General features: G+C 62.1%; 61 protein-coding genes, 1 tRNA gene and 1 pseudogene (2 of these 63 running past the window's edge). 14 read left to right on the top strand and 49 right to left on the bottom strand.

What is annotated here, in order from left to right; translation table 11 throughout:
• From hflD to M2D63_RS00840, 3 genes are all read right to left on the bottom strand, one after another.
• Positions 1–231, bottom strand: partial view of a high frequency lysogenization protein HflD gene (hflD, locus tag M2D63_RS00850; RefSeq protein ID WP_285860801.1) — the 5' end (the start) only. The gene continues 390 nt to the left of window position 1, outside the view; the window shows 231 of its 621 coding nt (coding positions 1–231); its start codon is at positions 229–231; its stop codon lies off the left edge, out of view.
• Positions 231–1352, bottom strand: coding sequence for a tRNA 2-thiouridine(34) synthase MnmA (gene mnmA, locus M2D63_RS00845; RefSeq protein ID WP_285860799.1), 1122 nt, complete (start codon positions 1350–1352; stop codon positions 231–233). Before mnmA ends, hflD begins: the two co-directional genes overlap by 1 nt.
• Before the next feature lie 70 nt (positions 1353–1422).
• Positions 1423–1863: an NUDIX hydrolase gene (locus M2D63_RS00840; RefSeq protein WP_285860796.1), complete on the bottom strand. Its 441-nt coding sequence runs from the start codon at positions 1861–1863 to the stop codon at positions 1423–1425.
• A 198-nt stretch (positions 1864–2061) separates the two neighbouring features.
• Here M2D63_RS00840 and M2D63_RS00835 point away from each other — a divergent pair, with 198 nt between their 5' ends.
• Entirely contained in the window at positions 2062–3225 is a 1164-nt protein-coding gene (locus M2D63_RS00835; RefSeq protein WP_285860793.1) for a PLP-dependent aspartate aminotransferase family protein, read from the top strand.
• Between the two features lie 73 nt (positions 3226–3298).
• Here M2D63_RS00835 and M2D63_RS00830 read toward each other — a convergent pair whose 3' ends face one another.
• Positions 3299–5524 (bottom strand): NADP-dependent isocitrate dehydrogenase, encoded by a 2226-nt coding sequence (locus M2D63_RS00830; RefSeq protein WP_285860792.1) that lies wholly within the window; start codon positions 5522–5524, stop codon positions 3299–3301.
• Between the two features lie 406 nt (positions 5525–5930).
• Between M2D63_RS00830 and icd the strand changes: the two genes are divergently transcribed.
• Entirely contained in the window at positions 5931–7187 is a 1257-nt protein-coding gene (icd, locus tag M2D63_RS00825) for an NADP-dependent isocitrate dehydrogenase (protein ID WP_274118299.1), read from the top strand.
• A gap of 70 nt (positions 7188–7257) precedes the next feature.
• Here icd and cspD read toward each other — a convergent pair whose 3' ends face one another.
• Positions 7258–7515: a cold shock domain-containing protein CspD gene (cspD, locus tag M2D63_RS00820; protein ID WP_285860790.1), complete on the bottom strand. Its 258-nt coding sequence runs from the start codon at positions 7513–7515 to the stop codon at positions 7258–7260.
• Positions 7516–7742: 227 nt separating this feature from the next.
• Between cspD and clpS the strand changes: the two genes are divergently transcribed.
• Positions 7743–8105, top strand: a complete 363-nt coding sequence (clpS, locus tag M2D63_RS00815) for an ATP-dependent Clp protease adapter ClpS (protein WP_285860789.1) — start codon at positions 7743–7745, stop codon at positions 8103–8105.
• Positions 8106–8135: 30 nt separating this feature from the next.
• Positions 8136–10406: an ATP-dependent Clp protease ATP-binding subunit ClpA gene (clpA, locus tag M2D63_RS00810; protein WP_285860788.1), complete on the top strand. Its 2271-nt coding sequence runs from the start codon at positions 8136–8138 to the stop codon at positions 10404–10406.
• A 134-nt stretch (positions 10407–10540) separates the two neighbouring features.
• Here the strand turns inward: clpA and infA are convergent, their stop codons facing one another.
• The 3 genes from infA to aat all read right to left on the bottom strand — a co-directional run bounded on the left by infA (position 10541) and on the right by aat (position 12309).
• Positions 10541–10759: a translation initiation factor IF-1 gene (gene infA / locus M2D63_RS00805; protein WP_002553999.1), complete on the bottom strand. Its 219-nt coding sequence runs from the start codon at positions 10757–10759 to the stop codon at positions 10541–10543.
• A 104-nt stretch (positions 10760–10863) separates the two neighbouring features.
• On the bottom strand, positions 10864–11571 hold the full coding sequence (locus tag M2D63_RS00800; RefSeq protein ID WP_285860787.1) for an arginyltransferase: 708 nt from the start codon (positions 11569–11571) through the stop codon (positions 10864–10866).
• Between the two features lie 57 nt (positions 11572–11628).
• On the bottom strand, positions 11629–12309 hold the full coding sequence (gene aat / locus M2D63_RS00795) for a leucyl/phenylalanyl-tRNA--protein transferase (protein ID WP_285860786.1): 681 nt from the start codon (positions 12307–12309) through the stop codon (positions 11629–11631).
• 569 nt (positions 12310–12878) lie between these two features.
• Between aat and M2D63_RS00790 the strand changes: the two genes are divergently transcribed.
• The 6 genes from M2D63_RS00790 to cysG all read left to right on the top strand — a co-directional run bounded on the left by M2D63_RS00790 (position 12879) and on the right by cysG (position 20480).
• Positions 12879–15392: a DNA translocase FtsK gene (locus tag M2D63_RS00790; protein ID WP_405308845.1), complete on the top strand. Its 2514-nt coding sequence runs from the start codon at positions 12879–12881 to the stop codon at positions 15390–15392.
• Between the two features lie 62 nt (positions 15393–15454).
• A complete protein-coding gene (gene lolA, locus M2D63_RS00785; protein ID WP_285860784.1) occupies positions 15455–16078 on the top strand; it encodes an outer membrane lipoprotein chaperone LolA in 624 nt (207 codons plus the stop codon).
• A gap of 18 nt (positions 16079–16096) precedes the next feature.
• On the top strand, positions 16097–17422 hold the full coding sequence (locus M2D63_RS00780; RefSeq protein ID WP_285860782.1) for a replication-associated recombination protein A: 1326 nt from the start codon (positions 16097–16099) through the stop codon (positions 17420–17422).
• Positions 17419–17793: a fluoride efflux transporter CrcB gene (gene crcB / locus M2D63_RS00775; protein ID WP_285860781.1), complete on the top strand. Its 375-nt coding sequence runs from the start codon at positions 17419–17421 to the stop codon at positions 17791–17793. Before M2D63_RS00780 ends, crcB begins: the two co-directional genes overlap by 4 nt.
• 17 nt (positions 17794–17810) lie before the next feature.
• Complete coding sequence (gene serS / locus M2D63_RS00770) at positions 17811–19091, top strand: serine--tRNA ligase (RefSeq protein WP_285860780.1); 1281 nt, start codon at positions 17811–17813, stop codon at positions 19089–19091.
• On the top strand, positions 19092–20480 hold the full coding sequence (gene cysG, locus M2D63_RS00765) for a siroheme synthase CysG (RefSeq protein WP_285860779.1): 1389 nt from the start codon (positions 19092–19094) through the stop codon (positions 20478–20480). It abuts the gene before it with no gap.
• Between the two features lie 86 nt (positions 20481–20566).
• On the opposite strand, the gene M2D63_RS00760 is transcribed toward cysG, so the two are convergent.
• The 8 genes from M2D63_RS00760 to M2D63_RS00725 form a co-directional block, all read right to left on the bottom strand.
• Positions 20567–21529 carry a glutathione S-transferase family protein gene (locus M2D63_RS00760; RefSeq protein WP_285860778.1) on the bottom strand — a complete coding sequence of 321 codons (963 nt, stop codon included), beginning with the start codon at positions 21527–21529 and terminating at the stop codon, positions 20567–20569.
• A 100-nt stretch (positions 21530–21629) separates the two neighbouring features.
• Complete coding sequence (locus M2D63_RS00755; protein ID WP_285860777.1) at positions 21630–22622, bottom strand: glycosyl transferase family protein; 993 nt, start codon at positions 22620–22622, stop codon at positions 21630–21632.
• Positions 22619–22954: a TusE/DsrC/DsvC family sulfur relay protein gene (locus M2D63_RS00750; RefSeq protein ID WP_285860776.1), complete on the bottom strand. Its 336-nt coding sequence runs from the start codon at positions 22952–22954 to the stop codon at positions 22619–22621. The genes M2D63_RS00755 and M2D63_RS00750 overlap by 4 nt, the downstream gene beginning before the upstream one ends.
• On the bottom strand, positions 22951–23250 hold the full coding sequence (gene tusB / locus M2D63_RS00745; RefSeq protein ID WP_285860775.1) for a sulfurtransferase complex subunit TusB: 300 nt from the start codon (positions 23248–23250) through the stop codon (positions 22951–22953). The genes M2D63_RS00750 and tusB overlap by 4 nt, the downstream gene beginning before the upstream one ends.
• Positions 23250–23609 (bottom strand): sulfurtransferase complex subunit TusC, encoded by a 360-nt coding sequence (gene tusC, locus M2D63_RS00740; protein ID WP_285860774.1) that lies wholly within the window; start codon positions 23607–23609, stop codon positions 23250–23252. The genes tusB and tusC overlap by 1 nt, the downstream gene beginning before the upstream one ends.
• A gap of 1 nt (position 23610) precedes the next feature.
• On the bottom strand, positions 23611–24003 hold the full coding sequence (tusD, locus tag M2D63_RS00735) for a sulfurtransferase complex subunit TusD (RefSeq protein ID WP_285860773.1): 393 nt from the start codon (positions 24001–24003) through the stop codon (positions 23611–23613).
• A 105-nt stretch (positions 24004–24108) separates the two neighbouring features.
• Positions 24109–25488 (bottom strand): nucleobase:cation symporter-2 family protein, encoded by a 1380-nt coding sequence (locus tag M2D63_RS00730; protein ID WP_285860772.1) that lies wholly within the window; start codon positions 25486–25488, stop codon positions 24109–24111.
• A 364-nt stretch (positions 25489–25852) separates the two neighbouring features.
• Positions 25853–26524, bottom strand: a complete 672-nt coding sequence (locus tag M2D63_RS00725) for a Bax inhibitor-1/YccA family protein (RefSeq protein WP_285860771.1) — start codon at positions 26522–26524, stop codon at positions 25853–25855.
• A gap of 121 nt (positions 26525–26645) precedes the next feature.
• Here M2D63_RS00725 and M2D63_RS00720 point away from each other — a divergent pair.
• A tRNA-Ser gene (locus tag M2D63_RS00720) sits at positions 26646–26733 on the top strand.
• Between the two features lie 121 nt (positions 26734–26854).
• Here M2D63_RS00720 and M2D63_RS00715 read toward each other — a convergent pair.
• From M2D63_RS00715 to M2D63_RS00675, 9 genes are all read right to left on the bottom strand, one after another.
• Positions 26855–28024, bottom strand: coding sequence for an Arm DNA-binding domain-containing protein (locus M2D63_RS00715; RefSeq protein WP_285860770.1), 1170 nt, complete (start codon positions 28022–28024; stop codon positions 26855–26857).
• Positions 28025–28470: 446 nt separating this feature from the next.
• Positions 28471–28833 (bottom strand): hypothetical protein, encoded by a 363-nt coding sequence (locus M2D63_RS00710; protein ID WP_285860768.1) that lies wholly within the window; start codon positions 28831–28833, stop codon positions 28471–28473.
• Positions 28834–28882: 49 nt separating this feature from the next.
• Complete coding sequence (locus M2D63_RS00705) at positions 28883–29026, bottom strand: hypothetical protein (protein WP_285860767.1); 144 nt, start codon at positions 29024–29026, stop codon at positions 28883–28885.
• 49 nt (positions 29027–29075) lie between these two features.
• Complete coding sequence (locus M2D63_RS00700; RefSeq protein ID WP_285860888.1) at positions 29076–31802, bottom strand: toprim domain-containing protein; 2727 nt, start codon at positions 31800–31802, stop codon at positions 29076–29078.
• An 11-nt stretch (positions 31803–31813) separates the two neighbouring features.
• Positions 31814–32059, bottom strand: coding sequence for a hypothetical protein (locus tag M2D63_RS00695; protein WP_285860766.1), 246 nt, complete (start codon positions 32057–32059; stop codon positions 31814–31816).
• A gap of 72 nt (positions 32060–32131) precedes the next feature.
• A complete protein-coding gene (locus tag M2D63_RS00690; RefSeq protein ID WP_285860765.1) occupies positions 32132–32506 on the bottom strand; it encodes a hypothetical protein in 375 nt (124 codons plus the stop codon).
• Complete coding sequence (locus tag M2D63_RS00685; protein ID WP_285860764.1) at positions 32503–32796, bottom strand: ogr/Delta-like zinc finger family protein; 294 nt, start codon at positions 32794–32796, stop codon at positions 32503–32505. The genes M2D63_RS00690 and M2D63_RS00685 overlap by 4 nt, the downstream gene beginning before the upstream one ends.
• Entirely contained in the window at positions 32793–33266 is a 474-nt protein-coding gene (locus M2D63_RS00680; protein WP_285860763.1) for a YmfL family putative regulatory protein, read from the bottom strand. The genes M2D63_RS00685 and M2D63_RS00680 overlap by 4 nt, the downstream gene beginning before the upstream one ends.
• Positions 33267–33295: 29 nt before the next feature.
• Positions 33296–33508, bottom strand: a complete 213-nt coding sequence (locus M2D63_RS00675; protein ID WP_285860762.1) for a DNA-binding protein — start codon at positions 33506–33508, stop codon at positions 33296–33298.
• Positions 33509–33592: 84 nt separating this feature from the next.
• Between M2D63_RS00675 and M2D63_RS00670 the strand changes: the two genes are divergently transcribed.
• The 3 genes from M2D63_RS00670 to M2D63_RS00660 all read left to right on the top strand — a co-directional run bounded on the left by M2D63_RS00670 (position 33593) and on the right by M2D63_RS00660 (position 36090).
• Positions 33593–33922, top strand: a complete 330-nt coding sequence (locus M2D63_RS00670) for a helix-turn-helix domain-containing protein (protein ID WP_285860761.1) — start codon at positions 33593–33595, stop codon at positions 33920–33922.
• A gap of 151 nt (positions 33923–34073) precedes the next feature.
• Positions 34074–34568, top strand: coding sequence for a WYL domain-containing protein (locus M2D63_RS00665; protein WP_285860760.1), 495 nt, complete (start codon positions 34074–34076; stop codon positions 34566–34568).
• 142 nt (positions 34569–34710) lie between these two features.
• Positions 34711–36090, top strand: coding sequence for a hypothetical protein (locus M2D63_RS00660; RefSeq protein WP_285860759.1), 1380 nt, complete (start codon positions 34711–34713; stop codon positions 36088–36090).
• 263 nt (positions 36091–36353) lie between these two features.
• On the opposite strand, the gene M2D63_RS00655 is transcribed toward M2D63_RS00660, so the two are convergent.
• The 24 genes and pseudogenes from M2D63_RS00655 to M2D63_RS00540 all read right to left on the bottom strand — a co-directional run.
• A complete protein-coding gene (locus tag M2D63_RS00655; RefSeq protein ID WP_285860758.1) occupies positions 36354–37604 on the bottom strand; it encodes a phage late control D family protein in 1251 nt (416 codons plus the stop codon).
• Between the two features lie 5 nt (positions 37605–37609).
• On the bottom strand, positions 37610–38050 hold the full coding sequence (locus M2D63_RS00650; RefSeq protein ID WP_285860757.1) for a phage tail protein: 441 nt from the start codon (positions 38048–38050) through the stop codon (positions 37610–37612).
• A gap of 6 nt (positions 38051–38056) precedes the next feature.
• Entirely contained in the window at positions 38057–41029 is a 2973-nt protein-coding gene (locus M2D63_RS00645; protein WP_285860756.1) for a phage tail tape measure protein, read from the bottom strand.
• On the bottom strand, positions 41019–41141 hold the full coding sequence (locus M2D63_RS00640) for a GpE family phage tail protein (protein ID WP_285860755.1): 123 nt from the start codon (positions 41139–41141) through the stop codon (positions 41019–41021). Before M2D63_RS00640 ends, M2D63_RS00645 begins: the two co-directional genes overlap by 11 nt.
• A gap of 8 nt (positions 41142–41149) precedes the next feature.
• Entirely contained in the window at positions 41150–41476 is a 327-nt protein-coding gene (locus M2D63_RS00635; protein WP_285860754.1) for a phage tail assembly protein, read from the bottom strand.
• Between the two features lie 84 nt (positions 41477–41560).
• Entirely contained in the window at positions 41561–42076 is a 516-nt protein-coding gene (locus tag M2D63_RS00630; RefSeq protein WP_285860752.1) for a phage major tail tube protein, read from the bottom strand.
• Positions 42077–42123: 47 nt separating this feature from the next.
• Positions 42124–43296, bottom strand: a complete 1173-nt coding sequence (locus tag M2D63_RS00625) for a phage tail sheath protein (RefSeq protein WP_285860750.1) — start codon at positions 43294–43296, stop codon at positions 42124–42126.
• A gap of 150 nt (positions 43297–43446) precedes the next feature.
• A complete protein-coding gene (locus M2D63_RS00620) occupies positions 43447–45858 on the bottom strand; it encodes a phage tail protein (protein ID WP_285860749.1) in 2412 nt (803 codons plus the stop codon).
• A gap of 8 nt (positions 45859–45866) precedes the next feature.
• On the bottom strand, positions 45867–46568 hold the full coding sequence (locus M2D63_RS00615; RefSeq protein ID WP_285860746.1) for a phage tail protein I: 702 nt from the start codon (positions 46566–46568) through the stop codon (positions 45867–45869).
• Positions 46565–47479 (bottom strand): baseplate J/gp47 family protein, encoded by a 915-nt coding sequence (locus M2D63_RS00610; protein WP_285860743.1) that lies wholly within the window; start codon positions 47477–47479, stop codon positions 46565–46567. Before M2D63_RS00610 ends, M2D63_RS00615 begins: the two co-directional genes overlap by 4 nt.
• On the bottom strand, positions 47476–47829 hold the full coding sequence (locus M2D63_RS00605) for a GPW/gp25 family protein (protein WP_285860741.1): 354 nt from the start codon (positions 47827–47829) through the stop codon (positions 47476–47478). Before M2D63_RS00605 ends, M2D63_RS00610 begins: the two co-directional genes overlap by 4 nt.
• Complete coding sequence (locus tag M2D63_RS00600) at positions 47826–48404, bottom strand: phage baseplate assembly protein V (RefSeq protein WP_285860740.1); 579 nt, start codon at positions 48402–48404, stop codon at positions 47826–47828. The genes M2D63_RS00605 and M2D63_RS00600 overlap by 4 nt, the downstream gene beginning before the upstream one ends.
• 75 nt (positions 48405–48479) lie before the next feature.
• Positions 48480–48932 carry a phage virion morphogenesis protein gene (locus M2D63_RS00595; protein WP_285860738.1) on the bottom strand — a complete coding sequence of 151 codons (453 nt, stop codon included), beginning with the start codon at positions 48930–48932 and terminating at the stop codon, positions 48480–48482.
• Positions 48925–49449: a phage tail protein gene (locus M2D63_RS00590; RefSeq protein ID WP_285860737.1), complete on the bottom strand. Its 525-nt coding sequence runs from the start codon at positions 49447–49449 to the stop codon at positions 48925–48927. Before M2D63_RS00590 ends, M2D63_RS00595 begins: the two co-directional genes overlap by 8 nt.
• Positions 49446–49709, bottom strand: coding sequence for an Rz1-like lysis system protein LysC (gene lysC / locus M2D63_RS00585; RefSeq protein ID WP_285860735.1), 264 nt, complete (start codon positions 49707–49709; stop codon positions 49446–49448). The genes M2D63_RS00590 and lysC overlap by 4 nt, the downstream gene beginning before the upstream one ends.
• A pseudogene (locus tag M2D63_RS00580) lies at positions 49633–50067 on the bottom strand (hypothetical protein); the annotation flags it as partial. The pseudogene M2D63_RS00580 and the gene lysC, both read right to left, overlap by 77 nt.
• The gene (locus tag M2D63_RS00575) at positions 49992–50198 is read right to left on the bottom strand and encodes a hypothetical protein (RefSeq protein WP_285860733.1); all 207 of its coding nucleotides are present in this window, start codon (positions 50196–50198) and stop codon (positions 49992–49994) included. The pseudogene M2D63_RS00580 and the gene M2D63_RS00575, both read right to left, overlap by 76 nt.
• Positions 50199–50225: 27 nt before the next feature.
• Positions 50226–51071 (bottom strand): N-acetylmuramidase family protein, encoded by an 846-nt coding sequence (locus tag M2D63_RS00570; protein ID WP_285860732.1) that lies wholly within the window; start codon positions 51069–51071, stop codon positions 50226–50228.
• Entirely contained in the window at positions 51068–51346 is a 279-nt protein-coding gene (locus tag M2D63_RS00565; RefSeq protein ID WP_285860731.1) for a phage holin family protein, read from the bottom strand. The genes M2D63_RS00570 and M2D63_RS00565 overlap by 4 nt, the downstream gene beginning before the upstream one ends.
• A 1-nt stretch (position 51347) precedes the next feature.
• Positions 51348–51701, bottom strand: a complete 354-nt coding sequence (locus tag M2D63_RS00560) for a putative holin (protein ID WP_285860730.1) — start codon at positions 51699–51701, stop codon at positions 51348–51350.
• Positions 51702–51728: 27 nt separating this feature from the next.
• Positions 51729–51938: a tail protein X gene (locus M2D63_RS00555; protein WP_285860729.1), complete on the bottom strand. Its 210-nt coding sequence runs from the start codon at positions 51936–51938 to the stop codon at positions 51729–51731.
• Positions 51938–52402 (bottom strand): head completion/stabilization protein, encoded by a 465-nt coding sequence (locus tag M2D63_RS00550; protein WP_285860728.1) that lies wholly within the window; start codon positions 52400–52402, stop codon positions 51938–51940. The genes M2D63_RS00555 and M2D63_RS00550 overlap by 1 nt, the downstream gene beginning before the upstream one ends.
• A 103-nt stretch (positions 52403–52505) precedes the next feature.
• Positions 52506–53207: a terminase endonuclease subunit gene (locus M2D63_RS00545; protein ID WP_285860727.1), complete on the bottom strand. Its 702-nt coding sequence runs from the start codon at positions 53205–53207 to the stop codon at positions 52506–52508.
• A gap of 3 nt (positions 53208–53210) precedes the next feature.
• Positions 53211–53895, bottom strand: partial view of a phage major capsid protein, P2 family gene (locus M2D63_RS00540; protein ID WP_285860726.1) — the 3' portion only. 323 nt of this gene lie beyond the right edge of the window; 685 of the gene's 1008 nt are visible here — the last part of the coding sequence; its start codon lies beyond the right edge, outside the window; the stop codon is at positions 53211–53213.

Genomic DNA, 53895 nt, shown 5'->3' with positions numbered 1-53895 from the left:
GCCCGGGTCGCGCTCCAGGGCGCTGGCCAGGGCGCGGTAGCCGTCGCGCAGGTTGAGGTCGTCGCCGCCGAACACTTCCAGGGTGTTCTGCGGGTCGCGTACCAGCAGGCTGCCGAGCATGCAGCCCAGATTGGCCTCGCTGGCCTGGCCGGTGCGGGCGATGCGGTCGACCAGCACGGCAGCCTGGAACACGCCACCCAGGGCGATCAATTGCTCTTGGGTCGAGCTCATCAACGGGCGCTCCACGGCTCGGCCGTCTCGATCACACCGCCGCCCAGGCAGATTTCGCCGTCATAGAAGACCACCGACTGGCCGGGGGTGACGGCGCGCTGCGGCTCGTCGAACACCGCGCGGTAGCCGCTCTCGGTGCGCTCCAGGGTGCAGGTCTGGTCGCTCTGGCGATAGCGGACCTTGGCGGTCAGCTGGCGCGGGCTGGACAGGTCGATCGGGTTGACCCAGAAAATCTCCGAGGCGAGCAGGGCGCGGGAGAACAGCCATGGGTGTTCATTGCCCTGGCCGACTACCAGCACGTTGCGCGACAGGTCTTTCTCCAGCACGTACCACGGCTCGTCGCTGGCGTCCTTGAGGCCGCCGATGCCCAGGCCCTGGCGCTGGCCGATGGTGTGGTACATCAGGCCGTGGTGGCGGCCGATCACTTCGCCGTCGGTGGTCTGGATCTCGCCGGGCTGCGCCGGCAGGTACTGCTTGAGGAAGTCGCTGAAGCGGCGCTCACCGATGAAGCAGATGCCGGTGGAGTCCTTCTTCTTGGCCGTGGCCAGGCCGTGTTTCTCGGCGATGGCACGGACTTCGGGCTTTTCCAGCTCGCCGACCGGGAACAGGGTACGGGCGATTTCCTTGCCGCCGACGGCGTGCAGGAAGTAGCTCTGGTCCTTGTTCGGGTCCAGGCCCTTGAGCAGCTCGGTGCGGCCGTCGGTGTCGCGGCGGCGCACATAGTGACCGGTGGCGATCAGGTCGGCGCCGAGCATCAGGGCGTAGTCGAGGAAGGCCTTGAACTTGATTTCGCGGTTGCACAGGATGTCCGGGTTCGGCGTGCGACCGGCCTTGTACTCGGCCAGGAAGTGCTCGAAGACGTTGTCCCAGTACTCGGCGGCAAAGTTGGCGGTGTGCAGCTTGATGCCGATACGGTCGCACACGGCCTGGGCGTCGGCCAGGTCTTCGCGGGCGGTGCAGTATTCGGTGCCGTCGTCCTCTTCCCAGTTCTTCATGAACAGGCCTTCCACCTGGTAGCCCTGCTCCATCAGCAGGAGGGCGGAGACGGAAGAGTCCACGCCGCCGGACATGCCGACGATGACGCGCGTCTTTTCGGGTTCGTAGGGTGCTGGACTGGTCATAGGTACCGGCTGTGTATCTGGAAAAAGACAACAATTCTATCAGGCTGCGGCCTTCAAGGCATCGTCGCCGTCAGGTGCGAATCAAGGCCAGGCTGTGCAAGGGCCCGGCAAGGTAGTCGTCGATGCAGCGCGGCACCAGTTCGCTGCGCCAGCGCTCGGGGTCGGCCAGCAGTTCTTCGCGGCTCAGCCACACGGCGCGGACGATGTCGCTGTCCAGCGCGCGCTGGGGGAAATGCCGCAGCGGACGTGCGGCGAAGCACACGCGCTGGTAGGTCACGCCGTTGCTGGGTGCGGTGTACAGGTAGATGCCGACGATGCCGGTGAGTTCGACCTCCCAGGCGGTTTCTTCGAGGGTTTCGCGAAGGGCGGCCTCAAGCAGGGTTTCGTTGGCCTCCAGGTGGCCGGCGGGCTGGTTGTAGACGTGCTTGCCGGCCTTGAATTCCTCGACCAGCAGAAAGCGGCCCTGGTCTTCGACGATGGTGGCGACGGTGATGTGGGGTTGCCAGCTCATTGGGGGTTCCTGTGTCGTGTCGGCGGGCCTTGGCATAAGGTTTTGCCGGCAGCCTGCGGTGAAACCCGCGAGCTTAACCGCTATTGCCGGTGCAGGCACAACCCTGGAGCTTACAAAGATCGTTGCAGGGCTTCATCATAGTGGCTGACGCTGCGCATACACTGCGCAGTGAACCCTCTTTCTTCCGTGAGCCTGGCCATGCCCGACAGCAAGAACAATTTCGCAACCCGCACCATTCACGCCGGCGAGCAAGCGGCCGTCGCCGACAACGCCATCTTTCCTGCCATCTACACCGCCAGCTCCTTTGCCAAGCGTGGTCTGGACGATCAGCCCGAGTATGCCTACAGCCGGGTGAGCAACCCGACCCGCCACGCCTACGAGAGCTGCGTGGCCGCCCTTGAAGAGGGCTGTGGCGCGCTGGCCTGTGCCTCGGGTGTGGCGGCCACCGCGACGGTACTGGAGTTGTTGCCCAAGGACTCCCATGTCGTGGTGATGAGCGGCGTGTATGGCGGTACCTTCCGTTTGCTGGAAGATTACCGTAGCCGTACCTCGGGGCTGACCACCACGTACGTCGACCTCAACGACCTGCAGGCGGTGGCGGCCGCGATCCAGCCCAGTACCCGGCTGATCTGGATCGAATCGCCGACCAACCCCTTGCTGGAGCTGGTCGATATTCGCCCGCTATGCGACCTGGCGCGTGAACGCGGCATCCTCACCTGCATCGACAATACCTTCTGCTCGCCGTGGAACCAGCAGCCGATCACCCTGGGTGTCGACCTGGTCATGCATTCGGCAAGCAAGTACATCGGCGGTCATTCCGACCTGACCGGTGGCGTGGTGGTGGCCGCAAACGAAGAGTTGCTGGGGCGTCTGCGCAAGATCGGCATGGCGGTGGGTGCGATCCAGGGGCCGTTCGATTGCTACCTGGCGCTGCGTGGTCTGAAGACCCTGGATGTGCGCATGGAGCGCCAGTGCGCCAACGCCCTCAAGGTCGCCAGCTTCCTGGAGAGCCACCCGCTGGTGGAGCAGGTCTACTACCCAGGGCTGCCAAGCCATCCGCAGCATGAGCTGTGCAAGCGGCAGATGCGCGCGGGCGGCGCGGTGGTGGCGATGAAGATCAAGGGTGACAGGGCTGCCGTCAACCGCTTGGTGGAGCAGCTGGAGATCTTTGTCCTGGCCGACTCGCTGGGCGGGGTGGAAAGCATGATCAACCACTCCTACAGCATGTCGCACAACTCCCTCAGCCACGAGCAGAAGGCCGCCATGGGCATCGGCGAGAACCTGCTGCGCCTGTCGGTGGGTATCGAGGATCATCGCGACCTGATCGCCGACCTGGACAACGCCCTGCGCGCAGCCGGCTGATCGCCGCGGTCCCCCCGAAAAAGCACAAGCCCCGGTGCGTGGCCGGGGCTTGTGCTGTTACTTCAAGCGAACCTTACAGGGCGGCAATCGCGCTGTTGAGGGTCTGGCTCGGGCGCATGACCTTGCTGGTCAGCTCCGGATCCATGAAGTAGTAACCACCGATTTCAGCCGGCTTGCCTTGTACCGCGTTGAGTTCGGCGACGATGGTCGCTTCGTTCTCGGTCAGGGCTTTTGCCAGAGGGGCGAAGCGTGCCTGCAGGGCAGCGTCGTCGCTCTGTGCAGCCAGGGCCTGGGCCCAGTACAGGGTCAGGTAGAAGTGGCTGCCACGGTTGTCGATGCCACCAACCTTGCGCGCCGGGGACTTGTTGGTGTCCAGGAACTGGCCGGTGGCCTGGTCCAGGGTCGCCGCCAGTACCTTGGCTTTCGGGTTGGCGTAGGCGCTGCCCAGGTGCTCCAGGGAAGCGGCCAGGGCCAGGAACTCGCCCAGGGAATCCCAGCGCAGGAAGTTCTCTTCGACCAGTTGCTGTACGTGCTTCGGAGCCGAACCGCCGGCGCCGGTTTCGAACAGGCCGCCGTTGTTCATCAGCGGAACGATCGACAGCATCTTGGCGCTGGTGCCCAGCTCCATGATCGGGAACAGGTCGGTCAGGTAGTCACGCAGCACGTTGCCGGTGACCGAGATGGTGTCCTTGCCTTCGCGGATGCGCTGCAGGGAAACCTTCATGGCCTCGACCGGTGCCAGGACGCGGATGTCCAGGCCAGTGGTGTCGTGATCCTTCAGGTACTTCTGGACCTTCTCGATCAGCACGCCGTCGTGGGCGCGCTGCGGGTCGAGCCAGAACACAGCCGGGGTGCTGCTGGCGCGAGCACGGTTGACGGCCAGTTTGACCCAGTCCTGGATCGGCGCGTCCTTGGTCTGGCACATGCGGAAGATGTCGCCGGCTTCGACTTCCTGGGACAGCAGCAGGTTGCCCTTGCCGTCGACCACGCGGATCACGCCGTCGGCCTTGGCCTGGAAGGTCTTGTCGTGGGAGCCGTACTCTTCGGCTTTCTGCGCCATCAGGCCAACGTTCGGCACGCTGCCCATGGTGGTCGGATCGAAGGCACCGTGTTGCTTGCAGTCTTCGATGACGGCCTGGTAGATGGTCGCGTAGCAGCGATCCGGGATCACTGCCTTGGTGTCCTGCAGCTGGCCTTCGGTGTTCCACATCTTGCCCGAGTCACGGATCATGGCCGGCATCGAGGCGTCGACGATCACGTCGCTCGGCACGTGCAGGTTGGTGATGCCCTTGTCGGAGTTGACCATGGCCAGCGCCGGACGCACGTCGTAGACCGCCTTGACGTCGGCTTCGATCTGCGCCTGCTGTTCGGCTGGCAGGTCCTTGATACGGGCGTACAGGTCGCCGATACCGTTGTTCAGGTTGAAGCCGACCTGCGCCAGTACCGCGGCGTGCTTGTTCAGCGCGTCCTTGTAGTACTCGGCAACGATCTGGCCGAACATGATCGGGTCGGAGACCTTCATCATGGTCGCTTTCAGGTGGACCGACAGCAGTACGCCGCTGGCCTTGGCGTCTTCGATCTCGGCGGCGATGAACGCGCGCAGCGCCTTGGTGCTCATCACGGCGCAGTCGATGATTTCACCGGCCTTGACTGAGGTTTTTTCCTTCAGAACGGTGGTGGTGCCGTTCTTGTCCAGCAGTTCGATGCGCAGGCTGTCATCGGCTTCGATCAGCGCGGCTTTCTCGCTGCCGTAGAAGTCGCCCTGGCTCATGTGGGCCACGTGGGACTTGGAGTCGGCTGCCCAGGCGCCCATCTTGTGCGGGTGCTTGCGCGCGTAGTTCTTGACCGACAGCGGGGCGCGGCGGTCGGAGTTGCCTTCGCGCAGGACCGGGTTCACGGCGCTGCCCTTGATGCGGTCGTAGCGAGCCTTGGCTTCTTTCTCGGCGTCGGTAGCGGCGGCTTCAGGGTAGTCGGGAACGTTGAAGCCCTTGGCTTGCAGTTCCTTGATCGCGGCCTTGAGCTGCGGGACCGAAGCGCTGATGTTCGGCAGCTTGATGATGTTGGCTTCTGGCGTGGTCGCCAGTTGGCCCAGTTCTGCCAGGTGGTCGGCCACTTGCTTGTCGGCGCCGAGCTGTTCGGGGAAGGCAGAAAGGATACGGCCGGCCAGAGAGATGTCCCGGGTTTCTACGGCGATGTCAGCGCAAGCGGTGAAGGCTTCGACGATGGGGAGCAGTGAATAGGTGGCGAGGGCGGGGGCTTCGTCGGTGAAGGTGTAGATGATCTTGGATCGGGTGGGCATATTCGGGTTAACTCTCTGTTTTGCTGAGCGTGCGCAGAATCTCGAAGTGCGCAGGGTAGGCGCTTCGCCCGGACACATCCATAAGCAGAAGGTCGAGGGTTCTGTGCGGTGATGGTGGATTGCATCAGTCGAGTGTCAAACGGCTGAACTGCGGTAACAGCCCAGTCAGGTCGGGGTTACGTGTCAGACGGTTCGCCCCAGTGACCCTTTGGTCACCGCCGGAGTATACCAAAACCTTGGTCGTAATCATCAAGATCAACGTGTAACTGCGGCTTTTTTAGACCAAAGACGTAGGCGTTAGTGCCCCATTTCGGGGCGTTTTCGCCCAAGGTTCCCGTTGCCGTGCAACTGGGTTACGCTCAGGGGATCCAGATGACGTACCACACCAAAAAAAACGGAGTGCAGCATGGGATACCAGAAAATCAAGGTTCCGGCAGTCGGCGACAAAATCACCGTCAATGCGGACCATTCTCTCAATGTTCCTGATAATCCGATCATCCCGTTCATCGAAGGCGACGGCATTGGCGTCGACGTCAGTCCCGTCATGATCAAAGTGGTGGATGCTGCTGTAGAAAAAGCCTATGGGGGCAAGCGCAAGATTTCCTGGATGGAAGTCTACGCCGGTGAGAAGGCCACCCAGGTCTACGACCAGGACACCTGGCTGCCCCAGGAAACCCTGGATGCGGTGAAAGATTACGTCGTCTCCATCAAGGGGCCGCTGACCACGCCGGTCGGTGGTGGTATCCGCTCCCTCAACGTCGCTCTGCGCCAGCAACTGGACCTGTACGTGTGCCTGCGTCCGGTGGTGTGGTTCGATGGCGTGCCGAGCCCTGTGAAAAAGCCGGGTGACGTCGACATGGTGATCTTCCGCGAGAACTCCGAAGACATCTACGCCGGTATCGAATGGAAGGCGGGCTCGCCTGAAGCCAATAAAGTCATCAAGTTCCTGAAAGAAGAAATGGGCGTTACCAAGATCCGTTTCGACCAGGACTGCGGCATCGGTATCAAACCGGTATCTAAAGAAGGTACCCAGCGCCTGGTGCGCAAGGCCCTGCAATATGTAGTGGACAACGACCGCAAGTCGCTGACCATCGTGCACAAGGGCAACATCATGAAGTTCACCGAAGGTGCCTTCAAGGACTGGGGCTACGAGGTGGCGAAGAACGAATTCGGCGCCGAGTTGCTCGATGGCGGCCCGTGGATGAAGTTCAAGAACCCGAAAACCGGCCGCGAAGTCATCGTCAAGGATGCCATCGCCGACGCCATGCTCCAGCAGATCCTGCTGCGTCCGGCCGAATACGATGTGATCGCTACCCTTAACCTCAACGGCGACTACCTGTCCGACGCCCTGGCGGCGGAAGTGGGTGGCATCGGTATCGCCCCGGGCGCCAACCTGTCCGACACCGTGGCCATGTTCGAAGCCACCCACGGTACCGCGCCCAAGTACGCCGGCAAGGACCAGGTCAACCCGGGTTCGGTGATCCTCTCGGCCGAGATGATGCTGCGCCACCTGGGCTGGACCGAGGCGGCGGACCTGATCATCAAGGGCACCAACGGCGCCATCAAGGCCAAGACCGTGACCTACGACTTCGAGCGCCTGATGGAAGGCGCCACCCTGGTCAGCAGCTCCGGTTTCGGTGAGGCCCTGATCAAGCACATGTAAGGCAGGCACATAAAAGCCGACCCGTTCGCAGGAACGGGTCGGCTTTTTTATGGGCTACTGGCTGAAACGGTTAAACGTTTGCGGAGCTGGCAGCGGGTGCTGGAGCGGGTGAGGCAGTGTTTGCGGTGGCAGAACTGATATTGACTGCGTGCTGGCCCTTGGGGCCCTGGACAATGTCGAAGGTAACGGCCTGGCCGGCTTTCAATGTCTTGTAGCCGTCCATCTGGATGGCGGAGTAGTGGGCGAAGAGGTCCTCGGTCTTGCCGTCTTCATTGATGAATCCATAGCCCTTGGCATTGTTGAACCACTTGACTTTACCGCTTGCCATCCTCATATCCCTCTGCAAAGGACTCCATCACTGGAGTATCATCCACTCCATCCGCATATGAACCTGCGAAAATTCTGGTTGACTGCGCGGATCTTTATCGACCACGGTGGGTTCTTATTGGTTGTAACACCGTTTTGCCGATAGTCAAGGTCGGGCGACAGTCGTTTAAACGCCGGCGTTGCGGTCAACCCACAACCTTAACCTGTCGAAATGATGAAATTCTTTCCATGCATGCACATAGCCAGATTCGACTAACATTCAATCAGGATCGTCCGCAATCGCATGAGGACGAGGGTTCCGGCCTGGCGGTGCAGGAGGCCAAACCTACGCTGCAGGCGCCACCGATGTACAAGGTGGTTTTGTTCAACGATGACTACACACCGATGGATTTCGTCGTCGAAGTGCTCGAGGTGTTTTTCAACCTGAATCGTGAGCTGGCGACCAAGGTCATGCTGGCCGTCCATACAGAAGGACGGGCAGTGTGCGGATTGTTTACCCGCGACATCGCCGAAACCAAGGCCATGCAGGTCAACCAATACGCCAGGGAAAGCCAGCATCCGCTACTCTGTGAAATCGAGAAGGACGGTTAATCGCCGACCACTTGGGTATGAGGTGAAGCTATGTTAAACCGCGAGCTCGAAGTCACCCTCAATCTGGCCTTCAAGGAGGCACGTTCGAAGCGTCATGAGTTCATGACCGTCGAACACCTGCTGCTGGCGTTGCTGGATAATGAGGCTGCAGCCACCGTATTGCGTGCCTGCGGCGCGAACCTCGACAAACTCAAACACGACCTGCAGGAGTTCATCGACTCCACCACGCCGCTGATCCCCGTGCATGACGAGGACCGCGAGACCCAGCCAACCCTGGGCTTCCAGCGTGTGCTGCAGCGCGCAGTCTTCCATGTCCAGAGCTCGGGCAAGCGTGAAGTCACCGGCGCCAATGTACTGGTAGCGATTTTCAGCGAACAGGAAAGCCAGGCGGTGTTTCTGCTCAAGCAGCAGAGCGTCGCCCGCATCGACGTGGTCAACTACATCGCCCATGGCATCTCCAAGGTGCCGGGCCATGGTGAGCACTCCGAAGGCGAGCAGGACATGCAGGATGAAGACGGCGGCGAAACCTCGTCGTCGGGCAATCCCCTGGATGCCTATGCCAGCAACCTCAACGAGCAGGCACGCCAGGGGCGCATCGACCCGCTGGTCGGTCGCGAGATGGAAGTCGAGCGGGTAGCGCAGATCCTGGCCCGCCGGCGCAAGAACAACCCGCTGCTGGTGGGTGAGGCCGGTGTCGGCAAGACCGCCATCGCAGAAGGCCTGGCCAAGCGCATCGTCGACGGCCAGGTGCCGGACCTGCTGGCCCACAGCGTGGTCTACTCCCTGGACCTGGGCGCCTTGCTGGCCGGTACCAAATACCGCGGCGACTTCGAGAAGCGCTTCAAGGCGCTGCTCGGCGAGCTGCGCAAACGGCCGCAGGCGATCCTGTTCATCGACGAGATCCACACCATCATCGGTGCCGGTGCGGCCTCGGGTGGGGTGATGGACGCCTCCAACCTGCTCAAGCCGCTGCTGTCCTCGGGTGAAATCCGTTGCATCGGCTCCACCACCTTCCAGGAATTTCGCGGCATCTTCGAGAAAGACCGTGCCTTGGCGCGGCGTTTCCAGAAAGTCGATGTCAGCGAGCCGTCGGTGGAAGACACCGTGGGTATCCTGCGCGGCCTGAAGGGCCGTTTCGAGAGCCACCACAACATCGAGTACAGCGATGAAGCCCTGCGTGCAGCTGCCGAGCTGGCCGCGCGCTACATCAATGACCGGCACATGCCGGACAAGGCCATCGACGTGATCGACGAGGCGGGCGCCTACCAGCGCCTGCAGCCGGTCGAGTTGCGGGTCAAGCGCATCGATGTGCCGCAAGTTGAAGACATCGTCGCCAAGATTGCGCGGATTCCGCCAAAACACGTCACCAGTTCCGACAAGGAGCTGCTGCGTAACCTGGAGCGCGACCTGAAGCTGACGGTGTTCGGCCAGGATGCGGCCATCGACTCGCTGGCCACCGCCATCAAGCTGTCCCGCGCCGGACTCAAGTCGCCGGACAAGCCGGTCGGTTCGTTCCTGTTCGCAGGGCCCACCGGCGTCGGCAAGACCGAAGCGGCCCGGCAGCTAGCCAAGGCGCTGGGGGTCGAGCTGGTGCGCTTCGACATGTCCGAGTACATGGAGCGGCACACCGTGTCGCGCCTGATCGGTGCGCCTCCAGGCTACGTCGGTTTCGACCAGGGTGGCCTGCTTACCGAAGCCATCACCAAGCAACCGCATTGCGTATTGCTGCTCGATGAAATCGAGAAGGCCCACCCGGAAGTCTTCAACCTGCTGCTGCAGGTGATGGACCACGGCACCCTGACCGACAACAACGGGCGCAAGGCGGATTTCCGCAACGTGATCGTGATCATGACCACCAACGCCGGTGCCGAAACCGCTGCGCGGGCCTCCATCGGCTTCACCCAGCAGGATCACTCGTCCGATGCCATGGAAGTGATCAAGAAGAGCTTCACGCCGGAGTTCCGCAACCGCCTGGACACCATCATCCAGTTTGGTCGCCTCAGTCACGAGACGATCAAGAGCGTGGTGGACAAGTTCCTCATCGAGCTGCAGGCGCAACTGGAAGACAAGCGCGTTCTGTTGGAAGTGAGCGATGCGGCGCGCAGCTGGCTGGCGGCCGGTGGCTACGATGCGCAGATGGGGGCGCGGCCAATGGCGCGGCTGATCCAGGACAAGATCAAGCGGCCGCTGGCCGAAGAGATCCTGTTTGGCGAACTGGCCGAGCATGGCGGTGTGGTGCACATCGACATTCGCGATGGCGAGCTGGTGTTCGACTTCGAGACCACGGCTGAGATGGCATAACGGCTGATCGCGGGGCAAGCCCGCTCCCACAGGGGGATAATGGATGCCCTTGTGGGAGCGGGCTTGCCCCGCGATGCTTTTAGCGAGCAAACGAAAACGCCCGGCATCGAGCCGGGCGTTTTCGTTGGTGTCGCTTAGCGGGCGCGGTAGGTGATGCGCCCTTTGCTCAGGTCGTAAGGCGTCAGTTCAACGCGGACCTTGTCACCGGTCAGAATTCGAATGTAGTTCTTGCGCATTTTCCCAGAAATATGCGCGGTTACGACGTGCCCGTTTTCCAACTCCACACGGAACATGGTGTTGGGCAGGGTGTCGACGACAGTGCCTTCCATTTCGAAGCTGTCTTCTTTCGACATGCAGTAAAGCCCTCGGTATCCAGTTAATGGCCCGGTGCACAACTGCGCCAGGCAAAAAAAGTGGCGTGCATTGTGCCCGAAAAATGGGCCTCAAGCCAAGGATTTCAGTTCAGGGTTACCCAGCGCTGGTTGATCAGCAGTTCGATGGGGCGGTACTGGGTCTTGTAGTTCATCTTTTTGCAGTTCTTGATCCAGTAGCCAAGGTAGACGGCGTCGAGCCCCTGGCGCAGGGCTTCGGTGATTTGCCAGAGGATGGCGTAGCGACCCAGGCTGCGGCGTTCTTCGTCGGGGTCATAGAAGGTGTAGACCGCCGAAAGGCCATTGGGCAGCAGGTCGGTGACCGCCACGGCCACCAGGCGGCCCTGCAGGCGGAACTCGTAGAAGCGCGAAAACGGCAGGTCGCGGACCAGGAAGGTGGAGAACTGGTCGCGGCTGGGCGGGTACATGTCGCCGTCGGCGTGGCGCTGCTCGATGTAGCGCCGGTACAGCTCGAAGTACTCTTCCTTGAACGCCGGGCGGGCGCCAGTGACGGTCAGGTCGGCATTGCGCTTGAGGATGCGCTTTTGCTGGCGGTTGGGCAAAAAGCGCGCAGCCGGAATCCGCGCCGGCACGCAGGCGTTGCAATTCTGGCAATGCGGCCGGTACAGGTGGTCGCCGCTGCGCCGGAAACCCATTTCCGACAGGTCCGCGTAGACATTCACATCCATCGGCTGGCTCGGGTCGAGAAACAGCGTGGTGGCCTGTTCGTCTGGCAGGTAGCTGCAGGAATGGGGTTGAGTGGCATAAAACTTCAAACGCGCCAACTCTGTCATGATCAACCCCTCGGGAGGTGCTTTTGTTTTAAGTGTATGTCAGCTGGAAAAACTCGCCTAGCAAACCCAGCTGGCCGTACTGGGTTGGTCCAGATAGCGCTGAAGGTAGTCGGCAAAGGTCGCCCGGGCAATGGCGCGGGCACCGAGGCTGTGCAAGTGTTCGGTCGGCATCTGGCAGTCGATCAGGACGAATCCTGCCTGTTGCAGGTGCTCGACCAGGGTCACGAAGCCCACCTTGGAGGCATTGTCGGCGCGGCTGAACATCGACTCGCCAAAGAATAGCCGACCCATGGCCAGGCCATACAGGCCGCCGACCAGTTCGCCATCCTGGCGTACCTCCACCGAATGGGCGTAACCCTGCCGGTGCAGCTTGAGGTAGGCCGCCTGCATGCTGTCGGTGATCCAGGTGCCGTCGGCATAGTCGCGCGGTGCGGCGCAGGCCTTGATCACGCCGGCAAAGTCCTGGTCGAAGCTGACCTGGTAGCGCCCCTGGCGCATGACCTTGCGCAGCGAGCGCGACACATGCAGTTCGTCGGGGAACAGCACGGTACGCGGATCGGGCGACCACCAGAGGATCGGCTGGCCGTCCTGGTACCAGGGGAAGCAGCCATGGCGGTAGGCCTGCACCAGTCGCTCGGCACTCAGGTCGCCACCGGCCGCGAGCAGGCCGTTGGGGTCGCGCAGGGCTTTGTCCAGAGGTGGGAAGGTCAGGGTGTCGCGGCTCAACCAGGTCAGCATCGTCGTTCAGTGATGGAGGAGGGGAGGGCGGTCAGGATCGCCCGAAAGGGCATCGTGGGACAAGCCCGGGACTTAATGTGGGGGCAGGATGTGGGAGCAACTGTCTTTGTGGGAGCTGGCGAAGCCTGCGATCGACTGCGCAGCCGTCGCAATCCGGCCGCCTCGTTGGATCAGCCGTACTGGCGCGCCCCGGTACTGCGGCCGCTTCGCGCCCGATCGCAGCCTGGCGGCAGCTCCCACAGATACCCTGCAATCACAGGCAGCCTGCAATCATTGTGGGAGCTGGCGTAGCCTGCGATGCAGGCACCGCATGGCAACTGGCACCGCGCTGATGCCATCGCCGGCTGCGCCGGCTCCCACAGGCTTAACTGCCTTGTCTGGCAACTTGCAGGGGCATTTGTTGTCACACCTGCATAAAAACCCCTTATAAGCCTTTGTCACAAAAGAAAATGCGTGCTCAAATTGCTATATAGGAAATTGGCCCCCGTTTACGCTTCCTTCTGGCGTGCCGCCATGGCGGTAGGCGGGCAGTAATGTTAAAAGTAGTGGTTTGCTGACTGTTTGATTGGATCAATCACTGTTGGACGCGCCCTAAGCGCAGGAATAGAAGCGTTTTGAAGAAATCCACCGCAACACCGAATCCCTTGCCTGTGCCGCTCTGGCGCCAGCAGCTGCATTATCGCCTCAAGGAAGGCGCGCTGATCGCCATGGGTGCGTTGTGCCTGTACCTGTGGATGGCGCTGCTGACCTACGATCAGTCCGACCCCGGCTTCAGCCACACCAGCAACGTCGACCAGGTGCAGAACGCCGCGGGCCGCGCCGGTGCCTATTTCGCCGACATCCTGTTCATGGTGCTGGGTTATTTCGCCTATATCTTCCCGTTGCTGCTGGCGGTCAAGACCTGGCAGATCTTCCGCGAGCGTCACCAGCCCTGGCAGTGGAGCGGCTGGCTGTTTTCCTGGCGCCTGATCGGCCTGGTGTTCCTGGTGCTGTCGGGCGCGGCGCTGGCCCACATCCATTTCCATTCGGCTGCCAGCCTGCCGGCCTCGGCCGGTGGCGCGCTGGGTGAAAGCCTCGGCGACCTGGCCCGCAACGCCCTGAACGTGCAGGGCAGCACCCTGATGTTCATTGCCCTGTTCCTGTTCGGCCTGACGGTGTTCACCGACCTGTCCTGGTTCAAGGTCATGGACGTTACCGGCAAGATCACCCTCGATCTGTTCGAAGTGTTCCAGGGCGCCGCCAACCGCTGGTGGGCCGCGCGCAACGAGCGCAAGCGCCTGGTGGCACAGCTGCGCGAAGCCGACGCACAGGACTACGCAGTGGCGGCCCCCGCGGTGTCTGAACGCCGTGAACAGCCCAAGGCCAGGGAGCGCATCGTCGATCGCGACCCGCCGCTGAGCAAACCGGTTGTCGAGCGCGAGCAGCCGCCAGCACCCGCTCCGGTCCAGGCTCCCGCCCCAGTCGCAGCCCCAGCTCCCGCTCCGGTGATCATGCCGACCCCGGCCCCGGCCAGGGCCCCCGAGCCGAGCAAGCGCGTGCAGAAGGAAAAACAGGCGCCGTTGTTCGTCGACAGCGCCATTGAAGGCACCTTGCCACCGATCTCGATCCTCGACCCTGCCGAGAAGAAGCAGGTCAACTACTCGCCGGAATCCCTGGCCGGGGTTGGCCAGCTGCTGGAAATCAAGCTCAAGGAATTCGGTGTCGAAGTCTCGGTGGACTCCATCCACCCGGGCCCGGTCATTACCCGATACGAAATCCAGCCCGCCGCCGGGGTCAAGGTCAGCCGTATCGCCAACCTTGCCAAGGACCTGGCGCGGTCCCTGGCGGTGACCAGCGTGCGCGTGGTCGAGGTGATTCCGGGCAAGACCACCGTCGGTATCGAAATTCCCAACGAAGACCGGCAGATCGTGCGGTTCTCCGAGGTGCTTTCGTCGCCGCAGTACGACGAAGCCAAGTCGCCGGTCACCATGGCCCTGGGTCACGACATCGGCGGCAAGCCGGTGATCACCGACCTCGCCAAGATGCCGCACCTGCTGGTGGCCGGTACCACCGGTTCCGGTAAGTCGGTGGGCGTCAACGCCATGATCCTGTCGATCCTGTTCAAGTCGGGTCCCGAAGACGCCAAGCTGATCATGATCGACCCGAAAATGCTCGAGCTGTCGATCTACGAAGGCATTCCGCACCTGCTCTGCCCGGTGGTCACCGACATGAAGGACGCCGCCAACGCCCTGCGCTGGAGCGTGGCCGAGATGGAGCGGCGCTACAAACTGATGGCGGCCATGGGTGTGCGTAACCTGGCCGGCTTCAACCGCAAGGTCAAGGACGCCGAGGAAGCCGGCGAGCCGATCTACGACCCGATGTTCCGCCGCGAAAGCATGGACGACGTGCCGCCGGAGCTGAACACCCTGCCGACCATCGTCGTGGTGGTGGACGAATTCGCCGACATGATGATGATCGTCGGCAAGAAGGTCGAAGAACTGATCGCCCGTATCGCCCAGAAGGCCCGTGCCGCGGGTATCCACCTGATTCTCGCCACCCAGCGGCCGTCGGTGGACGTGATCACCGGCCTGATCAAGGCCAACATCCCGACCCGTATGGCCTTCCAGGTATCGAGCAAGATCGACTCGCGGACCATCATCGACCAGGGCGGTGCCGAGCAATTGCTCGGCCACGGTGACATGCTCTACATGCCGCCGGGCACCAGCCTGCCGATCCGTGTGCATGGCGCCTTCGTCTCCGACGACGAGGTCCATCGTGTGGTCGAGGCCTGGAAACTGCGCGGTGCGCCGGACTACAACGACGACATCCTCAACGGCGTCGAAGAGGCCGGCAGCGGCTTCGACGGCGGCGGTGGCGGCGGTGGTGATGGCGACGATGCCGAAACCGACGCCCTGTACGACGAAGCCGTGCAGTTCGTCCTCGAAAGCCGCCGGGCCTCCATCTCCGCCGTGCAGCGCAAGCTGAAGATCGGCTACAACCGCGCAGCGCGGATGATCGAGGCCATGGAAATGGCCGGCGTGGTCACCCCGATGAACACCAACGGCTCGCGGGAAGTGATCGCCCCGGGCGGCCCACGCGATTGATCAACACCTTGCCGGACGCCAAGGGTGGCGTTCGGCCCATTCACTGCTCAACGAGGATTTCCATGCGCGCGATTCGCATGTTGTTGGTTTCTGCCCTGGCGCTGGGTTCGGCATCGGCGTTCGCCGGTGAGGCCGACGTGGCGCGCCTGACCAAGCTGCTGGAAAGCTCCAGGACCATCGAGGCACGTTTTTCCCAGCTGACCCTGGATGCCAGCGGCACCAGCCTGCAGGAAACCGCCGGACAGATGTCGGTGCAACGTCCCGGCCTGTTCTACTGGCACACCGATGCGCCGCAGGAGCAAGTGGTCGTCTCCGACGGCAAGACCGTCACCCTGTGGGACCCGGACCTGGAACAGGCGACTATCAAGAAGCTCGACCAGCGCCTGACCGAGACCCCGGCACTGTTGCTGTCTGGCGATGTGTCGAAGATCAGCCAGAGCTTCGACATCACCTCCAAGCAGCAGGGCGAGGTCATGGACTTCACCCTCAAGCCGAAGACCAAGGACACCCTGTTCGATTCGCTGCGCCTGTCGTTTCGCAAGGGCCTGGTCAATGACATGCAGCTGATCGACAGTGTCGGCCAGCGCACCAATATCCTGTTCACCGGGGTGAAGGCCAACGTGGCGATCCCGGCGAGCAAGTTCAAGTTCGATATCCCCAAGGGTGCGGATGTCATCTCCGAGTAAGAGGTCGTAGCGCCGCCCATGGATCTGTTTCGTAGCGAACCCGTAGCCCAGCCCCTGGCCGCGCGCCTGCGCCCGGCCAACCTGGACGAGTACGTCGGCCAGGAGCACCTGCTGGCCCGCGGCAAGCCGCTGCGCGAGGCACTGGAGCAGGGCGCGCTGCATTCGATGATCTTCTGGGGCCCGCCCGGGGTCGGCAAGACCACCCTGGCGCGGCTGCTGGCGCAGTTTTGCGATGCCCACTTCGAAACCGTCTCGGCGGTGCTGGCCGGAGTCAAGGAGATCCGCCACGCGGTGGAAATCGCCAAGCAGCAGGCCGGGCAGTACGGGCGACGCACCATCCTGTTCGTCGATGAAGTGCACCGCTTCAACAAGTCCCAGCAGGACGCCTTCCTGCCGTACGTGGAAGACGGCACGCTGATCTTCATCGGCGCCACCACCGAGAACCCCTCGTTCGAACTCAACAACGCACTGCTGTCGCGGGCGCGGGTCTATGTGCTGAAAAGCCTCGACGAGCCGGCCTTGCACAAGCTGGTGCAGCGCGCCCTCACAGAAGAGCGCGGACTGGGCAAGCGCCAGCTGAGCCTGGGCGATGAGGCGTTCAAGATGCTCATGGCCGCCGCCGACGGCGATGGCCGGCGCATGCTCAACCTGCTGGAAAACGCCTCGGACCTGGCCGAAGACGGCGGCGAAATCGGTGTCGAGTTGCTGCAAAGCCTGCTCGGCGACAGCCGCCGGCGCTTCGACAAGGGTGGCGAGGCCTTCTACGACCAGATCTCGGCGCTGCACAAGTCGGTGCGCGGCTCCAACCCCGATGGCGCGCTGTACTGGTTCGCGCGCATGCTCGACGGCGGCTGCGATCCGCTGTACATCGCCCGCCGGGTGGTGCGCATGGCCAGCGAGGACATCGGCAATGCCGACCCCCGCGCCCTGAGCCTGTGCCTGGCGGCCTGGGATGTGCAGGAACGCCTGGGCAGCCCCGAAGGCGAGCTGGCGGTGGCCCAGGCCATCACCTACCTGGCCTGCGCGCCGAAAAGCAACGCGGTGTACATGGGCTTCAAGACCGCCCTGCGCGAAGCTGCCGAACACGGTTCGCTGGAGGTGCCGCTGCACCTGCGCAACGCCCCGACCAAGCTGATGAAGCAGCTGGGCTATGGCGACGAGTACCGCTATGCCCACGACGAGCCGGACGCCTATGCCGCCGGTGAAGACTACTTCCCCGACACCCTCGAGCCGCGCCAGTACTACCAGCCGGTGCCACGCGGGCTGGAGCTGAAGATCGGCGAGAAGCTCAGGCACCTGGCCGAGCTGGACCGCAAGAGCCCGCGGCAACGGAGAAAGCCATGATTGCCGTGATCGCCGCGGTCAGCGCCGGCGGCATTGCCGGCACCGTGCTGCGCTTTGCCACCGCCAATTGGGTCAACGCCCACTGGCCACGCCACTTCTATCTCGGTACGCTTGCGGTCAATCTGATTGGCTGCCTGCTGATCGGCCTGCTATACGGGTTATTTCTACATCGCCCGCTGGTGCCGGTCGAATTGCGCGCGGGCCTGATCGTCGGTTTTCTCGGCGGTCTTACAACATTTTCATCCTTTTCACTGGATACCGTGCGCCTGCTTGAAAGCGGGCAGGCGCCGCTGGCCTTCGGTTATGCCGGGATCAGCGTATTCGGCGGGCTGCTCGCAACCTGGGCCGGCCTGTCATTGACCAAATTCTGAACCAACGAGAGAACGACATGCTCGATTCCAAACTGTTACGCGGCCAACTTCAGGAAGTGGCGGACCGCCTGGCCTCCCGTGGCTTCAGCCTGGATGTCGCGCGCATCGAGGCCCTGGAAGAACGCCGCAAGGTGGTGCAGACCCGTACCGAGCAACTGCAGGCCGAGCGTAACGCCCGTTCCAAATCCATCGGCCAGGCCAAGGCCCGTGGCGAAGACATCGCCCCGCTGATGGCGGACGTGGAGCGCATGGCCGCTGAGCTGGCCAGCGGCAAGGTCGAGCTGGACGCCATCCAGGCCGAACTGGACGCCATCCTGCTGGGCATTCCCAACCTGCCGGACGCAAGCGTGCCGGTCGGTGCCGATGAAGACCACAACGTCGAAGTGCGTCGTTGGGGCACCCCGCGTAGCTTCGATTTCGAGATCAAGGACCACGTCGCCCTCGGCGAGCTGAGCGGCGGCCTGGACTTCGAAACCGCCGCCAAGCTGTCGGGCGCCCGTTTCGCCCTGCTGCGCGGTCCGATCGCCCGTCTGCACCGCGCCCTGGCGCAGTTCATGATCAACCTGCACACCAGCGAGCACGGCTACGAAGAGGCCTACACCCCGTACATGGTCCAGGCCCCGGCGCTGCAAGGCACCGGCCAGCTGCCCAAGTTCGAGGAAGACCTGTTCAAGATCAGCCGCGACGGCGAGGCCGACTTCTACCTGATCCCGACTGCCGAAGTGTCGCTGACCAACATCGTCGCCGGCGAGATCCTCGACGCCAAGCAGCTGCCGATCAAGTTCGTCGCCCACACCCCGTGCTTCCGCAGCGAAGCCGGCGCCTCGGGCCGCGACACCCGCGGCATGATCCGCCAGCACCAGTTCGACAAGGTCGAGATGGTCCAGATCGTCGAGCCGGACAAATCCATGGAAGCCCTGGAAGGCCTGACCGCCAACGCCGAGCGCGTACTCCAGGCCCTGGAGCTGCCTTACCGAGTACTGGCACTGTGCACCGGCGACATGGGCTTCAGTGCGGTCAAGACCTACGACCTGGAAGTCTGGGTGCCGAGCCAGGACAAATACCGCGAGATCTCCTCGTGCTCCAACTGTGGCGACTTCCAGGCCCGCCGCATGCAGGCGCGCTGGCGCAACCCGGAAACCGGCAAGCCGGAGCTGGTCCACACCCTGAACGGTTCGGGCCTGGCGGTCGGTCGCACCCTGGTGGCGGTGCTGGAGAACTACCAGCAGGCCGACGGTTCGATCCGTGTGCCGGAGGTACTCAAGCCGTACATGGGTGGCCTGGAGGTCATCGCCTAAATGGAATTCCTGCCGCTGTTCCACAAACTGCGCGGCAGCCGGGTGCTGGTGGTCGGCGGAGGCGAGATTGCCCTGCGCAAATCGCGTCTGCTGGCCGATGCCGGGGCCGTGTTGCGGGTGGTCGCGCCCGAGATCGAAGCGCAACTGGCCGAGCTTGTCCGGCACAGCGGTGGTGAAATCCAGAGCCGTGGCTACCAGCCGGACGACCTCGACGGTTGCCAGCTGATCATCGCCGCCACCGACGACCCGACGCTCAATGCCCAGGTCTCGGCCGATGCCCACCAGCGCTGCGTACCGGTCAACGTGGTCGATGCGCCGGCGCTGTGCTCGGTGATCTTCCCGGCCATCGTCGACCGTTCGCCACTGGTGGTGGCCGTGTCCAGTGGCGGCGATGCGCCGGTGCTGGCACGGCTGATCCGGGCCAAGCTGGAAACCTGGATCCCGGCCGCCTATGGCGAACTGGCCGGGTTGGGCGCGCGTTTTCGCGACAAGGTCAAGGCCCTCTACCCGGACGTCAACCAGCGTCGCGGCTTCTGGGAAGATGTGTTCCAGGGCCCGATCGCCGAGCGTCAGCTGGCCGGGCAGGGCGCCGAAGCCGAGCGTTTGCTGCAGGCCAAGATCGACGGCGCCAGCGCGCAGGCGCCGGGTGAGGTGTACCTGGTGGGCGCGGGCCCGGGCGATCCGGACCTGCTGACCTTCCGTGCCCTGCGCCTGATGCAGCAGGCCGATGTGGTGCTCTATGACCGCCTGGTGGCCCCGGCGATCATCGAGATGTGCCGCCGTGATGCCGAGCGCATCTACGTCGGCAAGCGCCGCGCCGAGCATGCCGTGCCCCAGGAGCAACTCAACCAGCTGCTGGTGACCCTGGCCCGCCAGGGTAAGCGCGTGCTGCGCCTGAAGGGCGGTGATCCGTTCATCTTCGGCCGTGGTGGTGAGGAGATCGAGGAACTGGCCGAGCAGGGCATTCCCTTCCAGGTGGTGCCGGGCATCACGGCGGCCAGCGGTTGCTCGGCCTATGCCGGGATTCCGCTGACCCACCGCGATTATGCCCAGTCGGTACGCTTCGTCACCGGCCACCTCAAGGACGGCACCAGCAACCTGCCCTGGCATGACCTGGTGGCGCCGGCCCAGACCCTGGTGTTCTACATGGGTCTGGTGGGCTTGCCGACCATCTGCGCCGAGCTGATACGCCATGGCCGCGCCGCCGATACCCCGGCGGCGCTGGTGCAGCAGGGCACCACGCCGAACCAGCGGGTGTTCACCGGTACCCTGGCCGACCTGCCGGCGCTGGTGGCCGAGCATGAAGTCCATGCGCCGACCCTGGTGATCGTTGGCGAAGTGGTCCAGCTGCGTGACAAGCTGGCCTGGTTCGAAGGCGCCCAGTCCTAGAGCGCATCGCGGGGCAAGCCCGCTCCCACAGAGGATTCAGGCATGGCCAGGTCTCTGTGGGAGCGGGCTTGCCCCGCGAAGAGGCCCTAACGGCCACCCCAGATCCCACGCCCCACCAGCCGCTCCCGATCATGCGCCACAGTGAAATCCTGCAATGGCCCCTTGGGCACGATGCCATTCGGGTTGATGGTCTTGTGGCTCATGTAATAGTGCTTCTGGATATGCTCGAAATTCACCGTCGCGGCCACCCCCGGCCACTGATACAGCTCCCGTAGCCAGTTCGACAGGTTCGGATAATCGGCCAGGCGCCGCAGGTTGCACTTGAAGTGCCCGTGGTACACCGCATCGAAGCGCACTAGCGTGGTGAACAGCCGCCAGTCAGCTTCGGTCAGGTATTCACCGGCCAGGTAGCGCCGCTCGCCCAGGTGCCGCTCCAGGCAATCCAGCTCGGCAAACAACCCATCGAACGCCTGCTCGTACGCCTGCTGCGAGGTGGCGAAGCCTGCGCGGTACACGCCGTTGTTGATGGCCGGATAGATCCGCTCGTTGAGCGCATCGATCTCGGCTCGCAGCGGCTCGGGGTAGAGGTCCAGGGTGTTGCCGGTCAACTCATCGAAGGCATGGTTGAAGATGCGGATGATCTCCGACGACTCGTTGTTGACGATGCGCTGCGCCTGCTTGTCCCACAGCACCGGCACCGTGACCCGGCCGCTGTAGTGCGGGTCGTCGCGGGTGTAGCGCTGATGCAGGAAATCCAGCTGATCGAGCTTGTCGCCGGTGGAGCCCTGGTGCTTGTCGAAGGTCCAGCCATGCTCGCCCATCAACCAGCTGACCACCGACACGTCGATCAGGTTTTCCAGGCCCTTGAGCTTGCGAAAGATCAGGGTGCGGTGCGCCCAAGGGCAGGCCAGGGACACGTAAAGGTGATAGCGACCGGCCTCGGCGGCGGGCAGGGGATTGCGCCGTTGTGCCTGCTCGCGCTGGAAGGCGCCGTCCTTGCTGCTTTGGTACCACTGGTCTTGCCAGCGGCCGTCGATCAACAGACCCATGATGCGTTCCTCGGCAAACGTTCGAATATAGCACCCAGTGTACGGGGCTGGATTCGAACGAAAAGCGCAAAGTCCGGGCCTGTTTGATCGAGTCAGTCGATCAGTTGCGCGAATCCCAATAACGGCGGGCTTGGGCAAACGCCTCGTCACGGGATTGACCCAGGCCGCGCAGGGCCAGGGCCATGGTCGCGACCACGGCCAGTTCGCCGTAGCTGTCCTGCGCCTCACCATGCCATACCGACAGCAGGTGCGCCGGTTCCAGGCTCGCCGGTTTGACATGGCGACGGGCCGCCAGGGCCGGCCATTCTTCATCCCAGGCCTCGCCGCCTGCCGTGCCGTACAAATGGCTTTCGGTGTCCGGGTTGATCTCGATCTCGCCGCCGTCGCCCTTGACCACGATCGCCGTGTCGCCGAGCAGACGGCTGGCCTCGCGGTGCACCGCCTGGTAGCCGGGGTGGAAGATGCTCTGCAGGCCGCAACGAGCGCCCAGCGGGTTGAGTACCCGGGCCAGGGAGTGGATCGGCGAGCGCAGGCCCAGGGTGTTGCGCAGGTCGATCATCCGTTGCAGGCGCGGGGCCCAGTCGTGCAGCGGGATAAAGGCCAGCTGCTGGCTGTCCAGTGCCTGTGCGACGGCCTGCCAGTCACGGCACAGTGGAATCTGCAGCAGGTCCAGCACCTGCTCGGTGTACAGCCGCCCGGCGGTGTGCGCGCCGCCGCCGTGCAGCAGGATACGTACGCCATTGGCGGCCAGGCACTTGGCGGCCAGCAGGTACCAGGGCAGGTGACGCTTCTTGCCGGCGTAGCTCGGCCAGTCCAGGTCCACGGCAATGGCCGGCGCCTGCACGCGCTGGCGCAAGGCTTCGGTGAAACCGGCCAGTTCCTCGGCGCTTTCCTCCTTGTGCCGCAGCAGCATCAGGAACGCGCCCAGCTGGGTTTCCTCGACCTCGCCGTCGAGCAGCATGCCCATGGCCTCACGGGCCTCTTCGCGGGTCAGGCCGCGGGCGCCACGCTTACCCTTGCCGAGAATGCGCACGAACTGGGCAAAGGGGTGTTCGGCCGGGGTTTCGATGATCAGCGGACGAGGGTCGGTCATATGCAGTTGGTCGGCTTGGGCAGGCCCGCGAGCTTCGCGGCGAGTTTGGCGGGAGTGCCTTTGAACAGACGGTTCAGGTGCATACTGTTGCCTTTCTCCGGGCCCAGCTTGAGCGCGGTGTACTTGATCAGCGGGCGGGTGGCCGGCGACAGCTCGAACTCCTGGTAGAAAGCGCGCAACAGGTTCAGCACCTCCCAGTGTTCCGCGGTCAGCTCGATCTGCTCGTGGCTCGCCAGTGCCTGGGCGACCTCGTCGGACCAGTCATCGAGCTCGACCAGGTAGCCATCCTTGTCCAGGGCGATACTGCGCCCAGCAACGGTAAGCGCATTCATAGCCAGCTGTTGACCTTGTCGTAGTCCAGTGACAGCGCCACGAAGGCCGGGTAGTCGATGGCCTGGACGGCATCGTCGACAACGATGGCGCGGGCCTGCAGGTCTTCTTCAAGGGCGAACAGGCGGCCTTGCAGCTGGCGCGCCTGCAGGCTGGCCAGGGGCTCGCTGCCGGGTTGCAGGGCATACACCGCATCGCCGCAGAGCAGCAGGCCGTCCTGGCTGCCGAGCAGGCGCAGGCAGCTATTCAGGCGATTGTCGCCAAAGGGCGAATGGGAAATCACGTGCAGGGTGCTCATCAGAGGGTCACCACCTGGTCGAAACGGTCGATCAACGCGGCCAGTGCGGCGTCGTCCAGCACCTGCACCGGCAGGCTCAGGCTGTCAGCGGCGAGGCCGCGCTCCTGCAAGCTGCTGGTGGCGGCGAAGAGCTCTTCGACGCCGAACATCGGCAGCGCCTGCAGGTTGGCGGCGAGGTTCTTCTGCTGCACCTGGGCCGGCTGCTGGCCGGGGGCGAGCTGGAACACGCCGTCATCGAGAAACAGCATGCCCAGGGGCAGGTCGAAGGCACCGCCGGCCAGGGCGATATCCAGCGCCTCGCGGGCGGACGGGCCGGCCCAGGGCGCCTGACGGCTGATGATCAGCAAGGACTTGGCCATCTCAATCGCCTCCAAAGCAGATCAGGCGGTCGGCGCTTTGCGCCCCTTCGTGCAATTGGCCCAGGCCCGACAACTCCCAGGGCGCCGGCAGATTCACCGCCGGGCGCTGGTAGCGTTGGGCTTCCTCGGCATTGAGCACGCCACGGCGCAGGGCGGCGGCGATGCACACCACCGCATCGAGTTGCTGCTCGCTGATGAAGGCGCGCCACTGGGCAGCGACGTCCACTTCATCCTGGGGCGCAACCACGTTGGCCGAGGCGCTGTGCACGCCGTCCTGATAGAAAAACAACCGGACAATCTCATGCCCGCCGGCCAGTGCCGCCTGGGCAAAGCGCAGGGCGCGGCGCGAGGAGGGCGCATGGGCCGGAGAAAAAACCGCAATGGCGAACTTCATGGAAGGCTCATTCAGCAAAACTGCGCCAATCATAAAGCAAAAAGCCCGCAGCATCATGCCGCGGGCTCGTGTAGGAGCGGGCTAGCCCCGCGAAGGCCTAAAACCTCAAGCCTTCTCTTTATGCTCAGGCAAGAACCAGTTCAACACCAGGGCACAGATCCCCCCGGTCGCCACCCCCGACTCCAGCACATTGCGCAGCGCCGACGGCATATGGGCCAGAAACTCCGGCACCTGCGCCACACCCAGGCCCAGGGCCAGCGACACCGCGATAATCAGCAGTGCACGACGGTCCAGGTTGATGCTGGCGAGGATATTGATCCCCGACGCCGCCACCGCCCCGAACATCACCATGGCCGCGCCACCGAGCACCGGCTCCGGCACCGCCTGGATCACCCCGGCAACGCTCGGGAACAGGCCCAGAATCACCAGCATGGCGGCAATCCACACACCGATATGGCGGCTGGCGATGCCGGTCAGCTGAATCACCCCGTTGTTCTGGGCGAAGATCGAGCTCGGGAAGGTATTGAACACCCCGGCCAGCAGCGAATTGGCGCCGTTGACCAGCACACCGCCCTTGATCCTTTGCATCCACAGCGGGCCTTCGACCGGCTGGCGCGACACCTTGCTGGTGGCGGTGACATCACCGATGGCTTCCAGCGAGGTCACCAGGTAGATCACCAGCATCGGAATGAACAGCGCCCAGGAGAAGCCCAGGCCGAAATGCAGCGGCATCGGCACCTGGAACAGCTCGGCTTCGTGCATGCCGGTGAAGTCCAGGCGACCCAGGTAACCGGCCAGGGCGTAGCCCACGGCCAGGGCGATGACGATGGCGCAGCTGCGCATCCACACCAGTGGAATACGGTTGAGCACCACGATAATTGCCAGCACCACACCCGACAGCAGAAGGTTCTCGCCGTTGGCGAAGGTGCCGTTGCCCATGGCGGTGAAACCGCCGCCCATGCTGATCAGGCCGACCTTGATAAGCGTCAGGCCGATCATCAGCACCACGATACCGGTCACCAGCGGCGTGATCAGGCGTTTGACGAAAGGCAGGATGCGCGAAATGCCCATCTCCACGAAGGAACCTGCGATCACCACACCGAAAATTGCCGCCATCACGCCTTCCACCGGCGTACCTTGCTTGACCATCAGCGCGCCACCGGCGATCAGCGGCCCGACAAAGTTGAAACTGGTGCCCTGGACAATCAGCAGCCCGGCGCCGAACGGCCCGAAGCGCCGGCACTGGACGAAAGTGGCGATCCCGGAAATCACCAGCGACATCGACACAATCAGGTTGGTATCTCGTGCCGACACACCCAGCGCCTGGCAGATCAGCAGCCCTGGCGTCACGATCGGCACAATGATCGCCAGCAGATGCTGCAACGCCGCCAGCATGGCGATCAGCGGTCGTGGCCGGTCCTCAAGGCCGAGAACCAGTTCATTGGGCTGCGCGACGGCGCCGGGCCCTTGCTCGATTGAACTCATGGGAATACTGCCCCGGAAGAAAAAAGGAGCGCATTCTACGGGCCAGAACCCGTTTGGGGTAGTACAAGCACCTCACCTGTGGGAGCAACAGTCTTTGTGGGAGCTGGCGAAGCCTGCGATCGACTGCACAGCAGTCGCAATCCGGCCACCTCGTTGGCTCAGATGTACCGAGGCGGTCTGGTTTTACGGCCGCTTCGCGCCCGACCGCAGCCTATCGGCAGCTCCCACAGAGTCCGGGGCATGCCGGGAACCCTTGTGGGAGCTGGCGAAGCCTGCGATGCAAGGCAACGCCTTGCCACCTCTATACGACATCCACAAAAAAGCCCGCCGAAGCGGGCTTTCTCACAAGCAGGTTACCAACCGATCAGTCATCCCGACCCATCAAGCCGAACAGCTGCAGCAGGCTGACGAACAGGTTGTAGATCGACACATACAGGCTGATGGTCGCCATGATGTAGTTACGCTCGCCACCGTGGATGATCGCGCTGGTCTGGAACAGAATGCAGACCGACGAGAACAGCACGAAACCGGCGCTGATCGCCAGCTGCAGGCCGCTGATCTGGAAGAACAGGCTGGCCAGCACCGCACCCATCAGGACGAAGAAACCGGCGGTGATGAAACCACCGAGGAAGCTCATGTCCTTGCGGGTGATCAGCACATAGGCCGACAGGCCGCCGAACACCAGGGCAGTCATGGCGAAAGCCGAACTGACCACCTCGGCGCCACCGGCCATGCCCAGGTAACGGTTGAGGATCGGGCCGAGGATGAAGCCCATGAAACCGGTGAGGGCGAAGGTGGACACCAGGCCCCAGACCGAGTCACGCAGCTTGTTGGTGAGGAAGAACAGACCGTAGAAGCCGATCAGCACCACGAACACGTTCGGGTAGCCGACGCGCATCTGCTGCGCGACGAAGGCCATGACGCCACTGAAGGCGAGGGTGATCGCCAGCAGCCCGTATGTATTGCGCAGGACCCGGCTGACCTCTTGCTGCTCGACCTGCAAGCCGTGATTGACGGCGTAATCCTGTTCGCGCATGGCGACACTCCTGTGGGTTTGAAACGTTCAGATGCAAAGATCATATCAGAGCCTTGGAAAGCGGCCACATAGAGAGTTTGACAGCTTGTTTCATTTCGGTATCATGGCGCCCGCAATACGAGGAAGCGTGGCCGAGTGGTTTAAGGCAACGGTCTTGAAAACCGTCGATGGGCAACTATCCTAGAGTTCGAATCTCTACGCTTCCGCCATATAAGTGCCTGATTTCATTGGTGTTTCTCTTAGGCGACCCCTCAAAAGGGAACGTTTTGGGAACATTTTGGGAATGGCGGGCAGAAAGAAGGGGCCTTTACGGCCCCTTTTTTCATTTTCTCAGCTCAACTTGAGCGCCTGGTTCAACAATCCCACCACATCCGGTCCGTCCTCGCTGATCCACTTCGCATAGTGCCTGAAGATCATGGCCGTCGACGTGTGCCCCATCTGGTCCGCAATCCACTCTGGCGTGGCCAGTCCGCTGCTCAGCATCTGGCTGGCGAAGGTGTGCCGGCAGGTGTTCGGACCGCGCTGGCGAACACCGGCCTTCTCCAGGTGCGTGATCCACCATCCATGCCGCAGAACGTCCGAGGACCGGTATGGCTCACCTGTGGCGCTGTTGTGGAAGACAAACCGCACACGCTGCTCGCGTATCGTTCGGTTGTCACGATCAACGACCTCGATCAACTCCGCTGGCAGGTTCCTGGTGAACTGTTCCTGAGCCTGCAACGCGCGAAGGGAAGGTGCGAGCAGCTTGACCTTGCGCGTTGAGCGCCGTGTCTTGGTCACCTTGTACTGTCCGGCGACTCGCGCACGGCGGATCTCAACGGTACCAGAGGCCAGGTCGACATCCTCCCAGGCCAGGGCAATTGCTTCGCTGACCCTCGGGCCGGACCAGATCATGTACTGCGACAGGTTGATTTCCTGCTGCCTATCTGTCGGGTACCCAAGAATCGCGTCGATCTCTTCCCGGGTGAACGGGTCGGGATCGTCAGCATCCGGCAGAGAAATCGTAATGCCATCGGTAGGGTCGAACGCCGATCGATTTCGTGTGCGGTACAGCCGAAAGATCTGCCGCAGGTGGCTGACGATTTCCCGCACGGTCTTGTTGTGCAGCTCGGGCATCAGCACGGACTGCACCCAGTGCTGAATATCCAAGTGGTCGATCCGGTCTGCCTGCAGAGCACCCCAGCGCGGCCGAATGTGCTTCTCGGTACGGCTGCGGTACATGGCAAATCCACTGGCCGCCATCTGGTTGCGTTTGATCTCAAGCCACAGGTCGATGTAGTGGCCCAGCGTATTGGTTTTGATCCGAGGCGAATCCGGGAAGTGCCGGGCATAGCTGAACGTCCCGGCCTCGATCTCGTAGTTGATGATCCCGACCAGCCGCTCGGCGTTGGCCAGGTTCGCGGGCGAGGCATTGCCCGGGAGCGTCTCCCGGCACAGCTCGCCCTGGTAACGGAAATATACGCGGACATGGTTGCCACGTACTTCAACGCCATCTGCCATTTGCTTTGCCACTCAGAACAAAATAACGGCCCAGTGTATGGGCCGTGATCAAAGAAAGGTCCATTGCAGGGCCTAGAAGATGTAAGCCAAGTTTCTGGCTGTATGTGTCCTGGACATGAACTGTCAGCGGCCACTACGCCGGCTTCCTTGAGCTCTTTTGGCGGCTATGTTTTCCATATAAGTCGCCCATTCAGCGGTTTTGCGTTGCTGGCGGATCTGGCTACATGCGGCGTGTGTCCGGGTCGCACGATACTTTCCGCAAATGTCGCACAGGTTTGGCAGGTCCAGTGAGTGGGATGCCAGGCGAGGGCGGGCAGAGGGGGATGTGGTAGCCTGTGCAGCGCTGGCCTTGGCGGGTTGTACTTGCATGGTGCTTCTCCTTGGGGTTGGTCAGGTGCTGGGGAGTTGCCGCTCCCCAGCACTTTCTTTTTCCGGCCTGGCCGGTGTCAGCTGAGGCGGTACTGCTTACCGCCCTCGATCACGTAGAAATCCACATCTCGCAGGCGGTACAGGCCACCTGGGCCGCCGTGGACGAAGAAGTCGTCGTAGGGTGGTTTGCCGACCAGGACCGGGAAAAGCTTGGTGGCCTGGTGGGCGTACTCGCTGTTTTTCTTGATCAGGGCATACAGCTGTTGTCCGATAGGGCGGCAGCCGTCTGGTCCGTGCGCAGCCTCAAAGCCGAGCCAAGCGTTGCGCGTTTCCAGGTTCTGGAACTCCGTGGCGCCGCGTGACAAGTCGTAGCCGCGTGGCGTAGCCCAGTCTTCGAAGGCGAATAGCAATTCCAGATTCTCAGCGGGTTGGTCGTTCATGGTGCTTCTCCTCGGATACCCAGGCTTTACGGCGCCCGGGCAGCAGATATCAATGGAGCAGGGTGGTCAGCAGATCAGGAACGGCGTAGCCAACCGCCGTCAGCAGGGCCAAAGTCAGTCCGCTGGCCACCAAAGTGGTTAGCGTTTCGCGCCGGCTGGGGTGGTACGGCTCGTCATGGTCCTCATTGCGCATGGTGCTTCTCCTTGTGTTGATACCTGGGCGTTGCCGCGCCCGGGTAGGGTTAGCTGGCCTTGAAGGTCCAGCATTTCACCGTAGTGCTGCGCTGATTCGCAGCGTTGTTACGGTTGTTGAAGGCGGCGCGCACGGCGCTGTCGACGGCTCGATTGCTTTCAATAAATGGCCGTGACCGGCTGTTGCGCAGCAGGGTGCGCAAGGTGGCCACATCGGCCAGCTTTTGTTTGTGCTCGGCGGCGCGCTCGCAGAAGTCATTGAGGTTGATGGCGACCAGGTCGTCTTTTTTGCTGTGGTTGACCACAGGTTCATCACTGAGCGATTCCAGGTACTCAAACACCTCCCAGAACTCAGCTACTTCCTTCGGATCTGCGTTTACGTCGTGTTGGCGGGCAACGGCCATGCAGGTCAGCTCACGCTGAACGGCTGCATGCTGGCGATCGTTCATCGGCACGATCTCCCTCAGCGCATCCACCAAGGCCATAAGCTGGGCGTGGTTCTTGATGAGGCGCTCGATGCGGATTTCGCGTAGCTCCCGTAGGGCTTGCTCATGCACCTTGACCTGCTTACGAAACGTCTCCATGACCTGTTGTTCGGCCTTGGCCGCCATCAGCAGAAAATGGCTCACTTCGCTGGCCTGCAGGTGGTTGAGGTTGTCAGCTGCGGCGCGACTGTTGCTGGTGACCTCCGGGCGAACAAAATGCAGTTTCACGATGCGGGTGAGGATTGCCTCGGATGCCGCCACGCTGGCGTTCTGGCTGAACACCATGGTTGCGCGAAAGGGGGGAGCGTTGGTGTCGTTGCCACCATTCTTCACGCCGGTGAGGCCGAGGCCGCGACCGTTGAACAAGGGCTTGAACTGGTCGAAGTCAAACGCCTTGCCCGCCGAGCCCTCGGCATCGCTGCGGTCGGCTTCCAGCATGACGATAGGCATGCCGGCGGTCTGGCTTAGCCAGCGGCGCAGGCCAGCCTTGGTCATCTTGATCGGGTCGTCGCCTTCTTCGTCCTGACGGCCGAGCAGCTTCCACAGGAACATCAGCAGAGTGGACTTACCGGCACCGGCCTCACCGGTCACTTCCAGGAAAGGGAAGGACTGGAACTCGGCGCGAATCTGTTCAGCGAACAGCGAGCCGAACCAGAAGGCGAGGGCGATCACGCCCTGAGTGTTGAAGCAGGTCCACAGCCAGTTGAACCACTCGGCCTGGTAAGCGGAGGCATCGCGGTTGATCTCAAGCTTGATCGACTTTTGCAGCGACTTCAGGCGCAGGCCCTTGAACTCGAAATAGTCCTCGGCGTTGGCCTGCTCAAGCACCCCGCCGCGCACGGCCAGGTCACCGAACACGTAGCAGCCGTGCTCTTTGCTGTAGCCGAGGTAGTCGATGGTTTTCACCGTCTTCAGCCCGAACAGCTGGTTCTGCATGATGCGATCGAGCTGGGAGCCGGTACCGGTAAACACAGCACCCGCCGCCATACCGAGCAGGCGTTTCTTGAACTCGCTGGCAGCAGCCACCTGGCCACCGGTGAAGGTGTTCAGGACACTCGGTTCGTCATGCGGGAAGTCGACGCGAAAGTAGTACCAGGACTCGTCCGTCACTTCATTGCGCTGGAAGTACAGCGCCTGTGGGTTGCAGTTGGCGATCTCTATCACCGCGCCGCACTGGCGCAGGGCCTTATCACGGCGTTGCTTGTCGTTGAGCAACACGTCTTCGTGGCGCTCGGATTCCTCCAGGTGCTGCATGGACTTGTTGAACTTATCCAGGTCCATTTTGAACCAGTAGAGGCGGTTCTCGAACGTGAAGTGAAACTCATGGCGCTCACGCCATTCGTACATCAGCGCGCCTTTCTCGGCAGCGGACTCGGCCAACAGCAGACTGCCGTGGTGACGGGCTTCACGAATTTCATGATCAACCTGGTCGAGGCGTTTGGCGGTGTCGTCGACGAAGGCCCAGCGTTGATGTAGATCGTTCCAGTCGACCTTGCGGCCACGCTGCGGAATCTGCGCAGCCTCGCATTTGTAGCCGAGCTCGCGGGCAAGGTTGGCGTGCTTACGAGTGAAGAAGTGTGCGCCGGGCTCATTGTCCAGTCCCCAGACCAACGTGGGTAGTTTCTTGCCAGCGTTGGTACAGGACGTGGCCAGTGCCTTGAGTGACTCGAAAGGGAATGCTCCCGAGCTCATTGCCGCCACAGCATCAAGGCCGTTGTGCAGCAAGGCGATAGCGTCGAAAACGCCTTCCACGATCCACAGTTCCTGGACTTCCAGCAGGTCCAGGCCGGGTGGGCACCACCAGTAGCCCTTGGGCGACTGGCCAGGGGCGAAGCGGGCTTTCTTCTTACCGAATCGATGCGGTTGATCGATCAGGCGCTCCCAATAGCCACCTTTCTCCAGGGCAAAGCGCACTGTCGCGCTGCCAATGCCAAGCTCACGATCCCAATAGTTTTCTTGGGAGTACCACCCCTTGACGAGGCTCAGGTCGAATCCTCGGGCGAATTGTAGATAGGCGTCGGCAGAGGCGCGGGGAGCCTCCTGGGTAGACGGATAGCGTTTGCTGTAATCGTCGAACAGGTCGTCGAACAGCTCTTTGACGTGCCATTGCTCGCCGCACTTGCTCTCGCGACCGCACTTAATGAACCAGGGTTCATCCTGGCGCGAGTACAGCTCCTTCTTGCCGCAGCTCGGGCAGGTGCCCTGGCGTAGGTACTGAGTGCCTGCCCGTGGCTTCAGCCCGTATCGGTCCTGAAGACGCCGCAGTACTTCGCTGCGCAGTTGCTGTTCCATTGGTTTGTGGTTCACTGGGCACGCTCCGTCGCGCAGGCGTCGAGCTGCTTCTTCAACTCACTGCGAGTACGGCAGATGCCAGCAAGGTGCGGCAGATCTAGCAGCACCTTGGGGCCGCGCTCGCCACTGGGCACATGGCGATAGCGATCGGAGTACCAGACTTCGGCCATGGTGGTGTCGTACTGGCTGTTGAGCCACTGCAGGTAGTGCTTCGCCTGCTGCTCGTTCAGCTTCAGTTGGAGGGTGATCTTGCTCATTTCGGCCACCGGTTAGATGCAGTTTCCCCTTACCCACGCAAATCGGGGCATCAGGAAAGGGGTTTGATCGGGTTACTTCGAGGTGTTCAGCGGTTGCCGTATGCGCCGAGGTAGGTGGCGCGCCGGCACCTGATGCCGCTCTTGAGTGGCGGTATCGAGCAGGATCAGACGTGCCCAGAAGATCCCGCTGGTGGCGCATACGCCTAGGAGCCGCAAACGCCCGGTGGTCTTGCTTTCAAACTCGGCGACTGCCAACTCGGCGATTCGTTGCGCCAGATGGTCAGGGACCTCAAGCGACTGGCACAGGTACTGAGTGCAGTTCTCCAGCACCTGATGGTCGCCGGTAAGATGTAAGCCTTCTCGGCGAAACAGGAACGCCACGGCCGCCTGCTGCATCGCCGCGCGGTAGTCGGTTTCAGGGTTCAAGGTCAGGGCTACGGCGTTCATGCGGTGGCTACCTCCATGTCCAGTTGGTCCAGCAAATCGGGCTGGTCGGCGGCAGACTTCATCGCCTGGCGACGCATCACGACCGGGGCGACCGGCAACTGCACAGCCGGATTGGCCATGCCGCTCGGGCTCATTTCGTGGGTCATTTCGAACTGGGCGCGTACCGACCAGCCGCAGGCTTCGTTGGTGCATTGCAGGTAAGCCACGCGAAGGAAAATGTGCGTGCCTTCGCTGGTACGGATCCGCATGCGCTGGTTGCAGTGAGGACAGACGAGCTTGTAGGTGCTCACTGGGCACCCCCTTCACTGTGCAACTGGATCGTGGCAATCACCTCCGCATGGCGAGCGGCCTGGTACTGGCGGTGCGCTTGCAGGATGGCTTTGGCCTCAGCTTCTTCAATGACGTTATCGGCAAGGGCCTTGGCGATGATCTGGTCGACTACACCACGCTTGGCGGCAGTGTTCACCGAGCGGGTATACAGTTCGACGTTGTCCAGTGTGTCGGGCACAGCCAGTGGTACATAAAGGCCGCCGTAGAGGTTGGCAATGAACTCCGGCAGGAATGTTGTGCCGGCATCACGCTCCAACAGGTGGACCTGGTCGTAGCTCAATGGGCGGCTGCCAGCATTTTCGTAGACATGGTTGTCGAACCGCTTCAGCTCGTAACCCAAGCGGGCTGCGGCACATTCACGGCCACCTGGGAAAGCGCAGACCACTGCACTTACAACTTGGCGCAGGGTTTCTAGAACTGGTCGCTTCATGTTCTGGTTTCCTCCATGAGCCAGGGGGCTTAGTTTGTGGGCGATCCGTCTTTGATGCCGAGTAGTACGGCGGCGCGGTGTGCCTCACCTCGCAGACATTTCTTTTGGCCGTTGAGCACGGCGTAGACGGTGGACGGATGGAGGCCGTGCTCGACGGCGAAGTCCTTGACTGAAATACCTCGAAGTTCCAGGCGCGTTCTCGCGGCCTGACGCGCTTGCTCGGGTGCGTAGGTGGCGTGCATAGTTCAGATTCGTGTGATTTCGCGTAGTGATGCGATGATGTTGGTTCAAATAATTGAACCTGTCAATGATTGAGGTTCAAAAATATGTCCATCGGTGAACGGCTGAAGGAAGAAAGGTCGCGCCTGGGGCTCAGCCAGACTGACTTAGGTGCAGCTGGCGGTGTAGGAAAAACCACCCAGATTAACTATGAGAAAGGTGCCGGCAGCCCAGATGCGAAGTACTTGGCTGCAGTCGAGCCGCTGGGAATCGATGTGCTCTACGTCGTGACGGGAGAACACAAAGCGCTCCCGAACACGTGCTTGAGCCGTGAAGCGAGTAGGTTTTTTGAGGTCTATCAGCAGGTGGCTGAATCTGATCGAGAAGTGCTGTTCCGAACGGCACTGGCGTTTGCGAAGTCTCGCTCAGCTTCGTAGGTAAAGGGGCTCGGTCACTTGCCGGGGCGTGCTGTGCAATGGAAGTGATCCAGGCCATAGTGGGCAGCGGATTGTCGAGGGCGGTGCGCAAATCTGAGCCGCATCAGTGCTACGTAGGCGGCAATTCAACGAAAAGGATAGTTGGGAAGGTATGGATACGTTGATAGGCCTGTTGGTCTTGGCTGCTGCCGTTGCAGTGTTTGTAGGGATGGTACGACGTACAAACACCAAAGGGCGTGAGTTAGAACGCCAAACGAATAGTAAACCCTGGCTCACCAATCGTCCGACGTTACTCACGAAGCAGCAACGGAAGACGCTAAATAGTTCGGAACAGAAAAAAACCCAAATAAGCAATAGTCCAGAAGCTGTTCAGCTTGAGCCACGGCCCGCCAAAAAAATTACTCGTGCTATCCGTACGGGTTGGAGCATGGGGAAGGTGGAGTTCAGATATAAGGATGCGAAAGGCGAGATCACTAACCGAACCGTCACGGTCCATGCAATTACCAGAACCTACCTCAAAGGTGAATGCCATAGCCGCCAGGCTGAACGCACATTTCGTATTGCTCGAATAATTGGTGACCTCACAGACTGTGAGACAGGTGAAATAATCAGCCCTGAAAAATGGGTAGAAGAAAATGCATTGTAACAAAGAAACTAGCAGATGCGTGATACCTTGTAAGTGGCCCTGAATAATTAACAGGGCTTGCTTAAGGTCATGGCTGGCGCTCAATTCTTAAAGTTAACACTAACATAGTGAATGGACGGTTTTCCTAGGGTGGGGCGGGGGCATGAAATTTCTGGATGATGTATGGGCGTCTGTGTCGAGCGCCACTAAGCTTAGAGTTAGTGATCCATTTATCGGTACATTTGCAGTTTCTTGGGTGGTTTGCAATTGGAATTACATTGGTTTGCTTTTGTGGGGTGAGGATAAGGTTTCGGCGCGAATTAATTCGTTCTATCAGTATATTTCAGAAGCTAGCTTTTTTGCTTTCAATTCGATTTTTTTTGTTCCCTTTGCTTTTTCAATTTTTTATGTATTGGTATTTCCTTGGATTACTTTTGTTTTTAAGGCTCTCTTGAAGAAAGCTAATGATAAACTCCATCGGCAAGCGGTCGAAATTGAGCTTGATAAGGTTGGGCAACAGGAAGAGTTGAATAAGGCAAGACTAAGGTCTGATCCAGATAAGCAGTTTCTAGAGCAGAGCGTCAAGTTTGAGATTGATCGTAAAAATGAGATACTGGAGCACTTGAAGCATAGGACTCGGCGTCTGATAGCTTGGGCTGATGCGAGTGCGGTTAAATTGGCTGAGGCAGAAGCTGTTGCCGCCGAAGCTAAGAGTAAGGCACATATTGCTAAGCTTGATGAGGATAGTAAAAGCGATCAAGTGCGTTTGGAGAAAATGCGCTTTAATGTCAGCTCTTCTAGGTTGAAATCAGCGTTGGCATCACAGCGCTTTCCATCAGTTTACTTTTTTATGTCGACGATTGATGAGAGCTTGAAGACTGACGATGTACGCCTCTCTCTAACGGGAGTTGGTGAGGTTGTGGCAGCGATATTTGGGTATAAAAACTTTCAACTTATCATGGAGGATGAAGGCTTCAATAACAACGCGTTTTCCAATGTTGAATATGTTTATTATGACTCTGGAAGGTTGGCTGCAAGGCTTGAGGATATAGTTTCTGCTGAATCTTCTGCAAGTGAGGATTTGACTTCTGAGTTGCTTTTTGATCACATTCTTATGATGTTTGAAGAACTTCCATATTCTTTTCTTGATTTGGATGGTTTGGAAGAAAAGTGTTTGGAGTTTTTTGAAGATAATAAGTATTCTCTGTTGGAGCATGAAGGGGTGTCTGGTGCAATTGCCGAGTCGGACACAATTTTTGATGGTGTAGAGCTTTCAGTCGTAAAGTCTATATCGTTTGAGCGCGGGTTTTCTGCGAAGATTCAAGCTTACTCGAAAGGCTACCATAGAAGAGATATTTCTGTTCCAGGGAGGACGATGCGTATCGAGATGGAAATCAAAAGTTTTCTTCAAGTAGGGGGGCGAGCTTTAGGCGAATTTGAGTTTGTCACAGTGAGTGGTGGCTTGGACGATTTTTATGAGTCGGAGGATGAGGACATTATCGAGGCCGCTTCGATGCTTCCCTCATCACCTTCGAGTCAGTAAAAGCATCAAGTTGAGCTGATTCCATTCAGTGATGTGCTGAGAATAGGGTACTCCCGGGTGCAGTAGGTATTGAAACCAGCACCCGTCACATGGAAATGGAGTACCTACGATGGAAAACCTTACCCTGTTGGAGCATCGCTTCTTGGAGCTGCTGCGTAGCTTGAATAATCAGCAGCGAGAGGATGTGATGAGGATCTTGGAGGCGCTGCGGCAGTCGGCGGAGTAAGGCAACAGAACCCGGCCATGTGCCGGGTTTTTTGTGTTCAGGCATTCTTAGTCTGCAGGCGCCTCCACTCCCGATCCACCGCACGCTTCGCACTGCTCTTGCTGGCATAGAGATGGGTGAGCCGCTGTGGATTGGACTGGTCTCCAGCCGTAACCGTCTTTTGCTTGCCGTCCTTTTCATCACGATAGGTTGCGGTAACGCCGGTGTAATCGACGCTCTTCTCGGCCAGGTCTTCGACTTCTTCCTGGTCGGGCAACTTGGATTCAAGGTCTAGGCTGGTGATGAAACTGTCAGGGGTGAAGCTGTGACGCAGATTGCCTCCCAGCCAGACGATGGCGCCGATTTCAGCCTTGACCCCATAGAGGCTGTACGTCTGATCAGGAGTCAACTCCGGTCGGCCTTTGGCCAGGGTGTAGTTCAGCGTGGCGGTACCGCGCTGCAGGCGCTTCCACTCGGCTCGAGCCGCCTGCAACGCGCTGGCCTGGTCAGTGTAGCTGTGCCGCAGTTCCTTGAGGTTGTCACCGGCGCCGGCGATCGCCTCCTTCTTTTCGGCGCTGTTGATCTCGTAGTAATACGCCTTGACCCCGGTGTAGCTGTCACGGTCGGCCTGCAGAAAGCGATGCTGGTCACCGTCTGCGCGGGTCAGCATCACATGCGGCAGGGCCTTACCGCTGGCGGTGGTGCTCTTGCCCGCCGGCATGAACAGCAATCGCCCAGCCTTTACCGCTGAGATGGCGTCGTGCTCTTGGCCCAGACGAGTCAGCAGGTTGGCATCGCTCTCGTTGGCCTGGTCCAGGTGCACCAGCTGGATCGCGGCGAGCAATGGACTGATCACCGCCTGCAGGCCGTGAGCAGCGGCGATCGCGCCGATCACGGTGCCCAGGAGGGTACCGCTCCAACTGCGCTCACGTTTGGCCTTGAGGCCGCCGCGTAGGTCCGCACTGCGGGCACGAATGCTGAGGGTGTCCGGGGCGCCGCTGTGCTCGGTTTCGTCGACTGTGAAGCTGCCCTTGTCGACCAGACCGGTATCGCTCCAGCCCAGCCACAGTCGAACGGTGGCGCCGCGTGGCGGGATGGCCAGCAGCCCGTCATGGTCGCTGAGGTTGATGTCGAGCTGGTCCGCTTCCATGCCGCGGTTGTCGGTGAGCTCGATGCTGACCAGGCGTTTCTCGATTGAGTGGGTGATGTCCTGGCCGTTGACCACCACGCGGCAGATCGGTCGCGGGTAAGCGGCGGCCTTGCGGTACTGGCTGGCCGCGTCCTGGAGCAGGTTTTCGGCCTGTTCCATGACATTCACAGCACACCTCGCAGCAGGCTGCCGGCACTGCCAACCAGCGAGCCCAGCAGGTCGATGCGGCCATCATCGATGCGCGTCAGCTTGAGGGTGAACTCGATCCGGCGGGCGGCACCGTCGGGGAAGAACACGGTGCGGGTATCGCTGAGCGACTCGATCACCCACAGGCCGTAAATCCGACCGGTGCCCTCTACCAGCGGCCAGGCCTTGCCAGTGTCGCCCATCATGCGCAAGGCGTCGAGGCTCAACTGGCTGCCGGCCAGGGCGGGCAGCAGCACGCCGGGCAAGGTGATGCTGTCATCGCCTTTGCCCAGAAACTGCCGCGCCGGGTTGGTACCAATACGCGAGGTACTGGCGTGACGCCATTCGGTCTGGCGTTGAAACTCCTGGTACGCAAGGGTTTCCAGGCTGAACACGAACATGCCGAGGGCCATCATCATTGTGGGTTACTCCCCATCGGACAGCGCGCTACGACTGCGCGCCTGGTTGGTACGTTGGATTTTGGCTACTTCGGCCGCCACCAGCCGGGCCAGGGCCTGCTCATCCATGCCTGCGGCCGGGTAGATGTTGAAGACCACTGGCGCCGCTTGAGCGCTGGCTCCGGCCGCCTGGCCTCCACCCGGCCTTGCAGACAGCGGCGGACGGTTGTCCATAGCGATGCCCTGGGCGCTGGCGCCGATGGCGAATGCACCCGCATCGGTGAGCTGCTTGCTCAGGCTGGTGACGGCGCCCAGCGGCCCGCCCTGGTTGCCCGTCAAGCCCTGTTCGAGACCAGCCATGGTGAAGCCACCCAGTTCGGCGAACACCCGGGAAGGGGAGTGGATGCCGAGCTTTTCCTTGAACCAGCCGATCGTGGATTCCCCAGCACCGGTGATGGCCGCCTTGACGGCGCCGAGTTTGCTGGTGATGCCGTTGACCAGGCCGTCGATGAGCATGCCGCCGAAGCCGGTGAACTGGGTCGGTAGCTCGACGGTGAAGTAGTTCAACACGGCGGCGAAGGCACTGTTGAACAGGGTGATCGGACTGAAGCTGGCGATCGTGTTACGAATGCTGGTGATCCCCGCAGTGAAACCCGCTTGGATTTTGGTCCACAGGTCAATGAAGAACGTCTTGATCGGCTCCCAATACGTGTAAATCAGGAAAGCCGCGCCGGCGATTGCCGCGACCGCCAGGCCGATCGGGTTCATCAGCAGCGCGCGACCGATGAACAGCACTGCCTTGCCCACCCAGAGCAGGGCGGTGCCCAAGGCCTTGAAGGCCGTCACGGCGCCGAGGCTCTTGATACCGAGCAGGGTCATGGCGTAGCGCACCATGGCGAACGGGCCGAGCATGCTGGCCAGCATGATGGAAATGCCACCACCGGCAGCCAGCAAAATGGCCAGGCCAGCCGCTGTCTTGAAAATCGCAGCGGTCAACGCAGGGTTAGCGCTTACCCATTCTTTGACCTTGACTGCGACGCCGCCGATGCCGTTGATGAGCTCCTTGAGCTGGGGGGCGATGGTGGCACCGATTTCAGCCATGGCATTCGTCCAGCTGCCCTGGGCGGCTTCGATGGTGTTGCTCAGGGTGCCGAGTTGCTCGTTGACGCGGGTGCGCAAGTCAGCCTGGTTTTGCAACTTCTGTTGCACCTCCTGGTAGCCTGCCAACCCCTTGTTCATCATGGTGTTGAGCACCGTGATGGTCTCGGCGTCGTCACCGAACAAGTCCTTGATCACGGTGGTGCGGTCCTCATCGTTCAGGACCTTGAGCTTGTCGATCTGGGCATAGAGGTTTTCCAGCCCGGCGAAGTTGCCGTCCTTGTTGGTGAAGCTGAGCCGGATCCCGCGTTGGCTCAAGGCCGCGTTCTTGTTGACGTCATCGACACCGTCCTTGTTCAGGCCGGCCTGGAAGATCTTGCGGTAGGCGTTACCAGCAGCGCCCCCTTCCATTTTCTGTTGATCCATCATCACCAGCAGGGGGCCAAGCTCATTTGCAGCATCAATGCCGGATTTCTTGATGATGTCCATGACCGGGGCGATTTTGCTGAAGCCCTGAATCATGTTGGTCGGGTCGACACCGGAGTAGAAGCCACGCTGGATGGTATCCATCAGCGCCATCATGTCTTTTTCCGAGGTGCGGGTCGCATCCTGCATCTGCGCTGCAAATGCGGCAGCTTCCTCCACCGGCATTCTCAGCTGAACGCCCAGATACGCCGCCGCTTCCCCGGTACCGCCGAGGATGCTCTGTGCGCTCAGGCCTTGGCGGCGCAGCATGGTCATCATGTTCTGGAAGTCGGCGGTGGTACCCGGCAAGCGGTCGCCCAGGCTGGTGGCCAGGTCGCTGATCTTCTGGAAGTCTCCGGAGACCTGGCCGGTGGCGTCCATCATGGAGACTTTCAGCTGAGTGGCCGCGTCTTCGGCCGGGGCAAAGGCATCCACCATGCCCTGTAGCGGTCTGGACATGGCGTAGCCGCTGGCCAACCCGGCCGCGCCGCCCGCCGCCATACTGCCGGCCAGTGCCTGCGACTTCTCGAAGCTCTGTTTTGCTGCCGCCATCTGCCGTTGCTGGGCAGCCAGCCGTTTGAGCCGGGCCTCCTGCTCACCCATTGCCTGGGTGGTGCTGGCGATGGACTGGCGCAGCTGGCGCTCGCCATCGCTGAGGCTTTTGGTGCTGATGCCGGCGGCACGTAGCTTATCCCGTAGCCCCTGGAGCGTCTGAGCTTGTGCGCTGTGCTTGGCCTTGAGTGCCTGGGCCTCACGCACGGCGGTGCGATAGTCCTGGTTGAGCCCCTGCATGGGGGCTCGGGCCTCCTGGAGCTGGCCAGCCAGTTCTGACATGCGCTCTCTTTGCTGGCGGGCACTGTCGGCAGTGGCGCGGTGTTGTTGCTGGAGGTCTTTCTGTACCGCAGTCAGCCGGCGCACTGTCTCCAGCTGGGCCTGCTGTTTGGTGACCAGGGCGTCGTATTCGTTGCGTAGCTTCTGCGTGGGCTGGGCGGTGCTGGCGATCTGCGAACGCAGCTCGCGGATGCGGGCAGTGTTGTTCTTCCAGACTTGGGTGGCCGCTTGGGCTGATTCACGCGTCTGGCGCACCTGCTGGGACAGTTCCTTTTGCCGATCCTTGAGCGCTGTGGTTTCGCCCATCAGCTGGTCATAGCTGGTCTGTAGCGGTCGGACTGTCTTTTCATGGGCCATCAACGCAGCAGATAGCTGGCTGACCCGATCACGGCTGGCTTTCATGGCGGCCGCTTGATCAAGGCTGGCAGCCTTGGCCTGGCGGAAGCTGGAGACATCCGCCTGGGTGGCCTGCAGTTGCTTGAGCTTGTCGCGGGACTGCTTGAGCGCTTGGCCGAGGCCAACGCTGCCTTGGGTGATGGCACGAATGGGCCGGGTGGCGCTGTCGATGGCCTGGAGTACCACTTCCATCTTCAGGTCATTTGCCATGGGTTTGCTCCCAGCGCGTTATGGCCCGCTCGCGCCATTCCATCAGATCAGAAAGGGACAGCGGATCCATATCCGCCGGCCCCCAGTGAAAGACAATGGCCAGGTCGGCCATGGCCTCATCTACGCAACGAGGGCAGCTTCCCTGTCCGACTTCTTCAGCAAAAAACTGCCGACCGCCACGCCGCACTGGAGCAGGTCGGCGGGGTCCATGCGGCCGATCTCGATGTCGGTGAGGGAGGGACTGGTGATGCGTGGCAGGACCTTGCGCAGCGCCTGTACGTCCATGTTGGCCAGGTCGACCAGGCTGACGCCGCGCAGCTCGCCGCTCATGGGCTTACGCAGGGTCAGGGTTTCGATCTGGGTCTCGCCACGGATGATCGGGGTGTCCAGGGCGATGGTTTCTTCGTTGAGGTTCTTCACAGGTGCTGCGGTTTCAGGGGTTTTCATGGGGTTGCTCCTTGGGTTTGAAGAGGCCGCCGGTGCAGTGCCCGGCGGTGGATTGCGGAAGGGTGGGCGCTGCCTGGGCATGGCTTAGATGCCGAGGGCCTTGCGGTGCTCTTCGAGCAGGTCTTTGCCATCAACCACGTAGATGAAGTTGAGCAGGTCGATCTCGACGATGTCCTCGCCGTCAACGGTGAGCTTGTAGTAGGTGAGGGCGGTGGTGATCTTGTGCTCGGTGTCTTCGCCGGGTTCGGCATCGCCGAAGTCCACTTCTTCGTGGCGGCCACGGGTGACGATCTCCACGGCGCTGACTTCGCCGGTGTCATCACGCTGCACCGAGGCAGTGAAGCGCAGTTGCACACCGTCCGCCTTCACCGCACCGAACTGGCGCAGGGCAATCAGGTCCCAGCCGCCGAGGGTCCACTCCAGCTGCAGGCCGTCGTCGCTGTGGCCCAGGTCGACCTTGACCGGGCCTTCCATACCGCCGCCACGGTAGGCTTCGAACTTGCGACCGAGTTTGGGCAGGGTGACCGACTTGGCCACGCCCAGGTAGCTGTTGCCGTCGTTGAACAGGTTGAGATGCTTGAGTTTCTTGGGCAGGGCCATGGTCGGGCTCTCCTACGGCGCGGCCGGGGCCGCGCGGGCAAATGGGATCAGGCGTTGACGGCGGCAGCGAACTGCACCAGGTGGCGGTCGGTGATGCGCTGGCGCAGCAGCAGGTTCTCCAGAGGCGGGACCGGGGTGTAGTCGTAGTCCAGGTACAGCTTGCCGGCCTTGAGGGTGTCCTTGTCGTTGGCTGCCTCGTCGTACCAGCACTCGCCGCCCAGCAGGTAGCCATTGCGCACCAGCTCGCGCATCTTGGCGTTGATACCTTCGACGATGTCGCGTACCAGGCTTGGGTGCATTGGCTTGTCCACCGCCCAGAAGTGCGCTTCGGCCATGGTGTCGGCCAGGACCTGCGCCGAGCGGGTGTAGTTCTCGAAGGCAAACAGCGGGTCAGCCGAGCAGGTGCGCGAGCCCCAGAAGCGGAAGCCCTCACGACGGATCAGGGTGGTGACCTCGTCGGCGTTCAGCAGGCCGGCGTCGGTGGCCGGGTTCTGCAGGTCGAAGAAGATGTCCTTCGACAGACCCGACACACCGTTGACCGGCACGTTGGACAGGGTTTTGTGCCAGCCAACTTGCTCGTCGAGCTTGGCGCGCAGGCCCAGGGCCCGGGCTACGGCGGCGGCCGGCTGGGAGCTGCTGGTGGCGGTGTCCCAGTTGATGAAGTCTGGCCAGATCAGCATCAGCTCGCGAGCGCCGAAGCCTTCGCGGTAGGCCAGTGCCTCGGAGACTGTCTCGCAGTCGAAACAGCTGGCGTAGGCAAAGCCCCGCAGTTTCTGGGCGATGGCCACCAGTTCGGTGGTCACGGCCAGGTTGTCGAGGCCAGGGACGCCGAGGATGCGTGGTTTCACACCAAGCTGGGCTTCAGCGGCCAGCAGCGCCTTGAGCCCGGTGTACTGACCGGTTGGCGTGACGCCGCCGACGATGTTGGTGGTGGTTTCCGCTTCGCTGGTGCCTTCGGCCACCCGTACTACGACGGTGACGGGGCTGGCCTGGTCGGCGATCGCATCCAGGCTTCGGGCCAGGGTGCCGGCTTCACCGGCCTTGCCGGAAGCGGTCAGCACGTCGGTCAGCAAGACCGGCTTGTTGAGCGGGAAAACAGTGGCGTCTGCGTCGCTGGCAGTGCAGACCATGCCAACCACAGCCGTGGCGACAGTACGGATAGGGCGGCTGCCCTCGTTGATTTCGAAGACGCGAACGCCGTGGTGATAATCGGTTGCCATGTGGCGGCTCCTGCGCAGGATCGCAATTCAGTGAGCCCTGAGATTGATGCGCGCGCGCAGAAGCTGCGAGCTTGCCGAGCTGTAGGAGTCAGGCTTACAAGCCCTAACAAAAAGGCCCCGCCGAAGCGAGGCCTGTCATGAGTCAACAGGTCATCCGTAGTGGCGGGCGACCATCTCAAGGATTTCCACGGAAAGATCCGTGTTGAGGCTGGACGGCCCCAAGTTTGCGAAAGCACCGCCCATAGTTCCTGCCCACGGCCCAGCGGCCCCAGTGGTCGCTGATGTAGAAGTAATCAGCGGCGTCCCGACTGCTTTGGAGCCCTCGTAAAAGCTGACGAGCTGATCCCCAGCAGCGTTACGCTCAAAGACGATCACGCACTCGAGCAAATCGTTGACGTAGTTGGTGGAGAGTACCCCCTCGCCGAGCATGGCAAGGGAGCCCTCGTCACCATACACGTACAGCCGAACAGCTGCGGTGGAGCCAGGCCGATACACGAAAAAGGCTCCCTCGTTGGTGATGATTTCCCCGTTCTCGCGGTAAGACGGCCCTGAGAACATCATCACACCGGTGGATTGCGAGAGCTTGGCCCGCAGGTAAATCTCCCGTTTCTGCCCAGGCACACCGAAGTCCACAGTGTTCGAGCCGTCACGCTCCTCGCGACTGGAAAAGACATAACGACCGGCAGCCGGGGCGTTGATTACAAATTTTTGCGGGCCGCTGCGCTCGATCAAGTTTTGCTGCCAGGTCGGCGACTTCAGCACCGCCAAGGTCGCCAGATCCCCCAAAAAGAATGGCTTTCTTTCGGCCATCTTGTAGCTGGGATTGATCTCGAAGTGCCCGCCGAATAGGTTCCTTGTCAGGTCCTTCGCCGGCGCTGTCATGGTGATACGGCACAAGCCATAAGGCAGGCGCAGCAGCCGGCAAGGGCGGTCAAACGTATGGTTGATGATGGCCCGCGCTCCTGCACCGTTGACCTCTTTGTCGTAGATAGGGGCCGATGGGTCGACTGCGCCCATGTGATAGACCTTGATTCGCCCCACCTGGTCAATGGTCAGGTCGGCCTGAGCTTGGCCAGCATCGGAAATTGCGCGGTAGATCAGCGGTAGATCACCCTCCTCGCACCACACCCAGGCATCAACCAGGTTTGCCCCGTGCACGAACCGACCAGGAGGAACCTGGAAATTGTTCTGCATCGACGCCGAGTCAACAATGGGCGAGAAGTTCGGGGAATGGTCATAGGGGAAGCGGGCCCGGGAGTCCTGCCAGTTGATTCGCTCCAGAACGTGACGCCCCACCCGGTAGATTTCCGGGATGAACTGCGCAGCCACAATGCAGGCCTTGATCTGGTGGCCCTCATCGTTTGAGTGCATGCCGTCGGGGGCAACCTTGCGCCACCAGGTGTAACCACCATTGCGGTTCATCCAGTCGCGCTGACGATCGTGCATCTCCAGGTGCGGAATGCCGTACTGAGCGCACAGGGCACGCTTGGCGTCGTTCAACTCGACGATCTCGGTGTTTTCGTAGTTGTTGCCGGTATTGTCGAAGTCGTCATGACTGCGCCAGTGCGCGTCGGACGCCATCAAGATTGGCAGTTTGCCGGCCTTGAGGATGGCCTCGATAACCTTTTTGCTTTCGCTGACGAACGCCTCAAGACGACTGCCGTTCTGTGCGGCATCGTTGAGGCCGAACACCACCACGACTGCATCGCAATCCTTATAGATCGGATGCCTGAGCACGGCGGCGTCGAGGTTGTTCAGCGCCCAACCATTGTCCAGACGCTTGCCGCTGTAGCCTGCGTTGTAGCAACGGATCAGGTTGTTCCCATAGAACAGTCGCAGCATGTCCTGTAGGCGACGTGGGTAGGCGTTGTACCCACCGGCCGCCCCGTGATCGGTGGCGCCGATTGCCATCTGGTTCCCGTCTACTGGGTTTGGGGTCCAGCCCGAAGAGCTGTTGCCATCGGTGGTGCTGTCGCCGAAAAAGGCGATCTTGACGGCCTGGCCTGCCCGCATACGGCCGGTGAACAAGCCCATTCCGAGCGGGTGGTTGCCCATGTGGGCCGCCGGGTCCTGGTCGTGCGCCAGAACCTTCGCGGCGGCCTGTTGCTCGGCCCATTCGCGAGTAGCCAGTACGATCGACGGGTCGACCTTGAGGGTTACGGCCTCAGCACTTCCCACCTCAGCGATGAAGCGGATGGTCTGCGTTCTGGCGCTGCCTTCGGCGAGTACAGGCTTGTAAGTTTCCGGGTAGTTGCCGTAAGCGACGAGATCCCCTTCGGCGTCGTAGAGGCCAACCTCGCGAATGGTCCAGCCACCGATTTCTGGCGGGAGAACTTGCTCAACCACCACCCAAGCCGGGTTGTCGGGGTCCTTCTCGACCCGATTGACCGGGCCGCGCCGCACCTCGTTGACCAGGGCAGTGCGCGAAGTGCTCGGTACGGGCAGCGAGCCTCCACCGTCGCCAATGGCCATCTGGCTGATGGTGAAGTCCTGTTGCAACGCGATCGCATTGGCCAGTTTGGCTGCGCCAACATTGGTCAAAAGAGTGAAATAGCTAGCCATGCCTGCTCCTAAACTTGGGGGTATACCGCGACCGTGTCGATGCTCACGATCGTGGATGCGGCGTTGATCGAGATCTGCGACTCAATAGCCGCCGGGGCTTTCGGGAAAATGGAGGTTGAGTCGCCGTCGTAGATGGCAACGCTGAAGAAGACCTGGCCCGCGCTTTCGATTTGCCGGGGGGCGTAGGGATAGATGGAAGTTTCGTGGCCATCCTGCAGGGTCGTTGCGACCGTCAACGGGCCGGCGACGACGCCGATAAGGTTCAGCTCGGCAACATGGCGACTCAGCGGCTTCGCATCCCCGATCAGGGCATTGAGCAGCTCGTAGGTGGCCTCGCTGATGCCGGCATCGAGCACTTCGATGTCTAGCGAGAACGTGCCGGGAGTGCCTTCGGGCTGGGTCTCCCACCATTCGGTGACCTTGATCCGATAGCCCAGCGGTTCAATCACCCGCCGCAACGCGCCGATGGTGCCCTTGTGCGAGTGGACGTAGTAGGAGGACTTGATCACCTGCCGCTTCGTTGCTTCGCCCCAGCTGGCATCCCAGCGATCGACAGAGAAAGCCCAGGCCAGGTAGGGGAGCATCGCTGCTGGGCAGCGGTCAGGGTTCAGCAAATCCCGGATCGGGACCGGCACCTGGTCGATCTGCGCAAGTGCCTCAGCGGCCAGGCGCTCCAGCTGGCTGGCGTTGGGCGGCAGCAGGGCGGTCATTCCGACGCTCCGACTTTGACGCTGACGCTTTCGCAGTAGGCCGCTTGGGCGGGGGTGGGTTTCAGGTCGACCCAGCCGGCGAGCTCGACCTTGCGGACGCCTTCTACATGCAGCGCGGCGAATATGGCCGACTCTGAAACCTCGACGCCTAAGCGCCGTCGCTGACCGACAAAGGCGTTCAGTTTGGCTTCCGCAGCGGCCCGGATTGGCTCGGATTCCGGGCCGGTCGTAGAGAGGTAGATCGTTGCATCGACCGCGTAGGTGATCACCTGGGCCGATTGAACGGTGAGCCGATCGGCGACGGGGCGGCGGTCATCATCACTCAAGTAACGCTGAACGATCTCAAGCACTTCGGCTTCGACGCTGCCGTCGCCCAGGAGCGATTGAACAGTCACGACGACGACCGCTGGCGACGGGCTTTCTGCCGTGGCATCCGCGATGCTGCCCTCGGCGCTGCGCGCATGGAGGATGTAGCTGTTGCGCGGGCCGGCGGTCGACAATCCTTCCCAGGCCATTTGAGCGCGTTCTCGCAGGCTGTCGTCCGATTCCTTGACGGCGGCGACAGGCGGGACAGCAGTGGGATCTGCCGGAATGACGACAAGCCGAGACACGTTGTAGTTGGCTGCTACCTGTTCGAGGTCATCCTCGGTTGCTTTGGCCAGCAGGGTAGCAAGCGCCGCCTCGTTGACTCGCTGGCGCCAGACCATTTCCCGGTAGGCATTCTCCTGCACCAGTTTGGTCAGGGGTTCCGACTCCAGGGCAAGCTTGGCGGCAATGCCGGGCTGCTCATCGACCGGCCAGAGGCTGACCAGGAACGCCATGCGCTCACTGAGGATCTGCTCGTAGTCGATCTGTTCCACCACCTGCGGGGCAGGCAGCAAGTTGATATCAATCGGGGTGAACGTGTTCATGCCCCAGCCCCCAGGTTCAATGGAATGCGCAGGTTCAACGGCTCGTTGCTGTCTGTGAGTGAGCCTTCAACGTCGAGGATGGCTTGGCCAGGTACGTCACCCAGGCTCAACAGCACGCGGCTGAGGCGGATGCGTGGTTCCCAGCGCATCAGGGCCATAGCGGTCGCGGCGTATGCCTGCAGGCGAGTGGCGTTGTTCAGCGGCCAGTCAATGAGGTCGACCAGCTGGCTCCCGTAATCTCGGCGCATGACGCGGCTGCCGATCGGGGTGGTGAGGATGTCGGCGATTGACTGCGCAAGGTGCAGGCGATCGGAGATCGCGCGCCCGGTCTGGGCATTCATACCGGTCATGGCACGGGCGCTCCTGATTCACCTGGTCCAGGCATTACGCCGGATGTGCGGTGGTTAACCAGACTGATGCCGTCGGCGCCGGCAACCACGTCCTCGGACACGGTCACGGTGCCAGTAACCTGCTGGTTGCCCTGTTGGGTGTAATCACCGGTGTGGTTGATCGGGCCGGTGATGTTGATGCCGCCAGTGCTGGTGATATCGGTGACGCCGCCCTCGGGGAGGATGGCGCGCAGTTGGTGAGCGATGCTGTCGTACTCGATCACAGCGCCGTCGCGGTAGGTGCGGCGGTGCAGGCCTTCGCGGTCACCGTTGGCCGGGTTGTGGTCGCTGAACAGGCCGGTGAGCACGACGGCCTGGGCGAGTAGCCCCGACGGGCTCAACAGTACGACCTGTTCGCCAACGGTGGGCGGGTCCCATTCGCGGTCAGCGCCGGCACGCAGGCTCAGCCACGGCCGCCAGGCGGTGACGATCTTGCCGCTTTTCACTTTGACGCGGGGCGGCTGCACCTGGACCGCTTCGACGGTGCCGAGGCGGACAAGGTTTTCAATGAGACGAGCGAGTTCGGCGATGTTCATGCCGGTGATGCTGCGATGCGCGCGCGTGAAGCGCACGGCGCGCAGCTTGTAGAAAGCCTGGTTACAGCGGCAGGGTCAGCGGGTGAGGTGTTCGAGCAGGCGATCGCGGATCAGCTCGATGTCTGCGGGGCTGAAGCCCAGCAGCTCGCGGCGCTCGTACTGGATGTCAGCTGCGCCCTTGCCTGGGCGATCACGCAGGCCTTCCTGGTGGATCCGGGCGATGCGGGCCGTGCGGGCAAGAAAGCCAATGGCGATCGAGTTCGGGGTGCTCTGCAGTTTCAGGTGTTTGGCCTGGCGCAGTTTGGTGAACATCTGCCGCTTGATCCGGCCAGCCTTGCCACGCAGTTGGCGCGGCTTGCGTTTGGCATAAGGGGAGCCGTCAGGGTTGCGCTGTGCGGCGATGCGCTGCTGCTGTCTGCGGCGCAGATCCCGGGCAATCTCCTGGTTGAGCTTGCGGCGGGCGCTCGGCTCCAGCTTGGCCAGCAAGGCGCCGGCCCAGTCTTCCAAGGCGTTGAGGTTATCAGCCATGGCGGCGGGGGTGCGAGCCGGCGATATCGCCGCCGTCCTGGGCGGTGCTCTGCCATTCGGCGAGAAGTTCGCCGCCGGCGTACAGCTTCCAGTCCCCGGCTGGCAGGAACGGCTCAAGCTGAGGCTCGTCCGGATGGCTGACCTGCAACGTGCCGTCGTCCTGTTTCTTGACGATCACCCGCTCGGTGAGGGCAAGCTCGATCGACAGGTCGACCTTGCTGTTGTCCAGGACGTCGGCTTCGAACCTGATGGCTTCCTTGCCCTTTTCCAGATTGGCGATCAGCTCATGCTGGTTGACCATCAACCAGGCCAGCAGGGGAATCATCAGCGCATCTGGGTGGCCGGCAAAATCCGTCAACATCACGTTCAGGGTGTACGCGTACTCGAATGAAAGACCCACCGCAGCGGTGCTGCGGACGGTGCCGTTGTCGATGAACACCAGGAGGCGGTCGGGGTCATTGCGCAACTCAGGCACGGCGGCGAGGAGGTGGTTGCGCAGGGAATCGGGCTTGTTCATGGGCGAGGGGCCTTCTGTTGCGCCTGGTACACCGTATCGACCTGGGCGGCGCAGTCAGCCCAGGCGGCTTCCACCACTTCGGCATCGCGCAGCAACTCGCCGTTACCGATCGGTGCCGCCGGTGGCAGGCGGCAGGGTACGACGGCGGGACAGCCAGTCACGATAATCTGCGGCGCCGGTGATGGCGGGGCGCTCGCGCAGCCGGCGAGCAGCAGCAGGCAGAGGCTGGCGGGACCAATCGGAAAGTTCGGCGTTCGCATGTTCGAGCTCCTGGATCTGGTTGAGGCTGTCGGCCAGGCTCTGGCGCAGTTGATTCTGGGTGGTCCGCAGGGCGGCCTGGGCGGTGCGTTCGGCCTGCACCTCGGCGTCGAGGCGAACGATGGTGGCGGTCTGGCGATCGCTGCGCTCCTGGACTCTTTGCAGGCGCTCTACTGCGTTGGTGGCCTTGGCCTTTTCCACCTCAAGGCGCTGATGCTGGCCCCAGAACAGCAGGGCCAGCGCAGCAGCCGCTGCGACCGTCAATCCGGCCTGCCGCACACCGATCACGCCCGGTACCAGCCGGCGGCGTTCATCGCGGCGACATCCAGACGCTGAATATCGGTAGTGAGTACCAGGCATTTCACGCCCGGGCACGCCATATGAAGTGCCTCGGCGAAGGCCTGGGCGTCCTGGTGGTCGGCACCCTCGGGCAACACGAAGACGTCACCATCCTGAGGGCTGTGCTTGCGGATCTGAGCAATGTCGATCATGGGGACTCCTGGACCGCTGGTGGCGGGTTACGCGGCGAGGGTGCAGCCGCAGGCAGCGTGCCGTTCGTAGGCGCGTTCGAGCTTCACGTCGTAGAGGTTCCGGGCGTAGGCTGGCCCGTTGTAGAGCTTGGCGAACTGCGCCCACTTCTTGCCCTTGAGCGCTTTGTGCAACGCCGGATCCGACTCGATGAAGCGGACGAAGGCCTCGAAGTGTTCGCTCTCGTCCTGGTGCATCCGGTTGACGAAGTCAGCCAGGCTTGCATAGCCCAGGCGCTGCCAGTGATAGCCCATGATCTGGAAAGCCCCCCAGCTCGCCGACTCGGCGGCCCGGTCGGCATCGAGCATGCGGGCCTGGGCCAGGCGCTGGTGCTCGCCGGTACCGCCGATGTAGCCACCCGGGCGGGGGTTGACCAGCTGCGGGTAGGCCGTGGCCAGTTCATCGGCATGGCGCTGCAGCTCGGCGACGTCGTCACCCTCGTTACGCGGCATCGCCAGGCGCTTGTACATGACATGCCGCTCGAACAGGATTTTCGGCTTGCCGTTGGCCAGGAAGCCCTGGCCGTGGCTCTCCACCTCGTTGACGGCGTAGATCGCGGCCAGCTCGACGCCCAGGCGCTCGGCGCCCGCCAGCAGGGTGGCGTTGCTCAGCAGCAGGCGGCAATCGGCGCCGGCCAGGGCCGCCTGGGTCTTGCTGCCGGCAATGCCGTCATCGACCAGGCCGACCTTGGCCTGGAAGGCGCGCACCGCCTTTTCCGTAGCGTCGCCGAAGTCGGCGTCGACGACCAGCGCAGGCTTGGCACCGGCCTGGTTGAGCTGCTTTTGCAGGTGGCTGACGGCTTGGCCACGGTCGCCGTGGCGCAGGGTGAGGGTCATACGCTTGGCCTCAGCAGGGCGGCGACATTGCCGCGTGATCGGTAAATCAGGGTGCAGAGCAGTACGGCGGTCACGGCCTGCCATAGGCTTACCGGTGGGCGATACAGCAGCAGCTCAAGGCCGCTCATGCACAGCGCGGCGCCGAACAGGCTGGCCAGCAGTGAGATGCCGCGCCGGTAGCGGGCATTTCCTCGGCTGTAGCAGGCCAACCGCAGGGCGCCAAACAAGTAGGCGCTGGCGGTGGTCAGCGGAATGACCAGGGCGACAATGGACATCTCAGCTCCCCCCTCTGATGCGGCGCAGGATGTCGAACAGATCGGCCTGTTCGACCCAGAGCATGGCCTTGATGCTGATCGGGATCACGACCAGGGCGCAGGCGAACGCGGCGCCGCCGCTGTTGATAATCGGCGCGATCTTCAGGGCCACCGGCGCGAACAGGTAGCCCACGCCGGCCGAGAGCAGCAGCGAGCCCAGACGCTGCCAGGCCTTGAGATCGCGTTTGATGCTGGTCACCAGCCACGCGCCGAGGAGGGCGCCGAACAGCGCCTCGCCATCGATCTGCGGCACGGCGGTGGCCAGGCCAAGGCCCATCAGCAGGCCGGTGATGGAGCTGGAAGTCGGATCAGCCATGGCACGAGGTCCTTTTGTTGGTGGTGGTCAGTCCCATAGGTTCACCACCTGGCGTTGTTCAACTTGTGGCGCGGCATCGGGCAGGGTGATTTGCGTGCCGTGCGGGATAGTGGTGCCGTGATCGGCCAGGCCGGGGTTGGCCTCAAGCACTGCCTCGGTGACGCCGGCGGTGCGGCCGTAGAAACGCCAGCAGATGGCATCCACGGTGTCGCCCTGGTTGGCGATTACGGCCGGCATCACAGCAGCTCCACGGTGGTGTGGCTGACGCCGAGGATGCTGCGCAGGGCCTTGCGTGAATCGCGGCGTAGCTGGTCGGCGCTACTTTCTTCCTCGGTGATCTTCTTCTCGCCGCTGTTGGTGGCATCGAAGCTGCTGTAGCGCTCCACCAGCTCGGCCAGGGCGTTGCAATAAATGACCCTGCGGTAGAGGTGCAGTAACTGGCTTTCGCCTTTGATCGGCTCCGCCGGCACGTCGGCCAGGGCGGCATAGCCCTGGGCCTGCTGTGCATCCCGGTAGCCGGCAAGCTCCCGGTTGGCTTCGATCATGGCGTTGACCGCCGCAACCTCCAGACGGTCGTCGGTCACTGCGTCGGTGATGCGCATGGCGGCGCGCAAGTGCTGACCGTTGATCTCTGGCCAGAAGGTGCCGTTGCTGATCGGGAAAGCGGTGGTTGGAATGCCGCCGGCGATAAATCCGCTCATGCTTGTCGCTCGAATAGGTCGGCGGTGGTCGGGGCTTCACAGCTGAGCCAAGGAGTAAGCCTGCTGATCCGCCCCGAGCCGCCGGGTGCGTGGGGACGCTCGGTTAGCTGGCAGGGCCAGCGTGTTTCTTGAGGAGGCGCTCGGCGCGCTCCAGGTCTTTCTTACCGCCGCAGCTGCTGTGCAACTCGATGGCGCGTTTGAGCAGCTCGATGCCAGCCTGCAACTGGCCAGGCTGCCCTGGGTGTTCGTCGCTGATGCCTTCCAGCGTGGCGCGGCCGAGGGCCAGCATCAGCTTGGCGCGCACTTCGTCCGGCATGTCCTGGACGTCAGTCAGCACCGCAGTGGTGGTGAGGATGTCCAGCGGGAAGGTGCTGCCAGATTTCTGGGCCTTGAGCGCTGCCGTGGCGACTTCCTCTGCCACCAGGCAGCCGGTAGTACGGTTGAAGCGGTCCGGCATCTTCAGCCCGTGGCGCAGAACGTATTCAGCGATATGCAATCCGCCGCCGAAGTCGCCCGCGTCGAAGCGCCAGACCATCAGGGTGGTGAGCACGTCGTCCTGGGCGCCTTGGCCTGCTGAGAGCACGCCGTCCACGTAGGGCACGTATGCCGGCAGCATCTCGACCTTGAGCTGTGCCTTGCCCTCCTGGGATTGCACCTGCTTCAGGCGGAACTGATCCTGCTGCAGTGCGGCGAGCATCACTTCATAGCCGGTGGCGCCTTCCATCAGGGCGGCAGGGGCGACGGCTGCAGCCTCCTGGGCTGCGCGCTTGCGCAGCTGGTTGCGTTGGGCAAGGGTCAGGGCCATGGCTTACACCCGCTCGATGTTTTCGACCAGGGCGACCAGGCCGAGGTCCTCGATGACGTAGGCGTCGTTGGACGACTGGTAGTCGGCAATGCGGTCGTATTCCGGCTCGTCTTTCAGGTGACGGCGGCGCGCGCTTTCCTGCCAGTAGATGGCGAGGTTGGCCAGGGTGGTGACCAGAACGCCGCCCTCGATGAAGAACGGGGCGTCTTCGATTTTCAGGCCACCCAGGCGCCCCTTGGTGACGACTTCGTCTGCAGCGTTTTCTTCCTGGTTGGAGACCGCCCCTTTTTCCACGGCTGCCAGTTGCTTTTCATGCAGCAACGCTCGGTCGACGATGACCACCAGGTCGGGGCGCTTGCGGTGCCACGGATCCAACATCTGCACGGCATCGAAGACCAGACCGTCAAGAGTCTTGTAGTCGCCGGTGGCGCCCACGGTGACCTTACCCGGAGTAGCGCCTTCGTCGAGAACGCGTTCCGGGGCAGCGATGCGGATCTTCTGCAGCCAACCGACGTTTACATCCTGCAGCAACTGGTTGGTGGCGCGGTCGGTGACCGGTGCGGCGCTGATGCCGTTGAAGCCGATCATGAGGCGATCGAGGCCCTGGCGCTGAGCGATGGCGTTGGCAAGGCGCACCTGGAAGTCGGGGAACTTGGCCCAGGCATCCAGCAGTTGATAGGGGAAGGCT

It is taken from the genome of Pseudomonas sp. BJa5 (assembly GCF_030272875.2).
Lineage (GTDB): Bacteria > Pseudomonadota > Gammaproteobacteria > Pseudomonadales > Pseudomonadaceae > Aquipseudomonas.
This window is presented reverse-complemented; position numbering and strand designations above follow the sequence as displayed.

What these genes read in the sequence shown, in the direction of transcription:
- M2D63_RS00550 (WP_285860728.1), bottom strand. Translation starts at nt 52,402, where the DNA reads ATGAGCGGATTTATCGCCGGCGGCATTCCAACCACCGCTTTCCCGATC.
- M2D63_RS00730 (WP_285860772.1), bottom strand. Translation starts at nt 25,488, where the DNA reads ATGAGTTCAATCGAGCAAGGGCCCGGCGCCGTCGCGCAGCCCAATGAA.
- M2D63_RS00840 (WP_285860796.1), bottom strand. Translation starts at nt 1,863, where the DNA reads ATGAGCTGGCAACCCCACATCACCGTCGCCACCATCGTCGAAGACCAG.
- M2D63_RS00655 (WP_285860758.1), bottom strand. Translation starts at nt 37,604, where the DNA reads ATGGAACAGGCCGAAAACCTGCTCCAGGACGCGGCCAGCCAGTACCGC.
- M2D63_RS00670 (WP_285860761.1), top strand. Translation starts at nt 33,593, where the DNA reads ATGTCCATCGGTGAACGGCTGAAGGAAGAAAGGTCGCGCCTGGGGCTC.
- M2D63_RS00710 (WP_285860768.1), bottom strand. Translation starts at nt 28,833, where the DNA reads ATGAACGACCAACCCGCTGAGAATCTGGAATTGCTATTCGCCTTCGAA.
- M2D63_RS00560 (WP_285860730.1), bottom strand. Translation starts at nt 51,701, where the DNA reads ATGGCTGATCCGACTTCCAGCTCCATCACCGGCCTGCTGATGGGCCTT.
- clpA (WP_285860788.1), top strand. Translation starts at nt 8,136, where the DNA reads ATGTTAAACCGCGAGCTCGAAGTCACCCTCAATCTGGCCTTCAAGGAG.
- cysG (WP_285860779.1), top strand. Translation starts at nt 19,092, where the DNA reads ATGGAATTCCTGCCGCTGTTCCACAAACTGCGCGGCAGCCGGGTGCTG.
- M2D63_RS00605 (WP_285860741.1), bottom strand. Translation starts at nt 47,829, where the DNA reads ATGACCGGTATGAATGCCCAGACCGGGCGCGCGATCTCCGATCGCCTG.
- M2D63_RS00780 (WP_285860782.1), top strand. Translation starts at nt 16,097, where the DNA reads ATGGATCTGTTTCGTAGCGAACCCGTAGCCCAGCCCCTGGCCGCGCGC.
- M2D63_RS00615 (WP_285860746.1), bottom strand. Translation starts at nt 46,568, where the DNA reads ATGACCGCCCTGCTGCCGCCCAACGCCAGCCAGCTGGAGCGCCTGGCC.
- M2D63_RS00600 (WP_285860740.1), bottom strand. Translation starts at nt 48,404, where the DNA reads ATGAACATCGCCGAACTCGCTCGTCTCATTGAAAACCTTGTCCGCCTC.
- lolA (WP_285860784.1), top strand. Translation starts at nt 15,455, where the DNA reads ATGCGCGCGATTCGCATGTTGTTGGTTTCTGCCCTGGCGCTGGGTTCG.
- M2D63_RS00705 (WP_285860767.1), bottom strand. Translation starts at nt 29,026, where the DNA reads ATGCGCAATGAGGACCATGACGAGCCGTACCACCCCAGCCGGCGCGAA.
- M2D63_RS00555 (WP_285860729.1), bottom strand. Translation starts at nt 51,938, where the DNA reads ATGCCGGCCGTAATCGCCAACCAGGGCGACACCGTGGATGCCATCTGC.
- M2D63_RS00635 (WP_285860754.1), bottom strand. Translation starts at nt 41,476, where the DNA reads ATGAAAACCCCTGAAACCGCAGCACCTGTGAAGAACCTCAACGAAGAA.
- crcB (WP_285860781.1), top strand. Translation starts at nt 17,419, where the DNA reads ATGATTGCCGTGATCGCCGCGGTCAGCGCCGGCGGCATTGCCGGCACC.
- M2D63_RS00645 (WP_285860756.1), bottom strand. Translation starts at nt 41,029, where the DNA reads ATGGCAAATGACCTGAAGATGGAAGTGGTACTCCAGGCCATCGACAGC.
- M2D63_RS00700 (WP_285860888.1), bottom strand. Translation starts at nt 31,802, where the DNA reads ATGGAACAGCAACTGCGCAGCGAAGTACTGCGGCGTCTTCAGGACCGA.
- aat (WP_285860786.1), bottom strand. Translation starts at nt 12,309, where the DNA reads ATGCTGACCTGGTTGAGCCGCGACACCCTGACCTTCCCACCTCTGGAC.
- mnmA (WP_285860799.1), bottom strand. Translation starts at nt 1,352, where the DNA reads ATGACCAGTCCAGCACCCTACGAACCCGAAAAGACGCGCGTCATCGTC.
- tusB (WP_285860775.1), bottom strand. Translation starts at nt 23,250, where the DNA reads ATGAGCACCCTGCACGTGATTTCCCATTCGCCCTTTGGCGACAATCGC.
- M2D63_RS00800 (WP_285860787.1), bottom strand. Translation starts at nt 11,571, where the DNA reads ATGACAGAGTTGGCGCGTTTGAAGTTTTATGCCACTCAACCCCATTCC.
- icd (WP_274118299.1), top strand. Translation starts at nt 5,931, where the DNA reads ATGGGATACCAGAAAATCAAGGTTCCGGCAGTCGGCGACAAAATCACC.
- M2D63_RS00595 (WP_285860738.1), bottom strand. Translation starts at nt 48,932, where the DNA reads ATGGCTGATAACCTCAACGCCTTGGAAGACTGGGCCGGCGCCTTGCTG.
- M2D63_RS00680 (WP_285860763.1), bottom strand. Translation starts at nt 33,266, where the DNA reads ATGAAGCGACCAGTTCTAGAAACCCTGCGCCAAGTTGTAAGTGCAGTG.
- infA (WP_002553999.1), bottom strand. Translation starts at nt 10,759, where the DNA reads ATGTCGAAAGAAGACAGCTTCGAAATGGAAGGCACTGTCGTCGACACC.
- M2D63_RS00590 (WP_285860737.1), bottom strand. Translation starts at nt 49,449, where the DNA reads ATGAACAAGCCCGATTCCCTGCGCAACCACCTCCTCGCCGCCGTGCCT.
- M2D63_RS00665 (WP_285860760.1), top strand. Translation starts at nt 34,074, where the DNA reads ATGGATACGTTGATAGGCCTGTTGGTCTTGGCTGCTGCCGTTGCAGTG.
- M2D63_RS00715 (WP_285860770.1), bottom strand. Translation starts at nt 28,024, where the DNA reads ATGGCAGATGGCGTTGAAGTACGTGGCAACCATGTCCGCGTATATTTC.
- M2D63_RS00620 (WP_285860749.1), bottom strand. Translation starts at nt 45,858, where the DNA reads ATGGCTAGCTATTTCACTCTTTTGACCAATGTTGGCGCAGCCAAACTG.
- M2D63_RS00750 (WP_285860776.1), bottom strand. Translation starts at nt 22,954, where the DNA reads ATGAATGCGCTTACCGTTGCTGGGCGCAGTATCGCCCTGGACAAGGAT.
- M2D63_RS00835 (WP_285860793.1), top strand. Translation starts at nt 2,062, where the DNA reads ATGCCCGACAGCAAGAACAATTTCGCAACCCGCACCATTCACGCCGGC.
- M2D63_RS00575 (WP_285860733.1), bottom strand. Translation starts at nt 50,198, where the DNA reads ATGATCGACATTGCTCAGATCCGCAAGCACAGCCCTCAGGATGGTGAC.
- lysC (WP_285860735.1), bottom strand. Translation starts at nt 49,709, where the DNA reads ATGCGAACGCCGAACTTTCCGATTGGTCCCGCCAGCCTCTGCCTGCTG.
- M2D63_RS00760 (WP_285860778.1), bottom strand. Translation starts at nt 21,529, where the DNA reads ATGGGTCTGTTGATCGACGGCCGCTGGCAAGACCAGTGGTACCAAAGC.
- M2D63_RS00565 (WP_285860731.1), bottom strand. Translation starts at nt 51,346, where the DNA reads ATGTCCATTGTCGCCCTGGTCATTCCGCTGACCACCGCCAGCGCCTAC.
- M2D63_RS00640 (WP_285860755.1), bottom strand. Translation starts at nt 41,141, where the DNA reads ATGGCCGACCTGGCCATTGTCTTTCACTGGGGGCCGGCGGATATGGAT.
- M2D63_RS00650 (WP_285860757.1), bottom strand. Translation starts at nt 38,050, where the DNA reads ATGATGATGGCCCTCGGCATGTTCGTGTTCAGCCTGGAAACCCTTGCG.
- M2D63_RS00695 (WP_285860766.1), bottom strand. Translation starts at nt 32,059, where the DNA reads ATGAGCAAGATCACCCTCCAACTGAAGCTGAACGAGCAGCAGGCGAAG.
- M2D63_RS00675 (WP_285860762.1), bottom strand. Translation starts at nt 33,508, where the DNA reads ATGCACGCCACCTACGCACCCGAGCAAGCGCGTCAGGCCGCGAGAACG.
- cspD (WP_285860790.1), bottom strand. Translation starts at nt 7,515, where the DNA reads ATGGCAAGCGGTAAAGTCAAGTGGTTCAACAATGCCAAGGGCTATGGA.
- M2D63_RS00830 (WP_285860792.1), bottom strand. Translation starts at nt 5,524, where the DNA reads ATGCCCACCCGATCCAAGATCATCTACACCTTCACCGACGAAGCCCCC.
- M2D63_RS00725 (WP_285860771.1), bottom strand. Translation starts at nt 26,524, where the DNA reads ATGCGCGAACAGGATTACGCCGTCAATCACGGCTTGCAGGTCGAGCAG.
- tusD (WP_285860773.1), bottom strand. Translation starts at nt 24,003, where the DNA reads ATGAAGTTCGCCATTGCGGTTTTTTCTCCGGCCCATGCGCCCTCCTCG.
- M2D63_RS00755 (WP_285860777.1), bottom strand. Translation starts at nt 22,622, where the DNA reads ATGACCGACCCTCGTCCGCTGATCATCGAAACCCCGGCCGAACACCCC.
- tusC (WP_285860774.1), bottom strand. Translation starts at nt 23,609, where the DNA reads ATGGCCAAGTCCTTGCTGATCATCAGCCGTCAGGCGCCCTGGGCCGGC.
- M2D63_RS00630 (WP_285860752.1), bottom strand. Translation starts at nt 42,076, where the DNA reads ATGGCCCTGCCCAAGAAACTCAAGCATCTCAACCTGTTCAACGACGGC.
- M2D63_RS00690 (WP_285860765.1), bottom strand. Translation starts at nt 32,506, where the DNA reads ATGAACGCCGTAGCCCTGACCTTGAACCCTGAAACCGACTACCGCGCG.
- M2D63_RS00610 (WP_285860743.1), bottom strand. Translation starts at nt 47,479, where the DNA reads ATGAACACGTTCACCCCGATTGATATCAACTTGCTGCCTGCCCCGCAG.
- M2D63_RS00570 (WP_285860732.1), bottom strand. Translation starts at nt 51,071, where the DNA reads ATGACCCTCACCCTGCGCCACGGCGACCGTGGCCAAGCCGTCAGCCAC.
- M2D63_RS00625 (WP_285860750.1), bottom strand. Translation starts at nt 43,296, where the DNA reads ATGGCAACCGATTATCACCACGGCGTTCGCGTCTTCGAAATCAACGAG.
- serS (WP_285860780.1), top strand. Translation starts at nt 17,811, where the DNA reads ATGCTCGATTCCAAACTGTTACGCGGCCAACTTCAGGAAGTGGCGGAC.
- clpS (WP_285860789.1), top strand. Translation starts at nt 7,743, where the DNA reads ATGCATGCACATAGCCAGATTCGACTAACATTCAATCAGGATCGTCCG.
- M2D63_RS00545 (WP_285860727.1), bottom strand. Translation starts at nt 53,207, where the DNA reads ATGGCCCTGACCCTTGCCCAACGCAACCAGCTGCGCAAGCGCGCAGCC.
- M2D63_RS00660 (WP_285860759.1), top strand. Translation starts at nt 34,711, where the DNA reads ATGAAATTTCTGGATGATGTATGGGCGTCTGTGTCGAGCGCCACTAAG.